Below are 55798 nucleotides of genomic sequence, written 5' to 3' on the forward strand. Positions count from 1 at the left end.
TCGGTATCCGAACCGGTACACAGTCAATCGCGTCAGGCGCTCAGGCGCGCGGTGACTTCGTTCAGTTGCCCGGACAGACCATGCAGGTTCTGGCTGGCACTTTCGGTGCGTTGCACGTTGTCGAGGTTGGTGCTGGCGATCGAAGTGATCTCGGTGAGATTGCGCGAGATGTCTTCGGCCACCGAGGTCTGCTCTTCCGCAGCAGTAGCGATCTGACGGTTCATGTCGCGGATCGCCTCCACCGCGTGAGTGATACGCTCCAGCATCGCGCCGGCCTGGGTCACCTGTTCAACGCTTTCGTCACTGCGCGTCTGGCCGCTGTCGATGGCTTGCGCCGCGTCCACCGCACCGGTCTGCACGCTCTGAATGATCTGGTTGATCTCGATGATCGACTCCGCCGTGCGCTGCGCGAGGTTGCGCACTTCATCGGCAACCACGGCGAAACCACGCCCGGCCTCACCGGCGCGCGCCGCTTCGATCGCAGCGTTGAGCGCCAGCAGGTTGGTCTGCTCGGCGATGCCGCGAATCACTTCCAGTACTTTACCGATTCGGCCGCTGTCAGCTTCCAGACGTCGGATCACCGTAGCGGTGTTGGCGATTTCGCCGCGCATCTGCGTGATCGAATGGATAGTGCTCTGCATGACCTTTTCACCCTGTTGGGCGGACTGGTCGGCATCGTCGGCCGCGCGCGCAGCATCAGCGGCGTGACGCGCCACTTCTTGGGCGGTGGCGGACATTTCGTTCATCGCCGTGGCCACCTGATCGGTGCGGTTGAACTGCTCGTTGGTGCCGCCGGCCATGGTCGTGGCGATCGCGTTCAACTCGCCGCTGGCGCTGTCCAGATCACTGGCACTGCGCTGCAGACGAGTGAAGGTTTCGGCGAGGAAATCGCGCAAGGTGTTGGCGGCTGCGGCGAGGTTGCCCAGTTCATCCTGACGGTCGCTGACCACACGTTCAGCCAGTCTGCCGCGGCTCAACTGCGTGACGTAATCGATGAGTTTGCGAATCGGCTCGACCAGGTTGCGGTTGACCAGCCACAGGCTCAACAAACCGATCAGCAGACCCGACGCGAGCATCACCAGCAGCCCCAGCCATACGGTGCGATCAGCCTCGGCACTGATCAGCGCCGACTGCGCGGTGCCTTGCTTGCGCAACTCGGCGACCAGTTCGCTCATCTGATCACTGGCGGCACGGTCAACGCCTTTGACCGCCGCGTCACCCACCGTCGGATCACCACCAGCAACCACGTAGGCATCACGTCCCTTCTGATAAGCGCTACCCAACTGGCGGTGTTCTTCACGCAAACGTTCAATGCGCGATTTCAGGCTGGGCTCTATGCCTTTCTGGCCGGCCAGTTCACCAAGGATCTTCTGCACATCGCGCTGACGATCTTCGAACTGCCCCCAATACTTGGCCAGATCCGCCGGTTGCTTGCCGCGCAGCAGGACGTTTTTCCACTCCTGCACCTGCACCTTGAATTGCAGGTTGGCTTCGTCGATCAGTTGCGAGGTGTGCAGGGGACCGGCGATCAATTGGCTGTAGCTTTGCACGCCGTTGGACAGGAAATGAAAACAGGCCAGCGCAATCAACAGCACCGCCAGCAGGCTGCCGCTCAGCAAGGCGAGAATTTGCGCTCTCAGGGATTTTTGCAGCATCGCAAGATACTCAAGACAGGGATGAGGCACGCCCGGTAAGGCGTGAAATTTTGCCGGACATCCATGTCGGCGAGCCTTGGCTCATGGCAAATGGCGCGCAACCTAACGCACCTGTGATCGGCGCGCCAGAGGGCTTCTTGAAGAAAATCCGACCGTCGGTAAGTCGCTGATTTGACGTCACCTTGCTGTCATATAAATGTCATGTGACATTGCGATGATGCGGCTCAGTGAACCTGCCATTTGCGCGACCGACGCACCCTCCTCGCAGCGAGCCTTCATGAACCACAGCCTCGATATCAGCCATCGCGATCCTGATCTGTTTGGCCTGCTCTACGGCTTTCGTTTCCTGCCCGGCGAACGGGGCCGCGAAGTCGACTCGGCGACAGCGTTGCGCTGTTTGCAGGACGACAACGACACGGGCGAATTCCTCTGGCTGCACCTCAATCTTGCGCATGCGGCGTGCGAACGCTGGATGAAAAGTCATCTGCAATTGCCCGAAGAGTTTTTCGAGGCGCTGCACGAAGGCTCGCGTTCGACGCGTATCGAGCATGTCGATTCGGCGTTGCTGGCGGTGGTCAACGATGTGGTGTTCAACCTCAGCAGCATGGTCTCTTCGGACGTGTCGACGCTGTGGGTTTGTGTGCGCAGCAAACTGATCGTCAGTGCGCGCTTGCAACCGCTGCACTCGGTGGACAAATTGCGCTCATCGGTGAAGGCCGGCGAACGCTTTCGTTCGCCCTCGGAGTTGCTTGTGCATCTGCTGCGCGATCAAGGCGAAGTGCTGACGCAGATCGTGCGCAAGACCAGCCTGAGTGTTGATCAGGTCGAGGACGAATTGCTTTCCTCGCGACTGTCGACCAACCGCGCCGAACTGGGTGCCAACCGGCGCGTGCTGGTGCGTTTGCAACGGCTGCTGGCGCTGGAGCCGGGTTCGCTGCTGCGTCTGCTTAATCGGCCGCCGCCATGGTTGCAGAAGGAAGACGTCAAGGAGCTGCGCAAATCCACCGAGGAGTTTGCGCTGATCATCAACGACCTCACGGCCCTCGGTGAGCGGATCAAACTGCTCCAGGAAGAGATCGCCGCCAACCTCAACGAGCAGAGCAACCGTACGCTGTTTACTCTGACGGTGGTGACTGTGCTCGCGTTGCCGATCAACATCATTGCCGGTTTTTTCGGGATGAATGTGGGCGGGGTGCCGTTGTCGCAGGATCCGGAGGGGTTCTGGATATTGGTCGCACTGGTGGCGACGTTTACCGTGATTGCCGGGCGTTGGGCGTTTCGCAAGCGCGGAGATTACTGACGCCTGAACGCTCGTTCCCACGCTCTGCGTGGGAATGCATCAAGTGACGCTCTGCGTCACAGGGACGCGGAGCGTCCCGGGCGTCATTCCCACGCAGAGCGTGGGAACGAGCAGAAGACCGACGGTTGGGTTAATCAGCCAAACACTGACATGGCGCAGTCTCTCTGTAACATTCTGCAACGATCATGGGCGACATTCCTTCCCTCGCTCAGGATTGTCCTGCCATGGCTACTCCCTCCCTGACCGCCAGCCCCGCGTCCGCCGCCAGCGGCAGGCCAGCCCTCGACAAGAAAACCAGCCCGTTTACCTACGTGATCTTTTTCGCCGTGCTGGCGATGGGGATGCTGTTCACCGCCTACAGCCTGATGCACGACATGCACGAACTCGGCACGGTGGTCACCACCTGGACGCCGTTTCTGCTGCTCGGTGTGGCGTTGCTGATTGCCCTGGGTTTCGAGTTCGTCAACGGTTTCCACGACACCGCCAACGCCGTCGCGACGGTGATTTACACCCACTCGTTGCCGCCGAACGTGGCGGTGGTCTGGTCGGGGTTCTTCAACTTTCTCGGCGTGCTGCTTTCGAGCGGCGCAGTGGCGTTCGGCATCATCGCCTTGCTGCCGGTGGAGTTGATTCTGCAGGTCGGTTCGTCAGCCGGTTTTTCGATGATCTTTGCTCTGCTGATTGCGGCGATCCTGTGGAACCTCGGCACCTGGTGGCTGGGTTTGCCGGCGTCGTCATCGCACACGCTGATCGGCTCGATCATCGGTGTCGGCGTGGCCAATGCCTTGATGCACGGCCGCGACGGCACCAGCGGTGTCGATTGGGCGCAGGCGACCAAGATCGGTTATGCGTTGCTGCTCTCGCCGTTGGTGGGTTTCGGTTGTGCGGCACTGTTGCTGCTGGCGCTGCGCGCCTTCGTGAAGAATCGTTCGCTGTACAAGGCACCTGAAGGCAACACGCCGCCACCGTGGTGGATTCGCGGTTTGCTGATTCTGACCTGCACCGGCGTGTCCTTCGCCCACGGCTCCAACGACGGCCAGAAAGGCATGGGCCTGATCATGTTGATTCTGGTCGGTACGCTGCCAATGGCCTATGCCTTGAACCGCACGATGCCAGAAGAACAATCGTTGCAGTTCGCCGCTGTGGCACAAGTCACCCAGCAAGCGCTGGTGAAAAGTGCGCCGCTGCCGACGCCGGCCGATCCGCGCGCGGTGCTCTCCGACTACGTGCGCAGCAAGGACGCCACGCCACAACTGATCCCCGCCCTCGCCGCCCTCACCGGGCACATCGGTGAAGAAGTCAAAGGCTACGGTTCGCTGGCGAAAGTCCCGGCCGAAGCCATGGGCAACGTGCGTAACGACATGTACCTGGCCAGCGAAAGCATTCGCCTGATGGACAAGAACAAGGTCGGCAATTTCGACGCCGACACCAGCAGCAAACTGCAACTGTTCAAACAACAGATCGACAACGCCACGCGGTTTATTCCGCTGTGGGTGAAGATCGCCGTGGCCATCGCGCTCGGGTTGGGCACCATGGTTGGCTGGAAGCGGATTGTGGTGACGGTCGGCGAGAAGATCGGCAAGACCCACCTGACCTATGCGCAAGGTGCCTCAGCGGAAACCGTGGCGATGTTGACCATTGGCGCGGCGGACATGTTTGGTTTGCCCGTTTCGACGACGCATGTGTTGTCATCCGGTGTAGCCGGAACCATGGTTGCCAACGGTGGCGGGTTGCAGATGAAGACCATCCGTAATCTGCTGATGGCGTGGGTGCTGACCCTACCGGCGGCGATCCTGTTGTCAGGCAGCCTCTATTGGCTGTTCACCCAGATCTTCTGACCGAAGAAAGTCCCCTGTAGGAGTGAGCCTGCTCGCGATAGCGGTGTATCAGTCAACATTGATTAAACTGACACACCGCTATCGCGAGCAGGCTCACTCCTACAGTTTTGACCGGTGTTCAGGGTTAGAGCGCCGAGCGGATCAGATCGCCCAGCCAATCCATGAACACCCGCACTCGCAAGGGCAAATGCCGCTGCCGCGCATACAACAATGAAATCCCCATCGCCGGCGCAGTGAACTGCGGCAACACGGTCACCAGTTCGCCGTTTTCCAGATGCGGCTGCATGCCGGTTCGCGGTACCTGCGTCAGACCAAAACCGCCGAGGCACGCCGCCTCGTAAGCGTCAGTGCTGTTGACCGTAATGCTGCCAGCCATCGGCAAGCGTTTAACCTGACCGCCCTCCTCGTACACGAACCCTTCCGAACGCGAACCCAATACGCCGACGTAATGCACCAGTCGATGCTGCGCGAGATCTTCCAGCGACTCCGGCACGCCGTAGCGCTCGAGGTACGCGGGGCTGGCGCAATTGACCATGGGGAAGTCACCGAGGTGCCGCGCGACCACCGATTGATCCGGCTGCGCGCCAATCCGCACCACGCAATCGAACCCTTCGCTGAGCAAGTCGACGCGGCGGTCGGTGCTGCTGATTTCCAGTTCCAGATTCGGGTGGCGATCCATGAACTGCGGCAAGCGCGGCATGATCAGGCGCCGCGCGAGAATGTTCGGCAGGTCGACACGAATGCGCCCGGTCAGCGACGCCTCGTCCTGGCGGAACAAGCCTTCGATCTCATCCATGTGCGAGAGCAGATCCTTGCTGCGTTCGTACAGCACCAGACCGTCCTGCGTCGCCTGTACTTTGCGTGTGGTGCGTTGCAGCAGGCGCGTGCCGAGTAACGCTTCCAGCGCCTGCACATGTTCCGACACGGTGGAGCGTGGCAGGCCGAGATTTTCCCCGGCGAGGGTAAAACTCGACAGTTCGCTGACCCGCACGAAGGTGCGCAGCAGTTCCAACTTGTTCATGAGGCACCTGTCGATTGTTCGGCTAATCCGATCAGTGATTCCGGCTTAGTTCTGTTTATCACCTTAGGGCGGATAAATAAACTGAGTCCCATCACCACTCACCGCAATCGAGGAAGCTTCCATGAACCGCAAAATCGCATTGATCACTGGCGCCAGTCGTGGCCTGGGCAAAAACGCAGCGCTGCACCTCGCTGCTCAAGGCATCGACATCATCGGCACCTACAACAGCCGCGCCGATGAAGCCCAGGCGCTGGTGCTTGAACTGGAAAAATTCGGCGGCAAAGCCGTGATGCTGCAACTGGATGTCAGCCGCAGCGAGAGTTTTGCCGGTTTCGGTGCGCAGGTTGAGCACGCGTTGCAGGAAACCTTCAAACGACAACGCTTTGATTTCCTGATCAACAATGCCGGCATTGGCGTGCACGCGCTGTTCGCCGAAACCACGCCGGAGCAGTTCGATCTGCTGATGAACATCCAGTTGAAAGGGCCGTTCTTTCTGACCCAGCAGTTGCTGCCACTGATTAACGACGGCGGACGCATCATCAATATTTCCAGCGGCTTGACCCGCTTCAGCTTGCCGGGTTACGGCGCTTATGCGGCGATGAAAGGCGCGATGGAAGTGCTGACCCGTTATCAGGCCAAGGAGCTGGGTGCGCGGCAGATTGGCGTAAACATTCTTGCTCCGGGCGCCATCGAAACTGACTTCGGTGGTGGCGCAGTACGCGACAACTCGGCGCTGAATGCGATGGTCGCCAGCAACACCGCGCTGGGCCGAGCCGGTCAGCCGGATGATATTGGCGGAGCGTTGGCGCTGCTGCTGTCGCCGGGTGGACAGTGGATCAATGGCCAGCGTGTTGAGGCATCCGGCGGTATGTTCCTCTAACTAACGCTGAAATACTTTCCCTTGTGGGAGCTGCCGAAGGCTGCGATCTTTTGATCTTGCGCTTAAAAATCAAGAGCAAAAGATCGCAGCCTTCGGCAGCTCCTACACGGGGTGGTGTTAGCCTTGGCAGGCGTCGCGGGTCATGAAGCGCTCACGCACTACGTCATAGCCCCAGTGATACACGTAGGTGTACGGCAGGAAAAACAGCAACACGCCGATGTCGAGCAAAAACGCCTGCCACAGGCTGACCGACAGCCACCAGGCAATCAACGGCACGCCCATCACGATCAAACCACCCTCGAACAGCAGTGCGTGCACCACCCGTACCCAGGCATTGTGCGCAACGTTCATACGCGCCAGCAGGCGATCGAAGAAGCGGTTGAACACCACGTTCCAACCCAACGCGAGCATGGCAATCAACACCGTCACCGCGCCCATTTCAAGCATCGGTTTTTGCATGATCCACGCCAGCAACGGGGTGCAGATCAGAATCGCCAGCAGTTCGAAACCGATGGCCTGAAAAATACGTTCAGTGATGGATTTATTGGCAGTCATAGCCCGAGTCCTTGAGTGAAGATGGTTGCCATGATCCATCCTAAAACCGATACTTCATAATCAATAACCATCGATCAAGGCGATAGTTGATGATCTCGCAAGAAGTGCTGTTGGCGTTTGTCCAGGCTGCCACGCAAGGTTCGTTTTCGGCAGCGGCGCGCAAGCTCGGGCGCAGTCAATCAACCATCAGCGCGGCGGTGGCCAGCCTGGAGATTGATCTGGATCTGCAGTTGTTCGATCGCAGCAGCCGCAAACCGACGCTGACTCCCGCCGGGCATGTGATGCTGCAACGCGCCGAGGCGATTCTGGCGGCCAGCAGTCGCATGGAAATGACTGCGCGGCAGTTGTCCCAAGGCGTCGAACCGAAGCTGACGGTGGCGATTTCCGATACCTATCAGTCGGACCGTTTTGAAGCGGCGTTGGTGGGGTTTGAGCAGCGTTATCCGGATCTGGAACTGGAATGTCTGATCGCTGAATGCGATGACCTCGTCGAGTTGGTCCAGCGTGGTCGTGCGCATCTGGCATTCGCCGAAATGCAAGAGAGCTACCCGCCGGATCTGGTCACCTCGACCGTGGCCGAGCGCACCGAAATTGCCTTGTTCGTCAGTCGTGAGCATCCGCTGGCGAAGCTTGATCACATTGATCAGCATGTGCTGGAGCAGCACCGCGAATTGCGTCTGGCGACCATCGTCAATCCGTATGACAGTCGCGGCAAAGGTCGGGTGTGGTCGGCACCGAGTTATCTGATGCTGCTGGAAATGGCCGAAAAAGGTTTTGGCTGGGCGCCGTTGCCGCGTTGGCTGGCGCAGCGCTTCGGCAATGATCTGTTGGTGGAGTTGAAAGTGCGCGGCTGGCCGAAACCGGTGTTTGTCGATGCGTTGTGGTCGCGGCTGTATCCGCCGGGGCCGGCGGGGAGTTGGTTGTTGAGCAAGATGCTGGAATAAGGGTTGAAGATCGAGCCACCCTCACCCCAGCCCTCTCCCGGAGGAGAGGGGGTCGACCGAGGTGTCTTGCGTCAGACATCGACCTGAGAGACCGAGTCGATTGTGGATTCATTGGATATGAGCTCAAAAGCCCCTCACCCCAGCCCTCTCCCGGAGGGAGAGGGAGCCGACCGAGGTGTCTTGCGTCAGACATCGACCTGGAAGACCGAGTCGATTATGGATTCACAACTGAGCTTTCAGGTCGGCGTAGTTCTACAGCAATCCCCAATCAGTCCCCTCTCCCTCTGGGAGAGGGCTAGGGTGAGGGCAATTCCAGCACAATGAGCCGCCCTTGAATAAACCGCCGCTCCGGCTCTTGTCGAGTCAGCTCCAACGCCCGCAAATACGCCGTCCTCGCCTCTTCCACCCTGCCCAACTGCCGACAAAACTCCGCCCGAGCCGAATGCGCCAAGTGGTAATCCTGCAACTCGCCCCGCGCCAAAATCCCTTCAATCAGATTCAACCCTGCCAACGCCCCGTCGCGCTTGGCCACCGCCACCGCCCGATTCAACTCAATCACCGGCGAAGGCACCGCCCGCAACAGCACGTCATACAAACCAACGATCTGCTCCCAATCCGTCTCCCCAGCCGTCGGCGCCTCGGCATGCACCGCCGCAATCGCCGCCTGCAAACAATACGGTCCAAACCGCCGCGTGGTCAGCGCACGCTCAACCAGCGCACAACCTTCAGCAATCAGCCCGGCATCCCACTGAGATCGATCCTGGTCATCCAGCAGCACCAACTCACCACTCGGCGAAGTGCGCGCCGAGCGTCGCGATTCGTGCAACAGCATCATCGCCAACAGCCCCATCACCTCCGGCTCTGGCAGCAACTCCATCAACAACCGCCCCAGCCTGATCGCCTCACGGGTCAGATCCTCACGCGTCAATTCAGCCCCGCCCGACGCCGAATACCCCTCGTTGAACACCAGATAAATCACCCGCAACACACTGTCGAGGCGTTCGGGCAATTCCCTCAGGCTCGGTACTTGATAAGGGATTTTCGCATCACGGATCTTGGCTTTGGCGCGCACGATGCGCTGGGCAATTGCCGCCGGCGCGGAGAGAAAGGCGCGGGCGATTTCCTCGGTGGTCAGGTCGCAGACTTCACGCAAGGTCAGCGGCACTTGCGCATCCGCCGCCAGCGCCGGGTGGCAGCAGGTGAAGATCAGCCGCAGGCGATCGTCTTCCACGTCTTCGCCACTCCAGTCTGCCTGTTCCAGTTCTTCCAGTTGCGCCAACAGCAAGGGTTGCGAGGCCTTGAACCGTGCGCGGCGGCGTAACACATCAATCGCCTTGAAGCGCCCGGTGGACACCAGCCAAGTGCGCGGGTTGTCGGGCACGCCGTCGCGTTGCCAGCGTTCGACCGCGACGAAGAACGCCTCATGCAAGGCCTCTTCGGCGAGGTCGAAATCACCGAGCAGACGAATCAGCGTCGCCAGAATCCGCCGCGAGTCTTCGCGATAGACCTGCTCGACCCGCGCCCGAACTTCAGACATTCAACTGCCGCACCGGCCGCACTTCAACGCTGCCAACCCGCGCGGCCGGAATGTTGCCGGCGACCTGAAGCGCTTCGTTGAGATCTTTGGCGTCGATCAGGTAGAAGCCGGCCAGTTGCTCCTTGGTTTCGGCAAACGGGCCATCGGTAATCGACAGTTTGCCGTTGCGCATACGCACCGTGGTGGCGGTCTGCACCGACTCCAGCGCTTCGGCGGCAACCATCCGCCCGCTGCCCTGAATCGACTCGGCGTAGGCCCAGCACTCGGCGTCTTCCGGGCTGTCGGGCGACGAATGCAGCAGGCGCTCATCGCTGTAGACCAAGCATAGATACTTCATGGCGTTCTCCTGAATCGGACGGTTCAACTATGGCTGAAGATCAGGGAGTCACATCGAACAGGGTCGCGCCGCTCATCGGATCGAACGGCGCCGACCAGTGTTCGTGTGCGATTTTCCACGCCCCGCCGACCTGCCGATAGCAGGCGGTGACGCGCATCCAGCAGCTCTGGGTTTCGCCCTTGTCGTTGGTGCCGCCGCAGTTCGCTACCCAGTGGGCGAAGGCGATGTTGTCGGCGCTTTCGATGGCGATTTCGTGGAATTCGAAAATGTGCGGGCCTGGACACATTTCCATGCACTCGACCCAGTGCGCGCGGTAGGCGGGCTTGCCCTTGAATTGCAGGGCCTTGATCGCGTCGAAGGAGACGATGTCATCGGCATACAACGCCATGACTTTCTCCACGTCCTTGGTCATGACGGCTTCGCAGTAGGTGTTGATCAGGGTCTGGATTTCAGATTGTGCGCTCATGCTGTTCTCCGTGGTTTTTGTTGTGAAGACACCCTTAGTCGTTCGGCGATTGGGCAGATCGACAGAGCAAACAAAAAAATTCTACAGAAGACAAAATCGCTAGAATCCGCGACTTACCTTGTAGGAAAAAGGAAATTCCCGTGTCAGCCCAACTCGTGCCGTACGACAGCCTGAACGCCTTGCAGCGTCAGCAAGTCGAGGCGATTGAAATCCATGCCGAGCAGATCAAGTTCTCCGGCGATATCCACGGTGCCTTGCACACCCTGCTGTCGAAACCCGGCCCCGGCGTGAAAGGTTTCGCGCTGTTGGCGGATGACGTGCCGGTGGCGTTTCTGCTGCTCAAGCGCCCGCCGGTGTTGCCCGCCTGGGCCAATGAGCACAGCGCCACCTTGCATGCGTTGCAGGTCGATCGCCGCGCGCAGGGCAAGGGTTTCGGCAAGGCCTGTCTGCAAGCGCTGCCCGAGGTTGCGCGTCAGGCTTGGCCGGAGATCAAGGGGCTGGAATTGTCAGTAGATGCGGATAACGACGCGGCCATCGCCCTGTACGCCAAACACGGCTACGTCGACAGCGGTGAAGCGTACAAGGGCCGGATCGGTTACGAACGGCGCATGGGCCTGGTTTTCTAAGTCATCGAGGGATGCACGATGATCGATTCAATCGAAGCGCTGGAAGCGATTTACGGACTGCCCCACGAGCGGGCGGTGCGCAAGCAGATCGGTTTTCTCAACGAGGATTATCAGGCGATGGTGCGGGTTTCGCCGCTGGTCATCGTCAGCTCGGTGGGCGCCGATGGCCTCGATAATTCGCCGCGCGGGGACAAGCCCGGGTTTGTGCGGATCATCGATGAGCGCACCCTGGCCCTGCCGGATCGCCCGGGCAACAACCGCATCGATACCCTGCGCAATGTGCTGCAGGATTCGCGGGTGTCGTTGTTGTTCATCATTCCGGGCATTGGCGAGACATTGCGGGTCAACGGCACGGCGACGATCAGCGCAGATCCGCAACTGCTGGAAAGCTTTGCGGTGAATGGCAAACCGGCGAAAACGGTGTTGCTGGTGACGGTGGAAGCGGCGTTTTTTCACTGCTCGAAAGCCTTCGTCCGCTCCGACGCATGGAACCCGGAAACCCACCTGCCGCGCTCCGCCCTGCCCTCTGCGGGCGCCTTCCACAAGCGCCTGAACGATGGCGAATTCGACGCCGAAACCTACGACCGAGAAGCCCCGAAAAGAGTAAGTGACACCCTCTACTGATACTCCCGTAAATGATCGTTCCCACGCTCTGCGTGGGAATGCAGCCGGGGACGCTCTGCGTCCCAAAGTCGTGACGCAGAGCGTCACAGGAGGCATTCCCACGCGGAGCGTGGGAACGATCAGTATCAGTGTTGGGTTAGAGGGTCAGGATCATCTCGTGCCACGCCATGCCGCCGTGGTCCGACTCCGACGGTTTGATGTAGGCAAAGCCAAACCCGGCATACAGCGGAATATGCTTTTCCTTGCACATCAGGTGAATCGTCGCTTTATCCATCCCGCGCATGCGCTCGATGAACTCGCCCATCAAGCACTTGGCCAATCCCTGCCCCTGATAATCCGGGTGCACCACCACCGACATGATCACCACGTTCGGGCCTTTCGGGTCGTGGCCGATCAACTCTTTGAAGGCCTCGTCCGACATCTGCACATCAAACGCCGCGCCGGAGTTGACGAAACCCGCCACCACGCCATCTACCTCGGCGACGATAAAACCCTCTGGCCAAGTGGCAATGCGCGTAGCGATCTTCTCGAGGGTGGCCGCTTCGTCACCTTCGTAGGCAACGGTTTCGATGGCGTAGCAGCGGTCCAGGTCGGCGGCGGTGACGTTGCGTATGACGGTGTTCATGGCGGCTCGGAAATCAGCAGAAGAAAGTGCCGAAAGCATAAAGGAATAAGGCCTGCATATCGATCCGCACGGACGGCGTAAAGCTTGCGTATAAGCGCTTTTCTTCGTGCAGGCGGCGGGCTATTTCTGAGGTGTGTCTCTGACTACCCTTGGGGGAAACCGCTTATGAGCAGCGTTGAAATCGGCCTGTTGATGGTGTTGGGCATCAGTACATTCGGCTTTATCACCTTGGGCATCGACCTGTTGCGGGCGCGACGGTTGGGCAAAGGCAAGCGGGGTTGAAAACCATGAGGCGGATCACTGATCCACCTCATGCTTGTTGGCTCAGGCCTTGGTATCGACCGGCACACAGATTTCCAGTTTGCCGGTGTGCAGCTTCGGATTGAAATCGGCGCTGTAACGCTCCAGCTCCGGGGCGTTGAGCTCCACGTAATGAGAGCTCGGCAACCAGGTCTTGTAGATGTATTGCAGGGTTTGCGGCAACTGATCGAGCGGTCCCTTGTGCTCGAACACCGCGTATTGCCGGGGCAGCACTTCCACCCACTGGTAGACCTTCTGGTCGAGGTCATCGAGCTTGCTGATTTCCACCCCGGCGATGTAATCGAAGCCGCCCTTGCCATCGAAGTTGCTGCAGACACCGTAGGTCACTTCGTTCTTTTGCCCCTGGATCTTTCCCAGGTGCGGCAAGAACTTTTCCCACAGCGCCGGAATGTCTTTGGCTGTGTCTTGGGTAAATCGACCGCGAAAGCCTGCAATTAACAGGAAGTGTCCATGTTCGAAGCGAGGTTCAGCCACTTCGACGCGTGTTTGCTCATCCATGACTCGACTCCTGGAACAAAAAAGGGGTTCGGCTGGGAGTATAGAAAGCCAAACCCAATTCGCACGCTTACAGCGAATGCAACTGCTCGACGGCGCCCGAACCGACAAACTCGTTATAACCGGATACGATCACGTAGACCGCGAAATAGCAGAAGATCGCTGCAGATGCCATATAGGAATAGCGCAACAGCTTGTCGCCCAGCAGTTTGCCGCCGTGGCTCGCCGCGAAGCACAAACCCGCCGACCACAGCAGCCCGGCGCAAAGGAAACCGCCAAGGAACAGCGCCGAACTCAGCGGGCCGCCGCCACCGGAACGAGCAATCAAGGTACCGCCAACCGCTGCAAACCAGAGAATCGCACTCGGCGATGACATGGCGAGAAAAATCCCCCGGAAGAATTCCTTGCGATGGGAGTTCTGCCCCACTTCCGCCGTCTCGGCCAGCAGCGTTTCGTGATGGATCGCCGAGTAGATCATCTTCGCCGCAAAGTAGATCAACAGCGCCGAACCACCGATCCACAGCACCCAACGCACGCTTTCGTATTGCAGCAAAACGGTCATCCCGGCCAGCGCCAGCACCGCATAAATCAGGTCACCAACACAGGTGCCGAGGCCGAGGGCAAAGCCCTGAAAGTAACCGCGCTGCATTGCCAGCGTGATCATGGCGATGTTGGCCACGCCGATATCCAGGCACAGCGAAAGGCTCAGCAAGAAGCCGCTGGTGAATTCCATCAACCGATTTCCTTGGGACAAAATTGTTTACAAACGGGCTGGACAGTATGCCATCACTGACCTTATCTTCCGCCACAGGTCACCGCAGTGACCAGCGTCGCTCGGACGGTTCCGGGCGCTTACGTTATCCGAGGCAACAATGGCTGAACAAGGTTCGCCGCGCCGCTTTGCGCGCATAGATCGACTCCCCCCTTACGTTTTCAACATCACCGCCGAGCTGAAGATGGCCGCGCGGCGTCGTGGTGAAGACATCATCGACTTGAGCATGGGCAACCCCGACGGCGCCACGCCGCCGCACATTGTCGAAAAACTCGTCCAGGTTGCCCAACGCGAAGACACCCACGGTTACTCGACGTCCAAGGGCATTCCGCGCCTGCGCCGGGCGATTTCCAACTGGTACAAGCAACGCTACGAAGTCGATATCGACCCGGAAAGCGAAGCCATTGTCACCATCGGTTCCAAGGAAGGCCTGGCGCATCTGATGCTGGCGACCCTGGATCAGGGCGACACTGTTTTGGTGCCCAACCCGAGCTACCCGATTCACATTTACGGTGCGGTGATTGCCGGCGCCCAGGTGCGTTCGGTGCCGCTGGTGCCGGGCGTGGACTTCTTCGATGAGCTGGAACGGGCCATTCGCGGTTCGATCCCGAAGCCAAAAATGATGATCCTCGGCTTCCCGTCGAACCCGACTGCGCAGTGTGTGGAGCTGGATTTCTTCGAACGGGTGATCGCCCTCGCCAAGCAATACGACGTGCTGGTGATTCACGATCTGGCGTACGCCGACATCGTCTACGACGGCTGGAAAGCCCCGTCGATCATGCAGGTGCCGGGTGCCAAGGACATCGCGGTGGAGTTTTTCACCCTGTCCAAGAGCTACAACATGGCCGGCTGGCGCATCGGCTTCATGGTCGGTAACCCGGAACTGGTCAACGCCTTGGCGCGGATCAAGAGCTACCACGACTACGGCACCTTCACCCCGCTGCAAGTGGCCGCGATTGCTGCGCTGGAAGGTGATCAGCAGTGCGTGCGCGACATTGCCGAGCAGTATCGCCAGCGCCGCAACGTGCTGGTCAAAGGTCTGCATGAACTGGGCTGGATGGTCGAAAATCCGAAAGCGTCGATGTATGTCTGGGCGAAGATTCCCGAGCAGTACGCGCATCTGGGTTCGCTGGAGTTCGCCAAAAAACTGCTGGCCGAGGCCAAGGTGTGCGTCTCGCCGGGGGTGGGGTTTGGCGAGTATGGCGATGACCATGTGCGCTTTGCGCTGATCGAAAACCAGGACCGGATTCGTCAGGCGGTACGCGGGATTCGCGGGATGTTCCGGGCGGATGGCCTGGCCCCGAAAACCACTGCCTGACGCACTGATCGTTCCCACGCAGAGCGTGGGAACGATCACCCACAAAAAAACCGCATCGCTGCGGTTTTTTTGTGTCTGCAAGAAGCGCTTACACGAACAGCGACAACAGCAGGATAAAGCCCAACGCGACGATGGAGAGGATGGTTTCCATCGCTGTCCAGGTCTTGAACGTCTCGGCCACGGTCATGTTGAAGTATTGCTTCACCAGCCAGAAACCCGCGTCGTTCACGTGGGACAGGATCAACGAACCGGCACCGGTAGCCAGCACCAGCAGCTCACGGTTCACACCCGGAATCATCCCCACCACCGGCACCACAATGCCCGCGCCGGTAATGGTTGCCACAGTCGCCGAACCGGTCGCGATACGAATCACCGCCGCAACCAGCCACGCCAACAGGATCGGCGAAATCTGTGCGCTGACCGCCATGTGGCCGATCACGTCGCCCACACCGCTGGTGACCAGCATCTGCTTGAAGCCACCGCCAGCACCGATGATCAGGATGATCGCGGCGGTTGGCGCCAGACTCGCGTCGAGCCACTTGAGCATCTGCTGGGATCCGATGCCCTGCTTGTGCCCGAAGGTGTACAGCGACAGCAGCAACGCCAGCAGCAGCGCCGAGATCGGGTGGCCGATCATGTCCATCCAGGTACGGAAGAAGTGACCGTCCGGCAGCGCCACGTCAGCGAAGGTTTTCAGCAGCATCAGGAACACCGGCAGCAGCACAGTGATCAGGGTGATGCTGAAGCTCGGCAGCGTGGTCGAGTCGTCATTTTCGCGGGCCAGTTGATCGACCAGTTCCTGATTCGGGTGACCCGGAATGTGCTTGGCGATGAACGTACCGAAGATCGGACCAGCAATGATCGCGGTCGGCAGCGCAACGATCAGACCATAAAGAATGGTCTTGCCGATGTCAGCGCCGAACACGCCAATGGCCAGTAGCGGACCCGGGTGCGGTGGCACCAGACCGTGCACCGCGGACAGGCCGGCGAGCAGCGGGATACCGATCTTGATGATCGACACGCCAGTGCGGCGCGCAACGATGAACACCAGCGGAATCAGCAATACGAAGCCGATTTCGAAGAACAGCGGAATGCCCACCAGGAACGCGGCGAACATCATCGCCCACTGGACTTTGTCTTTACCGAACGCCCGGATCAGGGTCTGGGCGATCTGATCCGCCCCGCCCGATTCGGCCATCATTTTGCCGAGCATGGTGCCCAGCGCAAGGATGATGCCGACGAAACCGAGCACGCCACCGAAGCCGTCCTGGAACGCCTTGATGATGGTGCCGATCGGCATGCCCGACGTCAGGCCGAGGAACGCGGCGGCGATGGTCAGGGAAATGAACGGGTGAATCTTGAATTTGGTGATCAGGATAATCAGGCCGATTACCGTGACCACTGCATCGAGCAGCAGGAACGTCTCATGGGACATGCCAAACATTGGGGGTGTCTCCTGGATTGTTGTTGTTATTAAAGCGGGTTAAACAGAAGTCGGGAGGACAGCGCTATCTCTTTCAACACACTCATACCGCCTGCTTCAGACCGTGGGCCTGCCACCAGACATGAGCCTGGGACGCCAGTTCTTCAACGCTGTGGATCGAAGCATTCAGGGCCAAGGTCAACGGCTCGCCCTTGGGCGATTCGAGGGTGGCGAACTGGCTTTCGATCAGCGTGGCCGGCATGAAGTGGCCCGGACGATGGGACACACGCTCAGCGGCAACTTCAGGGGTCAATTCAAGAAACACGAAGCCCAGGCCCGGCAAGGCACTGCGCAACACTTCGCGATAACTGTGTTTAAGGGCCGAGCAGGTCAGCACCGGACGTTTGCCCGATGCATCAACGCGACGCAGTTCATCGCACAGGCTGTCGAGCCAGCCGGCACGGTCGTCGTCGTTCAGGGGGATCCCCGCGCTCATCTTTTCGATGTTCGCGGCCGGATGGAAAGTATCGCCTTCAATGGCAGTGGCGCCGCTCAATTGGCACAAGGCCTCGCTGACGCACGTCTTGCCGCAACCGGCAACGCCCATGATGACCAGGGCGGTGATGGGATGACTCATATAACACCTCAGCGCGCAGACAGCGCTACCTTTGCTAGCTATGACTCTAGTGCACAGGCAGAAGTTGCCGACGCCTTCTTGTCGTTTTTTTGGGTTGCAGCAGGTTTGTTCCCAACACCAAAAAGCGAAGATCAGGCAGGACCTCGCTTACGCATTTACAGCTGCATCAGGACAGCGCTACCTTAGTGCCTTGATTTTTGTTTGGCAAGCCGTCGATGACCACCCCTAAAAACGATAAAAATACCCGCACCACCGGCCGTCCTACCCTGAATGAAGTTGCCCGCCTGGCCGGTGTCAGCCCGATTACCGCTTCTCGCGCCTTGCGTGGGGTCAGCACGGTCGCCACCGAACTGGTGGAAAAAGTGCAGAAAGCAGCCAGTGAACTCAACTACGTAGTGAACCCTGCCGCCCGCGCGTTGGCCTCGGCGCAGAGCCATTCGGTGGTGGTTCTGGTGCCTTCGTTATCCAACTTGCTGTTCATCGATACGCTGGAAGCCATTCATCGGGTGCTCACGCCCAAAGGCTTCGAAGTGCTGATCGGCAACTTCCACTACTCGCGCGATGAAGAAGAAAACCTGCTGCGCAACTACATGGCCTATCAGCCGCGTGGATTTTTGCTGACCGGGTTTGACCGCACGGAAAGTTCGCGGCGGATGATCGAGGCGAGCAACATTCCCTGCGTGTACATGATGGAACTGGACAGCGCCGCCGGGGTGAATTGCGTCGGCTTCTCGCAGCTCAGTGCCGGTGAAACGGCGGCTGAGCATTTGCTCTCACGTGGACGCAAGCGTCTGGCTTACATTGGCGCACAGCTCGATCAGCGCACCTTGTTGCGTGGTGAAGGTTTTCGCAAAGCGCTGCAGAAGGCCGGGCGTTATGACCCGGATCTGGAAGTGCTGACGCCGCGCTCTTCATCGGTGGGCTTGGGCGGGGAACTGTTTATGCAATTGCTCGCGGCGCATCCGGATGTTGATGCGATCTTCTTTGGTAACGACGATTTGGCGCAGGGAGCGTTGCTGGAAGCACTGCGCCACGGCATCAAGATTCCCGAGCAGGTGGCGATTCTCGGTTTTAACGACTTGCCGATGTCCGAGCACATGGTGCCGCGCCTGAGCAGCATCAACACCCCGCGTGAAGCAATTGGCCGGCGCGCGGCGGAGCAGATGTTGACGTTGATGGCCGGTAACAGCGTGGCGCGCCCGGTGGAAGACATGGGCTTCGAACTGAAGATTCGTGAAAGCACATAACCCCTGAAATCCCTGTGGGAGCTGGCTTCACTGATCGTTCCCACGCTCTGCGTGGGAATGCCTCAACGGACGCTCCGCGTTCGGCTTTTGATGGGACGCAGAGCGTCCCGGGCTGCATTCCCACGCAGAGCGTGGGAACGATCAACCGCCCAACAATTCGACGAGGGCATGCGCGCCCTTCTGCAATGGCTGGCTCTTGAGCCACACCGCGTGCACCGGCATCACCAAACCATTTTCGATGTTGCGGAAATTCAGCCGTTTCAGCCGTCCGCTGTCCAGCCGCGACTGCACCACCGACAGCGGAAAATTGCCCCAACCCAATCCCGCCTCGACCATTTCCATTGCCGTCTCAAGACTGTCGGTGCGCCAATACGACTCTGCCACCAACGGCCGCGTCTCACTGATCGGCAAGTCGCGGCTGGCGACGATGATCTGCCGCATATGCACCAGATCCTCGAGAAACACATCCTGCCCCTGTAACTGCGGACTGTCCGCCGCCAGCGTGGCGATCATCCGTTCGCTGCCGACGAACTGAAAACGCTCCAGCACATTCATGCTCAGCCCGGCGAACGCCAGGCACACGCTGACCCGGCCACTGTGCAGCATCGCCAGCACGTCATCTTGCGGCGCGGTGAGCACTTCGATATCGAGCAGCGGATGACGCTCGGCGATCACCTTGATCGCCGCCAGCAAACGCCGCCGGTCGATGTCCGCGACCACGCCGATCGACAACTTGCTCTCCAGTCCCAACGACAGTTCCACCGCATGCACTTGCAACTGCTTGAGCTGCTCGGCAATAAGCCGCGCATGGGGTACCAGCGACAACGCCATCGCCGTGGGCTGCGGTTCGCGATGGCTGCGGTCGAACAGCAGATAACCGAGCTCGGCCTCGAGGTTGCCAATACCCATGCTGACGGCGGAAGGCACCCGACCTAACGCTCGAGCCGCCGCCGAAAACGAGCCGCGCTCGATCACCGCAAGAAACAGCTCGATGCTGTCGCTGTTGAAATTCACCCTGAACACCTATCAATAGAACTGAAAGTAGCTGACTTTTTCTGTCAGCCCCATTGAAGCTATCTTTCGCCGTCTTCGCCAGTCCCACTGGCCAACAAACGGCAAGAAAGAGGCAAACCCCCATGCAAGGCGTCAAACGCAAACTGGTCTATGTATCGCTCTACGAAGTGATCGGCATGACCTTCTCCGCCCTCGGTCTGGCGCTGTTGTCCGGCACCTCCCCGGGCAGCACCGGGCCGCTGGCAGTGATCATCACCACCATCGCCGTGACCTGGAACTTCATTTACACCTCGTTGTTCGAGCACTGGGAAAGCCGCCAGATTTCACGTACTCGCACAGTTAAACGACGCATCGCCCACGCCGTCGGCTTCCAACTGACGCTGATCGTGTTCCTGATTCCGTTGATCGCGTGGTGGATGAACATCAGTCTGGTACAAGCCTTCCTCCTGGATCTGGCGCTGATCATTTTCATCCCGTGCTACACGTTTGCCTTCAACTGGCTGTTCGACCGGATCTTCGGACTGCCGGCCTCGGCGTTGCCAGATTCGGCGGCTGCGGCATAAATCGTTAATTGGTAAGCAGATATTGCGAGAAATCAGCGGTTTAGCCGGTTAAACCGCCGATATTCACAATCCGTTAACTCCGATAGCAGGCTAAGCTTTTCCATCAATAAAAAATGGATCAGCCCATGACTGCTCACGCCCCCGCCGCCGCGCAAAGCGACGGCATCGACCCGATACGCGCCGCTCAGGTGTCCGCCCGCATTGATCGTCTTCCGGCGGTCGCGACGATCTGGCGGCTGGTGGCGCTGCTGTCGATCGGTGGATTTTTCGAACTCTACGATCTGTTCCAGACCGCCTACATCAGCCCCGGTCTGATCCGCGACGGCATCTTCGCCACCGGCAATCAGGGCGTGTTCGGCTTCTCCGATCAAGCGGCGTTTGCTTCGGCGACATTCCTCGGCCTGTTCCTCGGCGCCAGCCTGCTCAGCCCTTTGGCAGACCGATTCGGCCGCCGCGCGATCTTCACCTTCGCGCTGGTCTGGTACACGGTGGCAACGGTGTTGATGGGTATTCAGAGCTCGGCGCTGGGCATCATCTGCATGCGCTTTCTGGTCGGCATCGGCTTGGGTATCGAACTGGTGACTATCGACGCCTACCTCTCGGAACTGGTGCCCAAACGCATGCGCAGTTCGGCGTTCGCCTTTGCGTTTTTCGTGCAGTTCCTGTCGGTGCCGGCGGTGGCGTTGATGTCGTGGTGGCTGGTGCCACAAGCGCCATTCGGCGTGTCCGGCTGGCGTTGGGTGGTGTTGGCCAGCGCGGTGTTTGCGCTGTTTATCTGGTGGTTGCGCAAACGCCTGCCGGAATCGCCGCGCTGGCTCGCGCAGCATGGCCGCTTTGATGAAGCCAACCGGATTCTCGATGGCATCGAAGCACGATGCGAGAAAGATCACGGCAAGCCGCTGGACGTTCCCGAAGCCGTACCGGTCGACGTCGAAGGCAAGGGTCGCTTCGCCGATATCTGGCAGCCACCGTATCGTCGTCGCGCATTGATGCTGATCGTTTTCCACATCTTCCAGGCCATCGGGTTCTTCGGTTTCGGCAACTGGTTGCCGGCGTTACTCTCCGGCCAGGGCGTCAGCGTCACCCACAGTTTGATGTATGCGTTCATCATCACCCTCGCCTACCCGCTCGGGCCGTTGCTGTTCGTCAAGTTCGCCAACCGTTTCGAGAACAAATGGCAAATCGTCGGCTCGGCCCTCGGCGCGATGACCTTCGGCACTTTGTTCGCCTTGCAGACCAGCGCGTTAGGGCTGATCTTCTGCGGGGTCATGATCACCTTCTGCAACGCTTGGTTGAGCTTCAGTTATCACTCGTACCAGAGCGAACTGTTCCCGACCAATATTCGCGCCCGGGCGGTGGGCTTCTGCTATTCGTTCAGTCGTTTGTCGACGGTGTTCAGCAGCTTGTTGATCGGTCTGTTTCTCGACAACTTCGGCACACCCGGGGTGTTGGCATTCATCGTCAGCAGTATGCTCATCGTGATGCTGACCATCGGCTGGTTCGGCCCACGCACGCGCAATCTGGCGCTGGAAAACATCGCTCATCGCTGATGGAACAACGGTCATCCTCTGCCGCTTATCGGCAAGGGATGACCGCTGCGAACACCTGATTGATGATCAACTTGTTGAAATAAAAGAATTTATTCAGAAGGCACGGTAATTGCTTTGGTACGCGAGTCAGCAATTACCTACAGGTCCACTCATCATGTTGATCAGTGCCAAACAACAGCAAATCATTCACCTGCCCAAAGCGCTGAATGATGATGCGACATCTACCGCTGCCGCCGGTCTGCAGGGTGGCCTGCACGGCGCCATGCTGCAGACCCTGCAAAACCAGACCCAGGCGCAAACCGCCGAAGCCACCGCCAAGGTGCAGGACTCGGCCACGCAGATCGCCACCCAGCAAGTCAGCGAAGCCACACGCATCAGCGATAACGTCGACGAAGCGTTCGCCAAGACCCGCGTGAACCTGCAATCGACCGACGCCACCAGCGCCTCGGCAAAAACTGCCACCGACGAGTTCAAGGACTACATGAGCAAGACGCCGGAACAGCGTCTGCGCGACAGTATCCTGCAGTCCATGGGGCTGACCGAAGACGACATCAAAGCCATGCCGCCGGAGAAACAACTGGCCATCGGCAAAGAGATCGCCGAACGCTTGCAGGACAAGATGAAGTTGGCGCAGGCAGAAAAAGACAACGATGTGAAGGACAGCGACAAGCAGGCGGACAAGTTTCTCGCAGCGCTGTGATCTCCAGGTCGCCTGAAATCAAATGTGGGAGCGAGCTTGCTCGCGAAGGCGGTGAACCAATCAACTTAGATGTTGAATGTTGCGCCGCCTTCGCGAGCAGGCTCGCTCCCACAGTTTTTTGTGTGTTCAGGAAAGATCAGTTCAGTTGCAGGGTCTCATTGAACTGACTGATCGCATCCACCACATGCCGCGATCCCTGCTGAATCTCCAGAATCACCTCCCCCGCCTCGTTCGCCAGCTCAACCCCGAGCCCAGTGCGGCTCAGACTTGATTGCATACTCGACACCGCACTCAGCGACAGGTCATGGTTCTTGCGTACCACGTCGACAATTTCCAGGGTCGCCTGACTGGTCCGCGCCGCGAGGCTACGCACCTCATCCGCCACTACCGCAAATCCGCGCCCGTGCTCCCCGGCCCGCGCCGCTTCAATCGCAGCGTTGAGCGCCAGCAGGTTGGTCTGGTCGGCAATCCCGCGAATGGTCTGAACGATGGTGCCGATGATGTCCGATTGCTTGCTCACCGCATCGATGCTGACGGCAGCTTCGTTGAGGTCGCGGGAGATGTCCTGAATGATCTGCACGGTTTGCTGCACGACTTGTGAGCCTTTTTGCGCGCAGGCATCGTTTTGTACCGAGGTGCTGTGGGCCGATTCGGCAGCGTTCTGCAAAGTGGTCATCTGATGGGTGATGTCGCTCGCGAACTTGACCACTTTGTACAGGCGGCCCTTGGCGTCGAACAATGGGTTATACGACGCTTCCAGATAGACCATGTGCCCGGACTTGTTCTTGCGCTCGAAACGATGTGAGTGATATTCGCCGCGGTTGAGCGAAGCCCAGAATGCCTTGTACTGCGAGGATTCCGCTTCACTGCGATGACAGAACATGCTGTGGTGATGGCCGATGATTTCGTTGAGCGAGTACTGCATGGTCTTGAGGAAGTTGTCGTTGGCGGTGATGACATTGCCTTCCGGAGTGAACTCGATCACCGCCATGGAGCGACCAATCGCCGCCAGCATGCTTTCTTCTTCGTGTTCCTTGTTGATCCGCGCGGTGATGTCCGCCGCCACTTTGATCACACTTCTGACTTGCTTGTCCGGGCCATACACCGGCATGTAACTGGCTTCGAGCCAGACTTCCCTGCCGGCCTTGTTCAAACGCAGAAAAGTCCCGCTGATCGGTTCACCACGGGCCAGGTCACGCCACAGCTTTGCGTATTCCTCACTGCGGTAGAACACCTCTTCACAGAACACCCGGTGATGTTTGCCACGCACTTCATCGGCGCTGTAGCCCATGGTCTTGCAGAAGTTTTCATTGGCATCGATAACGATGCCGTCAGGGCTGAACTCGATCATGGCCATCGAACGGCTGATCGCTTCCAGCTTGGCGTTGGCCTCGGTCAAGGCGCAGCTGAAGCGCTCGATTTCCTGCAGGTCAGCCTTGTGATGTAGGTTGAACATGGTTGTATCACCTTCCGCGCGTTCTTTTGATTTGATGAAAGTTCAGGTCTTTCAGAATCCACCACTACGTTCCACAGAACAGGCACACGCATTCCTCCACGGGAGGAAGTTGTCAGGTGATAAATGATGATCAATCGGAGCGTCCATGCAGCGACGCTCTAATCAAGACATCCTTCTCTTGATAGCCCGCACGCGGGCCAGCCCTAACGCGTTGAAGAACTTCCATGTAAGCGACGCTCCTTGTTGGTTCAGTGTCGGTGCCTCGGGTTGCGCACTCTGGCAGCATGAATTCACGGACCAACCCTGTGCATCAGCCATGTTTTGACATGACGGTCGACATAGTTAGTTACGAGAAGCATAGCCAGCGGCAAGCCTTGCGCAAGGCCACTAGTCGGCCAGTATCTGGCACTTTTTGCACAAGAAACGGTTCAGCGCGAGGAGAATTGTTGGCGGGGCAGACGCTTTCGCGAGCAAGCTCGCTCCCACAGGAGCAACGCATTCCAAAATGTGGGAGCGAGCCTGCTCGCGAAGGCGCCATAAGAAGCACTACAAAAACAACAGAAACGACTTACAGACTTCCGCTCACCTTGGTCGCCACCTCAACAGGCACCCAAGGCTTCCAGACCTGCGGCTGATCACGCAAAAACGCTTCCGCCACCAACCTCGGCTGCAAACGTTTTTCACTCATCCCCGCCAAAGTCTGGTTCAACAGATCAATCGGCAAATCGACTTTCTCGAAGAACGCCACCAACTCCGGATACTGCGCCTTGAACGGCGCCGACACGCCAATCGCCAGGCTTGCCGGCATCGAACGGGTGCCCTTGGGGTTGGGATTGTTGGCATCGGCCAGGGTCTTCCAGGCTTCGGCATCGAACGGTGGTTCTTCCAGTTTCACCAGTTTGAACCGGCCGAGCAGCGGCGTCGGTGACCAGTAGTAGAACAGCACCGGTTTGCCCCGCTTGATCGACGACGCCACCTCGGCATCCAGTGCCGCGCCGGAACCGGTGCGGAAATTCACGAAGCTGTCGTTCAGCGCATAGGCCTTGAGCTTCTGACTGTTGACGATCTCCGAAGTCCAACCGGTCGGGCTGTTGAGGAAACGCCCGCGAGTCGGATCTTCCGGGTCGCGGAACACGTCTTTGTAGCGCGGCAGATCGGCCACCGATTTCAACTCGGGTGCCAACGCTTTGATGCCGCGTTCAGGGTCGCCCTTGATCACATACTCCGGCACCCACCAGCCTTCAGTCGCGCCTTTTACCGTATCTCCCAAACCAAATACCTTGCCCTCGGCGGCCGCCTTGACCCACGCCGGACTGCGCCCGGCCCATTCCTCGCCGATCACCTGAATGTCATTTTTCGCCAGCGCGGCCTCCAGGCTGACCGTGCTGCCGGGCAAGGTGTCGGTCGGGTAACCGTAGCCTTTCTCAACGATCAGGCGCAGCACTTCGGTGATGAAACTGCCGCTTTCCCAAGTGATGTCACCGAAGTGAATCGGCGCGGTTTTCTCCGCCGCCGAGACAGCGCCGACGCTAAGGCTGAGGGCCAGCAGCGACGTGCCGAGCAGGGTTTTGATCGATCTCATGCAGACCTCTTGTCTTCCAGAAATTGGTTGGCGCTATGGCGATCGCATAGCGCTTGGGAACGGCTCATGTACTCGCTGACCGAACGCTGGGAGATGCCCAGCTCGGCAGCAATTTGCGGGTAGGTCAGGCCGTCGATGCGGGCGAGCAGAAACGCTGTGCGAACCTTGCCGGGCAAGCGTTGCAAGCTGTGATCGAGGCGGTTGAGGGTTTGCGATAGCTGGACGATTTCTTCAGCCGATGCGGCGTAATCGACATCGATCTGCTGGCGATATCCGCGCTCCAGATCTGCGCGTCGCCAGCGCTGATAAAGCAGGCGTTGGGCGACGGTCGTCAGCAACGCGCGGGGTTCGCGAATGGCCCGCAGCGTCGGTGCTTCAAGTAACTGCACGAAGGTCTCGGAAGCAATATCTTCAATACTGGCGGCGTCATGCAGATGACGGCGCAGATAGGCACAGAGCCAGCGATAGTGAGCGCGGAACAGGTCGTCCACGGTGTGACGATGGGAAATGGCGGCGCCGGACATAGGGGCTCCTGGGTTAGGGGTCGCTGAATGTCCGGTGTTCCGGTGGCGCGATCGTAGCAAGGCGCCTTATTCTTTAATAATATTTAAATTTCATTTTTATATTCTATTTAAGAATAAAAGATCAAAAGATCGCAGCCTTCGACAGCTCCTGCACCGATCCCCTGTAGGAGTTGCCGAAGGCTGCGATCTTTTAGCGTACGCGGCCATAACCCAATGCTTCAGCTTCACGCTGATAGTCGAGCAGGATCTGATAATCGCTCTCGCTGGCAGCAAGCACCTCAGGTAACCCCAAGGTCTGTGCGACATCAGGGAGTTCATGCAGGGTTTCATTCATCACTTGGCGCAATGCCTCAACCTGCTCATCCGCAGCGCTGCCAATGGTAATAAACGGCAAGGTCGGACTGAATGCACTGCGCGCGACCACCCGCAAGCCGCTGACTTCTTCAGGCACATGCCGGGCGAGACAGGCGTAGGTGACGCTGTCGATGGCAGCCAGATCGGCGCGGTTTTCCTGCAGCCAGCGCAGACTTTCCCGGTGACCGCCGCTGATGCCGACCGAGGCAAAGAATTGTCCGTTTTGCTGCAACGGCGCCAGGCGCTGACGCAACAGGTTCATGCCACTGTTGGAGTCCTCACTATTGATCACCCCCCGACTGTTGTGAAAATCCGTCAGGGTTTTGCGTGGGTCATCAGCGCGGCCGAGGATCAGGCTGCAATGATTGCCGGCGCTGGCGTCAGGCAGTTCGTAGCGAGGACGTCCGACGATCCGCACTTGTCCGCGCAAAGCGGTCATCAGCGGGTAGCCGCAGGTTTGCGTGAGCAGCAGATCCGGTGACAGCCAGAGCTCGGGTAGAGAAAGCTTTTGCGCATCAAGCCGCGACCGCCCCAAGCGTTCGAGAATGCGCGCAATCCAGCGCTCATTCGCCGCGCGGATTGGCTCGGGGGCGACGTACATCAGGAGTTCGGTGTGGTGTTGGGTCATACATTTTTTCCCGGCAAACACAAATCCAATGTAGGAGTGAGCCTGCTCGCGATAGCGGTGCATCAGTGACATCTTCAGTGCCTGACACACCGCTATCGCGAGCAGGCTCGCTCCCACAGGGTTTTGTGGTGTTCTTGGGTCAGTGGAACGGATGCTCGGGACTGTCGATCGGCCTAAAGACATTGCGCCGCCAGAACTCGCCATACCCGCGCACCAGAAACCCGCCACTGCGTGCGATCCACTGCTCGCGATGCATCCGGTAAACCGTCGGCAAGTCGTACCACGCAAGCTTCGGCAAGTCGTGATGCACCAGATGAAAATTCAGATTAAGGAACAACCAGCGCCATGGCCAACCGGCCTCATTGAGCACCGTGCGCTGTTCCGGTTGCGCATGCGGGCGGTGTTCATAGTAGGAGCGGATCATCGCGATCGACAGCGCCGGCACGCTGATCAGCAACAGGTAATGCCAGACCGGCAGCACGCTGTATCGAGCGATGAACCCCAGCATCAGCAGGGTAAACGCGCCGTGGGTCAGCCACATCAGCCACGCCTGGCGTTCGCCATTCTTCAGCCGCTGCAGTTCTTCGCCAGCGAGCGCCAACAACGCCAGGGGGGCGCCCGTTGCGAAACGGCCGAGTACGGTTTTGTTCAGCCAGTGCAGGCTGCGCTCGAACAGCGAACTGCCCTGCCAGCCAGCGCGGGTCAGGTAACGGCTCTCCGGATCGACGCCGGGCACAGTCAGATCCTCATCGCGGTGATGCAACAAATGGCTGTCGCGATACAGCGTGTACGGATACCACACCGCGAATGGCGCGTAGCCGAGGATTTTGTTGAGCAAGGTCCAGCGGGTCGGATGCCCGTGGAGCAATTCGTGCTGCACTGACAGCCACAGCACCAGTAGCGGAACCAGCAGCAACGTGCTCAAACCACGACCGAGCCACTGACTATTGAGCACAATGGCAAACCAACCGCCATAGACGCCGATCAGCAACAGCCAGGTCGGCCATTCGGTGCGGGCGGTGAAGCGTTGGCGCAGGGTTTCGATCTGCTGGCGATGGGCGGCGTCGAAGTAATGGGACATGGCGTTGCTCAAAACGGGATTCTTTCCCTTCTGTGCAACGACGCGGCGCAATCTTGCAGATTATTTTCGGGTTAGGCAGGAGCCCGAGAACCGGGCTCCGGAAAGACGTGATCAATGGCCGAATATGTCGACTTTCTTGGCTTTCTTCTCCGCGCGTTTTTCAATCGCGGTCTTGGCCGGTTTCTTCTTCGCGGCTTTCTTTGAATCCATACCTTTGGACATGATGCGTACTCCACTCACAGGGGATGTGAGGTCAGGTATACACCTATCCAGAGCCGTGCGTTCTTTTATAATCGCCGCTTTGCCCACCGACAGTCCGATCCCATGCCCGACACCCGATACAGCCTGCTCGACGAGTCGTTATGGCCGTTGATGAACAAGTTTTACCGCAGCCATCAATCATCGATGAAAGCTGTTCGCGACGCGCAATTGTGGGTCGCGCGACGGGGAGAGATTGTTGCCGCGTTGTGCTTGCGGCCGGTGGCGGGCGGGCATTGGTTGACCGGGTTGTTCGTTGATCCGGGCTGTCGCGAACAAGGGCTTGCCGCGCAGTTGATCGCAGCAGCGGTGCAGGATGTGAGCGAGCCGGTGTGGCTGTTCTGTCATCCTGATTTGCGTGAGTTTTATGAGCGACGCGGGTTCACGTTCGATCCGGCGCTGCCGCAAGCGATGGCAGAGCGATTGAGCCGGTATGCGCGGAGCAAGCCGATGATTGCTATGGAGCTGGCCCCTTCAATCTGACGCAAAACCTTGTAGGAGTGAGCCTGCTCGCGATAGCGGTATGTCAGTCACCGAAAATGTCACTGACAGACCGCTATCGCGAGCAGGCTCACTCCTACAGGGGGGTAGTGGTGTTCTCGGGGATCAGTCGTCAGCTGTGGGATCGAGATCCGGGAACATCACTTCGGTAAAACCGAATTTGCTGAAATCGGTGATCCGCGACGGGTACAAGCGGCCGATCAGGTGATCGCACTCGTGCTGCACAACGCGCGCGTGGAAGCCCGAAGCAGTGCGCACAATCGGCTCACCCTTTGGATCAAACCCTTCATAACGAATCTGCTGATAACGCTCCACCGCACCACGCAAACCGGGCACCGACAGACAACCTTCAAAGCCCTCTTCCGTCAACGGACTCAGCGGCGTGATCAGCGGATTGATCAGGATTGTCTGCGGCACGGCTTCAGCGTCCGGGTAACGTTCGCTGTGTTCGAAACCAAAGATCACCAGTTGCAGATCGACACCGATCTGCGGCGCGGCCAGGCCAACGCCGCCGACGCTTTCCATGGTCTGGAACATATCGTCGATCAGTTGCCACAGCTCAGGGCTGTCGAACATCTCGGCCGGCACTGGCGGGGCGATGCGCAGCAGGCGCTCGTCGCCCATTTTCAGAATTTCACGGATCATGATCAGACTTCGTCAGTGTCCGGCTTGAGCGAATGATCGCGGCCCAGGCCCGAGACGTGTTGTTTGGGATGCTCATCGAGTTCGCCGGGGACTTTTTCACCCGAGTCCTTGCCCTCGCTGGACATGTGTTCGATCACCGCATTCATCTCCGCGCCGAGCAACAGCACCGCAGCGGAAATGTAGAAGTACAGCAACAGCACGATGATCGCCCCGATGCTGCCATACATCGCGTTGTAGTTGGCGAAGGTTTTTACGTAGAAGGCGAACCCCAACGAAGCGATGATCCACACCACCACGGCCAACACAGAACCGGGTGTGATGAAACGGAATTCCTGTTTGACGTCCGGCATGACGTAGTAGATCAGTGCCACGGCGACCATCATCAGAATCACGATCACCGGCCAGCGCGCGATGGTCCACACGGTGACGATGAAGTCTTCCAGTCCCACCTGCGCGGCGATCCAGCCCATCACCTGCGGCCCGAGCACCATCAGCGCGGCGGCCACCAGCAGCATGCCGGCGATGCCGACGGTGTAGAAAATCGACAGTGGGAAACGCTTCCAGATCGGCCGGCCTTCAACCACGTCGTACGCGGCGTTCATCGCGCTCATCATCAAGCGCACACCGGCGGAGGCGGTGTACAAGGCGATCACGATACCGACGGAAAGCAGGCCACCCTTTGACTGCTGTAACTGGTCAATCACCGGATTGACCTGCTCCAGCGCCTGCGGCGGCAGGACCAGTTCTGATTGCAGGCGCAGCCAGGAGAAGAAGTCCGGCAGGTGCAGGAAACCGATCAGGGCGATCAGAAACAGAATGAACGGGAACAGCGAGAACAGCATCTGGTAAGCCAGTGCCGAGGCGTAGGTCGACATTTCGTCGTCGACGAATTCAGTGACCGTGCGCATCATCACCCGATGCAGGGGCAGACCTTTCATGTCTGGAAATATCATTCGCGTCTCCTTTCGCCGCAATACAGGTTGAAGTCGTGGCGACTCAGGGGCCGTTTTTTACATCACGGTAGCCTGTTTGGCTAACCTCGTAGGGTTGCCGCAGGTTTTTGACACAAAAACGGCCATCCTTGGATGGCCGTTCATGTATTTCGTTCAAGGCTGGATTACGCCTTGTCGACGCCTTTTTTGACCGCGTCCTTGGCTTTGCCGACAGCTTGCTGGGCTTCGCCTTTTTTCTCTTGAATCTTGCCTTCGGCTTGCAGCTTGGTGTTGTCGGTGGCTTTACCGACGCCTTGCTTGACGTTGCCGACCGCTTCGTTGGCCATGCCTTTTACTTTATCGCCTGTGCTACTCATGGTGTTTCTCCTTGGTGCAATTAGGGGGAAAAGTCAGTACGTAATGATTGACTGGCCGGGTTTGCGCCAAGTTTCATTTATTTTCGGGGGCTCATTTCGTCGCGGTGTGCAGGTTGGGCTTTATGTTTGCGTGCGAAGCCCCGAGAATGCGCAACATATGGGCGCCGTGCGCCAATGAACCGATCCCGCAGGAATGTTATGAAACTCGATAAAACGCAGGCCATCGCCCGACGCAACAAGGAACTGGGCGGTGCCGTGCTCGGCACCAACAACTGCCACTTCGCCGAACTGAACCGTAACCGCAACATCTGGTGGTTCGACCTGCCGGTGTCGCGTCTGGCCATCGGTCAGTACGAGTGGATTCACTTGCTGATGCACACCCCGGCCACCGACGAACTGCTGCACCTGAAAGTGCCAACGGTGTTCCTGCGTGAAAAGCTTGAAGGGCTGGTGATTCGCAACGAAGGCAAGCGTAAAGCGGCATTGAGCCTGGAATTGAGTGCGGACAAGGATTCGTATCTGCAGGACATGCGTCCGGCGGGTACCAACGTGAATTTTGCGCCGTTCCGTCAGTAGGATTTGTGCTGTCCCCTTTTCCCCTCACCCTAGCCCTCTCCCAGAGGGAGAGGGGACTGACCGAGTTGGCTGGATGAGCTACACCGACCTGAGATATCGAGTCGAACTCAGATTCTGAACAGCATGCAATCGGCCCCCTTTTCCATTGGACGAGGGGACTGACTGAGTTGTTTGGGCGAGCTACACCGACCTGAGATTCCGAGTTGAACTCAGGTTCTGAAAGGCCCCCGATCTGCTCCCTTCCCCCTCGCCCCCTTGGGGGAGAGGGCTGGGGTGAGGGGGTAGATTTACCAATCACTGCAAATCTACAGCCTTCCACCAACAAAAAGCCCCGCATCTGCGGGGCTTCGTGTTTTAAGCGGCGGACTTGGCCTTGATCTTTTTCAGCTCTTCATCACGCAACTCGCGGCGCAGAATCTTGCCGACGTTGGTGGTCGGCAGCGCATCGCGAAACTCCACCGAACGCGGCACCTTGTAGCCCGTGACGTTGGCACGCATGTGATCCATCACCTGCTCTTTGGTCAGGGTCACACCTGGTTTGGCGACGATGAAAATCTTGATCGCCTCACCCGACTTCTCGTCCGGCACACCAATGGCCGCGCACTGCAACACGCCCGGCAGGGTCGCCAGCACATCTTCCAGTTCGTTCGGGTAAACGTTGAAACCGGAGACCAGGATCATGTCTTTCTTGCGGTCGACAATGCGCATGTAGCCGTCCGGCTGGATCAGCGCGATATCACCGGTCTTCAGCCAGCCTTCGCTGTCGAGCATTTCATCGGTGGCTTCCTGACGCTGCCAGTAGCCCTTCATCACTTGCGGGCCCTTGACGCACAGTTCGCCGATTTCACCCAGCGGCTGCTCGACACCGGCATCGTCGATGACTTTGCACAGCGTCGATGGCACCGGAATACCGATGGTGCCGATCTGGATGTGCTGGATCGGGTTGACCGTGGCCACCGGGCTGGTTTCGGTCATGCCGTAACCTTCGCAGATGGCGCAACCGGTGACCGCTTTCCAGCGCTCGGCAGCGGCCAGTTGCAGGGCCATGCCGCCGGACAAGGTGACTTTCAGCGCCGAGAAATCCAGCTTGCGGAAACCTTCGTTGTTGCACAGCGCCACGAACAGCGTGTTGAGACCAACAAAACCGCTGAACTTCCACTTCGACAGTTCCTTGACCATCGCCGGCAGGTCGCGCGGGTTGCTGATCAGGATGTTGTGGTTGCCGATCAGCATCATCGCCATGCAATGAAAGGTGAACGCATAGATGTGGTACAGCGGCAGCGGCGTGATCAGGATCTCGCAACCTTCGTTGAGGTTGGAACCCATCAGCGCTTTGCACTGCAGCATGTTGGCGACGAGGTTGCGATGGGTCAGCATCGCGCCCTTGGCCACGCCCGTGGTCCCGCCGGTGTATTGCAGCACCGCCACGTCGCCGCTGTGCGGATTGGCTTCGGCCACCGGCTGGCCCTGGCCCTTGCTCAGCACGTCGTTGAACTTGACGGCTTTGGGCAGGTGATAGGCCGGGACCATTTTCTTCACGTACTTGATGACGCTGTTGATCAGCAGGCGCTTGATCGGCGGCAGCAGGTCGGCGACTTCGGTGACGATAACGTGTTTGACGCCGGTTTTCGGCACTACGGCTTCGGCCAGATGCGCCATGTTCGCCAGGCAAACCAGGGCTTTAGCACCGGAGTCATTGAATTGGTGTTCCATTTCCCGCGCGGTGTACAGCGGGTTGGTGTTGACCACGATCAGCCCGGCGCGAATCGCACCGAAGACGGCCACCGGGTACTGCAGAACGTTGGGCAGTTGCACGGCGATTCGATCACCGGGCTGCAAATCGGTATGCTGTTGCAGATACGCGGCAAACGCACCGGACAATTCGTACAATTCACCGTAGGTGATTGTCTTGCCCAGGTTGCTGAAAGCCGGTTTGTTGGCGAAGCGTTGGCAGGATTGTTTCAACACTGCCTGAATGTTCGGATACTCGTCCGGATTGATGTCGGCAGCAATTCCAGCCGGGTATTTATCCTTCCAAAAGTCTTCGATCATGGAAGCCCACTCCTCAGCAACGCGAATTCTTCACCGCATTTGATGCGATTATTATTGGTGTGTGTTTGGTATTGGTGAATCTGGCTTTTATATAGGCCGAGAAGTCACAAAGCGCGCCGAGAGTAGCAGCTTTGCCAAGGGTCGACTAGAGCCAAAAGCGGCCCCTACAGTCACTATGATGACTCAAGACTACCTAGCAGTCATTTTAGAGCAAAAATCCTAGAACACCTTTGAAGCCCCGGTTTTCGGGGACTTAAAGCAAAAGATCGCAGCCTTCGGCAACTCCTGCAGGAAATGCATTCCAAGTAGGAGCTGCCGAAGGCTGCGATCTTTGTGTTTTTGACTTTTACGCGATATCGCGCAACTCACGCCGCAGAATTTTCCCGACAGGCGTCATCGGCAATGACTCACGCAATACGATGTGTTTCGGCACCTTATACGCGGTGAAATTCTCTTTGCAATAGGCCTTGAGCTCTTCGAGGCTGACCCCGGTTTCCCGCGCCACCACGAACAGCTTCACCGCCTCGCCCGAACGCTCGTCCGGCACGCCGATCACCGCGCAGTTGGCGACTTTCGGATGGGCCATCACCACGTCTTCGATTTCATTCGGATAAACGTTGAAACCGGAGACGATGATCATGTCCTTCTTGCGATCGACAATGCGCACAAAACCGTCCGGATCAATCACCGCAATATCGCCGGACTTGAACCAGCCCTCGGCATCCAGCACTTCGGCCGTGGCTTCCGGTTTGTGCCAGTAGCCCTTCATGATCTGCGGGCCCTTGATGCACAACTCGCCACGCTCGCCCATCGGCTGTTCGACACCGTCATCGTTGATGATTTTCAGCAACGTGCCCGGCACCGGCAAGCCGACCGTGCCCAGACGCGATTGATCGCCGTACGGGTTGGTGCAGGCCACCGGCGAGGTTTCGGTGAGACCGTAACCTTCAGTGATGCGGCACCCGGTCATCTGCTCCCAGCGCTCGGCGGTAGCCTTGACCAGCGCGGTGCCACCAGAGTTGGTGAGCTTCAGGCTGGAGAAATCGAGCGTCTTGAAATCCGCGTGATCCATCAGCGCCACGAACAAGGTGTTCAAGCCCAGCAGCGCCGAGAAGCGCCAGTTCTTCAGCTCCTTGATGAACCCGGCGATGTCGCGCGGATTGGTGATCAGCACGTTGTGGTTGCCGGAAACCATCATGCACATGCAGTTCGCGGTGAAGGCATAGATGTGGTACAGCGGCAACGGCGCGATCATCACTTCCTGGCCTTCGCGCAGCAGCGGCTGGCCGTCCGGGCCGAGTTGGGCGAGACAGGCGCGCACTTGTTGCATGTTCGCCACCAGATTGCCGTGAGTGAGCATCGCACCTTTGGCCAGGCCGGTGGTGCCACCGGTGTATTGCAGCACGGCGATGTCGTCGAGGCTGGCTTTCAGCGGCTTGATGCCCAGACCTCGGCCCATGCGCAGTGCGCTTTTGAAGGAGATCGCCTGCGGCAGCGAATACGCCGGGACCATTTTCTTTACTTTGCTGACCACGGTATTCACCAGCCAGCCCTTGGCGGTGGGCATCAGGTCGCCCATCTTCGCTTCGATCAGGTATTGAATGTCGGTGTCGGGCAGCACTTCCTGGACTTTCTGGCCGAACATGTTCAGGTACACCAGCGCCCGCGCGCCGGAATCCTTGAACTGGTGGCGCATCTCCCGCGCGGTGTACAACGGGTTGGTGTTGACCACGATCAACCCGGCGCGCAAGGCACCGAACACGGCTATCGGATAGTGCAGGACATTGGGCATCTGCACCGCGATGCGATCACCCGGCACCAGATCGGTATGCGCTTGCAGGTAACCGGCGAACGCAGCGCTCTGGCGTTCGAGTTCGGCGTAAGTCAGGGTGATGCCCATGTTGCTGAATGCCGGGCGGTCGGCGAACTTCTTGCAGGAACGCTCGAATACCTCGATCACCGACTTGAACTCACCCATGTCGATGTCCAGCGGTACGCCGGCCGGGCGTTTGTCGTTCCAGAAATCAGGTTGCATTGTTCTTGTCCTCTTTACCTGAGCCGATCCGGGGCCGCTTTCTGTCATTTCTGAAAAAGCGGAGCTTCACGGACACTAGCAGTTATGGCCATTGAGGCAAATATGGACAAAGCCGTCATTGATCGTGTGAATCTTCCTGCCGTGGCGTGGGCTGATCAGACGCGCTATACAATGTTCCGACTCTGAGCAAAGGAAGCGCCATGATCCACGACACCCTATGGCTGGATGCGAGTGACCGCAGCCGCCTCTTCGTCAATCAATGGCTGCCGGCAGCGCCGTTGAAAGCGGTGATCCTGCTGGCCCATGGCATGGCAGAACACAGCGGCCGCTATGCGCGACTGGCCGAAACGTTTTGCGACAAAGGATATGGCGTGTATGCCCCGGATTTGCGCGGACATGGCAAAACCGCCAATTACGGCACCCTTGGCCACTTCGCCGATAACGATGGCTGGTGCAAAGTGCTCGGCGATCTGGCCAGCCTCAATCAACACATCGGCCAGCAACACCCCGGTGTACCGATCATCCTGTTAGGACACAGCATGGGCAGCTACCTCGCCCAAGGTTATCTGCTGCACCACAGCGCCAGCCTGAACGGGGCGATTCTCAGTGGTTCAAACTTTCAGCCCGTTGCGCTGTACGGCGCCGCGCGGCAGATCGCCCGCCTGGAAAAACTGCGTCAAGGTGGCAAGGGCCGTAGCGCGCTGATCGAATGGCTGTCGTTCGGCTCGTTCAACAACAAATTCAAACCGGCGCGCACAGCGTTCGACTGGCTGAGTCGCGACCCGGCCGAGGTTGACCTGTACGCCAACGACCCGCTGTGTGGCTTTCGCTGCACCAATCAACTGTGGATCGACCTGCTCGGCGGCTTGCAGCAGATCAGCAAAGCGTCCAATCTCGCGCAGATCGATCCGGGCTTGCCGCTGCTGGTAATCGGTGGCGAATGTGATCCGGTGAGTGAAGGCAAGCGTCTGACAGATCTGGCCAATGCCTTGCGCACGGCCGGCAGCCAGAACCTGCAACTGCAGATCTACCCGCAGGCGCGGCACGAATTGTTCAACGAAACCAACCGCGATGAAGTGATCGCTGATGTGCTGGCCTGGATCGATCAGGCCTTGAGCCATCCGCGCCCTCATCGCAGCGAGTAATTTTTTGTGGATTCATTGAATCCGTTACAGGAATCGAGACCGATGACCCAGGTTACCAACATCCCTTACGAAGCCCTCGAAGTCGGCCAGACTGCCAGCTACAGCAAGACCGTCGAAGAGCGCGACATCCAACTGTTTGCCGCGATGTCGGGCGACCACAACCCGGTGCACCTGGACGCCGAGTTTGCCGCCGCGAGCATGTTCAAGGAGCGTATCGCTCACGGCATGTTCAGCGGTGCGCTGATCAGTGCCGCCGTTGCCTGCGAACTGCCTGGGCCGGGCACTATTTATATTGGCCAGCAGATGAGCTTTCAGAAGCCGGTGAAGATTGGCGACACGTTGACCGTGCGCCTGGAAATTCTCGAGAAGCTGCCGAAGTTTCGTGTGCGCATTGCCACTCGTGTGTTCAACCAGCGTGATGAGTTGGTGGTGGATGGCGAGGCGGAGATTCTGGCGCCGCGTAAGCAGCAGACGGTGACGTTGCCGACTTTGCCGGCGATCAGCATTGGCTGATTGATTTGTGGTGTGTCAGTGAGAGCTTTCCCCCTCACCCCAGCCCTCCCGAAACGTCGGACCGCCCCCAAGGGGGCGAGGGGGGAAGGGAGCCGATCTCCGCTGTTTTCAGGTTTTGAGTTCGACTGGATATTTCAGGTCGATGTAGCTCGAAAAAACACCTCGGTCAGTCCCCTCTCCCTCCGGGAGAGGGCTAGGGTGAGGGGCTCTTGCTTTGGCTTTCCCCAGACATAAAAAAACGCCAGACTCGCTGGCGTTTTTTGTACCCGGCGAACGCTTAAGAGCGAGCGCGAGCCTGGTTACGCAGGGCTTTCACCTGATCGTGGTTACGTTGTACGCCGTGATACTGGCGTTCAACCAGATCACGAATACCCACCAGGTTGTGCTTGCTGATTTTCTCGAGGGCTTCTTTGTAAGCCTTCAATGCGTGGTCTTCACCGCGCTCGGCTTCGTTCAGCACAGCCTCTTCGTCCTTGCCGGTGAACATGGCTTTGACGTCGACCCAGCGACGGTGCAGGTCACCGCTGACGCTGGTGGAAGTTTCCGGATCGCCGCCCAGCTTGCGAACTTCAGCTTGCAGCTCAGCTGCAGCAGTGGCGCAATCGGCAGAACGAGTGACGAACAGGGTTTTCAGTTCTGGATGCTTGATGTCTTCAGCGCAAGTCTTGAACCCTTCCTGACCGTCCTTGCTGGTTTCAATCAGGTCATTGAGTACAGAGATGGCTTCTTTATTCATATCGGTCATTTTTCAATTCCTTGCGATTGGTTGAAGATGCAAGGGATATTGCAGTGTGCGTGCCAGCTTTTTTATTGATAAAAAATCGTTATTTATCAACAAGTTAAATATAAGTGAACTATCTGTATCACGGTTATTTGCATGATCTGTCATTTGGCCTGCATGCAGAATGCCTGTATTTTCCAAGCTGATTTGAAGCCAGACGATCTCACTGATGAATCCCGAAAAACTCGAACTGCTGATAACCCGCGAAATGCCCTTCGGCAAGTACAAGGGCCGGATCATTGCCGACCTGCCGGGGCCGTACCTGAACTGGTTTGCCCGCGAAGGTTTTCCGCACGGCGAACTCGGTGGCTTGCTCGCGCTGATGCAGGAGATCGACCATAACGGCCTCTCGGACCTGCTCGAACCACTGCGCGCCAAACACGGCAAACCTGCCCCGCGCCACTGAAGCGCCCTCCTCTCTCAGAGTCAGCCGACCATGCCCGATAACACCCGCCGCGCCCGTGACGAAGCCTTTTGGCAAACGTTCGCCGACCGTTACGACGTTCAACCCGGCCCCGTGAACCTGGAAAACGGTTACTTCGGGCGCATGTCGCGCACGGTGATCGAGGAGTACCAGCGCAATATCGAGCTGATCAACACCAGCAATTCGGTATACGTGCGCCAGCGTTTCGAGCAGCACGATAACCTCGATATCCGTGCGCAACTGGCCGAGCTGATCGGCGTGCGCGCGCAGAGCGTAGCCTTCACCCGTAACGCCACCGAAGGCCTGCAATCGCTGATCCGCAACTACAACCGCCTGCAACCGGGCGATCAGGTGCTGATCAGTGATCTGGAATACGACACGGTCAAAGGCGCCATGCGCTGGCTGGCCAGACATCGCGGTGCTGAGGTGATCGAGATTGCCCATACGCACCCGGCAAGTTACGACAGTCTGCTGGAGACTTACCGCGAAACGTTCATCGGCCAACCGAAGATCAAGCTGATGGCCCTGACTCACGTCACTCACCGCACCGGCCTGGTCATGCCCGTGCAGGCCATCGCTGCGCTCGCCAAGGAACACGGGGTCGATGTCATCCTCGACGGCGCCCACGCGCTCGGTCAGATCGACTTCAATCTTGAAGCGCTGGGCATTGCCTTCGCCGGCTACAACCTGCACAAGTGGATCGGCGCACCGCTCACCCTCGGCTTCCTGTATATCTCGCCGCAACGCTTGGCCGACATCGATCCGGACATGGGGGAAATGCATTACCCGGTAAATGACATCCGTGCGCGCACCTCCTACAGCACGCCCAACATTCCGGCGCTGATGACCTTGCCGCTGGTGTTCGAAGAGCATCGCTCCCTCGGCGGCGCAGCGGCCAAAGGCGCTCGCGTCAATTATCTGCGCAATCTGTGGGTCAGCTCGGTGCGACACTTGCCGGGTATCGAGGTGATGACGCCAGACGATCCACGGCTGTATTGCGGCATCACATCGCTGCGCTTCACCCGGCACGACGATCAACAGGCGATGGCTGAGCGTCTGCTCAACGACTACAACCTGTTCACCGTGGTGCGCAACGGTGCCGCCAGCGGGCCGAGCATCCGTATCACTCCGGGGCTGACCACCACCGCTGCCGACATGCAGTTGCTGGTGCGCGCGCTGAACGAACTGCGCTAAAACACTGTGATCAGGTATTTGTCGTAGCCCGCCACGCCGATCTGCGATGACACCGCAAAGGTGTCGACGCCGATCGTCAGGCTACCGAAGTAGCCGTCCTCCAGACCTTCCCCGCCAATCGGTCGCAACACCAGCCGCGAGGCATCATCCCCTGCGGCTTCACAGTTACAGGCATTGGGAAGATGCAGCCGTCCTGCCCAGGCCTCCTGATGTGACTGCGGACGTTGATCATCACTGGCGATGCACACGGTCATGGCGATGCATGACGCACCGGCAGACTGCTGATCCGGGTAAATACTGGTAAACCGCACGATGCCTTGGCTGTCGGTCGACTGGGTGCCGCAGAGGCTGTCGGCGCCAATGTTCTGTTCGATCCGAACCTGGGCGTCAACCACTGGTTCACCGGTCATGGCGTCGACCAGGGCCAGACGCAATACCAGTGGCAGGCCTTCGACGCCGCGGCTGATGTTGCGCACCTTTTCTTCGGTTTCGCGCCAATCGATGCTGCCAACGATTGGCGGTTGCCGTTGATGCAAAGGTGGGTGTTTGAAGGCTACAGATTGATGGTCGTCCATGAGGCGTTCTCTCTTCCGTAAGATGAACGCAGATTAGCGCCACGCAAACGCAGTTGTGCGGTAACTATGTATCGCGTGATGTCCTGACACTTTCTTCGAGGCAAAAAAAAACGGTGCACCGACCAAGCGCACCGTAAAGCCGTAGAACACACAACGAAGTGTCTGGTAACAATCAGTCCAGCAGCGCCAGCGCCTCGGCGGTGCATTCCTGAATGCGCGCCCAGTCGCCGTTCTTGATCCACTCCGGATCAAGCATCCAGCTACCGCCCACGCACATGACGTTTTTCAGCGCCATGTAGCTCTTGATGTTGGCCGGGCCGACGCCGCCAGTCGGGCAGAATTTCACTTCGCCGAACGGGCCGCCAAGGGCCTTGATTGCCGCCACGCCACCGCTGACTTCAGCCGGGAACAGCTTGAAGCGGCGATAACCCAGACCGTAGCCTTCCATGATGCCGGAAGCGTTGCTGATGCCCGGCAACAGCGGAATCGGGCTGTCGACGCTGGCTTCCAGCAAATCACGGGTGATGCCCGGGGTGACGATGAACTGCGAACCGGCAGCTTCGGCAGCCGCGAGCATGTTGCGATCGAGCACGGTGCCGGCACCGGTCATCAGTTCCGGGCGCTGGTCGCGCAGGATCTGAATAGCCTTGAGGCCGAACTGCGAACGCAGGGTCACTTCCAGCGCGGTCAGACCACCGGCGGCCAGAGCGTCGGCCAGCGGCAGCACGTCCTGTTCGCGAGCGATGGTGATCACCGGCAGGATTCGCGCCTTGGCGCAGAGGCTGTCGATCAGGGCAACTTTGTCCGCCATGGAAACGGTCGGGGATGGGGTTGTCATAGCGGCTGTTCCTTGGCTCATGGGCACCAGTAAATCTCTAACGTAGGTTGCAGAAACGCGCGCACCGGCATGGCGGCGACGTCATCGGATGCCAGTGCGGCATTCAGGGTGGTCAGTTTCGACTGACCGGAAATCGACAGAATCTTGTGACGGGCCGAGGCCAGCAGCGCACGGCTCATGGTCAGACGCTGACGCGGCACGCTTGGCGCCAGCATCGGCCAGCAACGGCGTGTGCCATCAGCTTGCAGAGCTTCGGCAAGGTTCGGGCTGTCGGGGAACAGCGACGCGGTGTGGCCGTCATCGCCCATGCCCAGCACCAGCACGTCAATCGGCGGCAGTTCGGCGAGCAAGCGGTCGGCTTGCTCGGCTGCCTGCTCGACGTTCGCTGCAGCGCTATAAAGACTGAGGAACTGCGCTTTCGCCGCCGGGCCTTTGAGCAGGTATTGCTTGAGCAGGCCGGCATTGCTGTCGGCGTGTTCAACCGGCACCCAGCGCTCGTCGGCGAGGGTCACAACGACCTTCGACCAGTCCAGATCCTGCTTCGCCAGGTGCTGGAAAAACGCCACCGGGCTACGACCGCCAGACACCACCAGCACCGCGTTGCCGCGTGCCGCAATGGCGTCGCTCAATTGCTTCGCGACGTTCAGCGCCAGACCTTCGGCTAACAGCACCGGGCTCTTGAATTCGTGAGCGTTCACGCCCGCAGGCAGTTGCACATCAGATATCGCCATACCACGACCTCCCGTCCCGCGTGATCAATGCAATGGAGCTCATCGGCCCCCACGACCCGGCCGCATACGGCTTGGGCGCGTCACCGGATTTTTTCCACCCGGCGATCAGCTGGTCACACCACTTCCACGCGGCTTCGATTTCATCTTTACGGACAAACAGGTTCTGATTGCCGTTCATCACTTCCAGCAACAACCGCTCGTAGGCATCGGGGATCCGCGCGCTACGCCAGGTGTCGGAGAAATTCAGTTGCAGCGGGCCGCTGCGCAGTTGCATGCCTTTGTCCAGGCCCTGCTCTTTGGTCATCACGCGCAAGGAAATGCCTTCGTCCGGTTGCAGGCGGATGATCAGTTTGTTGCTGATCTGCAAGCGCTGCTCAGGGGCGAAGATGTAGTGCGACGGCTCCTTGAAGTGGATGACGATCTGCGACAGTTTCTGCGGCATACGCTTGCCGGTACGCAGGTAGAACGGCACGCCGGCCCAGCGCCAGTTGCGGATGTCGGCACGCAGGGCGACGAAGGTTTCGGTGTCGCTCTGAGTGTTTGAATTCGGTTCTTCGAGGTAACCCGGTACGGATTTGCCTTCGCTGTGACCGGCGATGTACTGGCCGCGCACCACTTGGGTGGTCAGGCCTTCCGGGCTGATCGGCGCCAGCGCCTTGAGTACTTTTACCTTTTCGTCGCGGATGCTGTCGGCGGACAGATCAGCCGGCGGGTCCATGGCGATCAGGCAGAGCAACTGCAACAGGTGATTCTGGATCATGTCGCGCAGTTGGCCGGCCTTGTCGAAGTAGCCCCAACGGCCTTCGATGCCGACCTTCTCGGCCACGGTGATTTCCACGTGGGAGATGTAATTCTGGTTCCACTGGGTTTCGAACAGGCTGTTGGCGAAACGCAGGGCGATCAGGTTCTGAACGGTTTCTTTGCCCAGGTAATGGTCGATGCGGTAGGTGCGGTTTTCCGGGAAGAACTGCGCTACCGCGTCGTTCACCTTGCGCGACGATTCGAGGTCGGAGCCGATCGGTTTTTCCAGTACCACACGGGTGTTTTCTGCCAGACCGACTTTCGCCAGGTTCTCGCAGATCGCGCCGTACACTGCTGCCGGCGTGGCGAAGTAGGCAATCATGCGCTGCGTGCTGCCGGCCAGTTCGGCCAGCGCCACATAGTCTTCAGCCTTGAGGAAGTCGACGTGCAGGTAGGTCAGGCGTGAGAGAAAGCGCTCAGCGACGGCCTCGTCCAGCTCTTTGCCGACGTAGCGACGCAATTCGGCGGCGATGAACGCCATGTGCTGTTGCTCGGAACCTTCTTCACGGGCCAGCGCGATGATCCGCGTGTCCTCATGCAGCAGGTCGGCGCCATCGAGGTGATAAAGGGCAGGAAACAGCTTGCGCAGGGCCAGATCGCCAAGCGCGCCGAACAAGGCAAAGGTGCACGGTTCAACCGTAATCGAAGGCATGATGTTTGTTCTTTTATCAAGTTAAGCTACAAATACCTTTTTTCAAGGCATCACTCAAGGGAAAATGTAGTAATAACCACAACATTTTCGCAAAATACAGATTCCGTGTGGTGGTCGGTCGGAGCCATCAGTAGGATAGGCCACCGTTACGGGCCATATCAAAGGCCCAATTTGCATAGCCCGGCGCACCTTTGCGCAGGTGAATTAGGAATTCCATATGGACCGCGTGCGAAATTTACTGGAACAGATCCAGAGTCGCCTTGAAGACCTGAACAAGGCCGAACGCAAAGTCGCCGAGGTGATCCTGCTCAACCCGCAGCAGGCCACCCGCTTCAGCATCGCCGCCCTCGCCCAGGCAGCCTCGGTGAGCGAACCGACGGTGAACCGTTTCTGCCGTTCGTTCGGTGTCAGCGGCTACCCCGAGCTCAAGCTGCAACTGGCGCAGAGCCTGGCCAGTGGCGCGGCGTATGTCAGCCGCGCGGTCGAGGCCGACGACAATCCCGAGGCCTACACGCAGAAGATTTTCGGCAGTGCGATCGCCTCGCTGGACAGTGCTTGCCAGGCGCTCGATCCGAACCTGATCAGCCGCGCCGTCGACCTGTTGATTCAGGCGCGGCAGATCCACTTCTTCGGGCTTGGCGCTTCGGCACCGGTGGCGCTCGATGCGCAGCACAAGTTCTTCCGCTTCAACCTCGCCGTTACCGCGCACGCCGATGTGCTGATGCAGCGGATGATTGCCTCGGTGGCGCACACCGGTGAGTTGTTCGTGATCATTTCCTACACCGGCCGTACCCGTGAGCTGGTGGAAGTGGCGCGCATTGCTCGCGAGAACGGCGCTTCGGTGTTGGGTTTGACGGCGGAGAATTCGCCGCTGGCCAAGGCCAGTACCTTGAGCCTGAATATTCCGTTGCCGGAAGACACCGACATTTATATGCCGATGACTTCGCGGATCATTCAGTTGACCGTGCTGGATGTGTTGGCGACGGGGATGACGCTGCGTCGTGGCGTGGATTTCCAGCCGCATTTGCGCAAGATCAAAGAGAGCTTGAATGCCAGCCGGTATCCGGTTGGGGATGAATTCAACTAAAGATCAAAAGCCCCTCACCCCAGCCCTCTCCCGGAGGGAGAGGGGGCCGACCGAGGGGTCTTGCGCTATACATCGACCTGGATGATCGAGTCGATTATGGATTCAGCACTGCACTTTCACGTCGGCGTAATTCTTCAGCATCCCCCATTCGGTCCCCTCTCCCTCCGGGAGAGGGCTAGGGTGAGGGGCTACGATGTGACTGACACACTCAAGCCGCCGCCCACGCCTGCAAACTCAAATGCGCCTTCTCCCCCGGCGCCAGATGCAGACTGTCCGTCCCGCCCGCCGCCGCTTCCACACAGACAAACTCGGAAATCTCATCCCACGTCACGCCCAACAACGGCCGCGCGCCCGGATGCCAGACCACTGTGTCGGCACTGTCACCGGTATCAATACACAACTCACGCTGCCAGGCGTGATCTTTCAGCTGCAATTCGCCGTCATGCTGGAACACCCGCTGACACCCGCCATCCACCCGCAACTCGCCTTCCTGCTGGCAAGACTGGCGACTCAACTGGTCATAACCCAGCGCCCCTTCGAGCCCAGACAGCGCTATCTCGCCGACATCGCCAATACGCCAGTAAGCGTGCAAAGCCTGGCTCAACTGGCACGGCATGTCGTCCTGATGCTCGGTGCTCAGGCGTAATTCCATGCGTTCACCCAGATGTGCGTGCAGGTCAACCTGCCAGTCGCACAGCTGCAATTGCCAGTGCAGGCGCACGCCATCTTCGGCGCTGCTGCTGTCGAGCAACTTCCAGTCGAGCAAACGCGCCCAACCATGCGATGGCCAGGCGTTTTCGCTCGGATGACGGCCATACCACGGCCAGCACACCGGCACACCACCGCGAATGGCACCGACATGCGGCCACTTCGCCGCACACCACAACCACGGCTTTTGCCCGCGCGGCTGAAAGTGCAGCAACTGCGCACCCTGACGACTGAACACCGCCTGACACAGCGGATGATCGATCACCAACACGTCGCGCATCTGATAGCGCTCCCAGGCGAACACCGGTTGTTCACGCAGGGATTTGAAGAAGCGTTGTAGCGGATGCTCATGCATTGGCCACGGTTCCGAATTCATCTGTGACGGGCTGCGCCTGCCCCCAAAAAAAAGCGGACAGCCTTGGCTGTCCGCAAATATGCGCACATAGAGAGGAGCTTATCGCAGACGCGTTAGAACGTAGACTGAATTTTCAGGCCAGCGACCAATGCGTTATCGACTTCATCCACACCACCCGGGTGAGTGATGTACTGCAGGTTAGGACGCACGGTCAGCCAGTTGGTGACGTGGAAGCCGTAGTTGATCTCGTAGTTGTATTCGGTTTCACGAATCGGCGAGAACACCGGGTTGTCGTAGTCCGAAACACCGTTGGAAGCATTCAGCAGCTCGGCGTTTTTCTTCACGTCGTCGTTGACGTGGATACGCGCCGCGCCGATACCGACGTCATCCTTCGGACGCGCGTCAAACGGGCCTTTGTAGACAAACATCACCGACTGGTAGTTGTCGATGAAGTTGGTGTCCTTGTCGTGGAACGTGGCGTTGGCGGCGATGTTCAGACCGCGAGTCGCATCACCGTTATGGCTGGTGAGTTGCTGTTGCGCGACGAACCAGTAACCGCTTTTGCTGTTGTGAGACTTGTAGGCGTCGCCAGTGGTAGCCGCGTCGAAACCGTTGACGTCTTCACGTACGTCATCGGCATCGGCCGTGCTCTTGTAGTAACCGACGCGGTATTCGCCCGGCAGGCTGTTGACCTTCGGCGACCAGACCAGCTCGACCGGCAACACAGTACCTTTGGTGCCGCTGCCGCTGAGCTTGAAGCCGTTGCCGTGTTCCAGCTGCGACGGGTTCTGGTTGTACGCACCGATTTGCGCGTAGAGCTCGTCGTTGATGTTGTACTTCACACGGATCGCGGCCTGGCTGACGGGCCAGTTGTACCAGATGTTGGTCGCCCAGTTACCCACTTGCGAACCGCAGAACGCGAGGTTCTGGAAGTCGCACGGGAAGGTGTTGAAGTCTTCACCTTCACCGAAGTAACCGGCTTTGACGTCGAGCTTGTTGTCGAAGAACTGGTGCTGAATCCACAACTGGGTCAGACGCACCATGTGGCCACGACCGTAAACTTCTTGCGAGGAGCTCAAGGTGCCGGCACGCGGATCGCCAACGCGGTCGTTGGAGATGTTGTAGCCGTTACGGTTGGTCAGCTGGATCTTCGCCTGGGTGTTATCCCAGCCCCAGAGCTTTTGCAGATCGAGTGCCACGCCCAGACCGAACTGGTCGCTGTAACGTCCGGTCTTGTCATCGTTGTAGCCGCCGTGCAGGTTGGCGCCCATTTCCCCAACGTAGTCAGCCTTGATGTCGATACCCTGCTCGATCAGCTTGGTCCGCTCGCCACCCCAGTCGCCGGTCATCCATTTCGAGTCGGAGCTGAAGGCATCCGCCGCCATGGCGTTACCGGCCAGCACCAATGCCGCCGCAGCTGACACTTGGCAGATCAACCGGGCATTGACGTGTTTCTTTTTCATCCCTACATCCTCGTCTTTATTGTTATTAACTGTTTTTATCTAACGCGGTTTACATAAATTGCGATGGATTACAGGCAATCCACCGCGTGCTCCTTTGTGGGAGCGAGCCTGCTCGCGAATGCGGTGTATCAGGCGACATCAATGCTGGATGTCAGACCGCTTTCGCGAGCAGGCTCGCTCCCACATTTGTTCCTCAGCGGCCTTTGAATTGCGCCACGTTCGCAGACCGCGCATCGGCCTGTGGTTGCCCGGCAGTGCCGAGGCGTTCGCCGGTGTTGGCATCGAACAACAACACTTTCGACGGATCGAATTGCAGCGTCAGGTTCTCGCCCACTTGCGGCGCCACGTCCGGCGCCAGACGGCAGCAGACTTTGGTGTCATTCAGATTGACGAACACCAGGGTGTCCGGGCCAGTCGGCTCGGTGACTTGCACTTCGGCACGAATGCTCGGCAGGCCATTGCCCTCGCCGTTCGCCAGCACGATTTGCTCTGGGCGCAGGCCGAGGATCACTTCGCGATCTTCAAGGCCGGCGTCCTGCATGCTCATCGGCAACTCGCAACGCGCCTGACCGCTGTCGAGCAGCGCCAGCAGACGACCGTCCTTGCGTTGCAGACGCAGCGGGATGAAGTTCATCGGCGGCGAACCGATGAAGCTCGCCACAAACAGGTTGGCCGGGTCGTTGTAGATCTCTTTTGGCGTGCCGAACTGCTGAATGATGCCGTCCTTCATCACCGCAACCTTGTCGCCCAGGGTCATCGCTTCGATCTGGTCGTGGGTCACGTAGACCGTGGTGGTTTTCAGGCGCTGGTGCATCAGTTTCATTTCGGTGCGCATCTCGACGCGCAGCTTGGCATCGAGGTTGGACAGCGGTTCGTCGAACAGATAAATCTTCGGTCGACGCGCCAGTGCACGGCCCATCGCCACACGCTGTTGCTGACCACCGGAGAGCTGCCCCGGCTTGCGATTCAGCAGATGTTCGATCTGCAACAGCTTGGCCACGCGCGCGACTTCTTCGTCGATCGCCGACTGCGGCATCTTGCGGATCTTCAAGCCGAACTCGATGTTCTCGCGCACGCTCATAGTCGGGTACAGCGCGTAGGACTGGAACACCATGGCGATGTCGCGATCCTTCGGGCTCATGCCGCTGACGTCCTGATCACCGATCATGATCGCGCCGCCGGTGATGGTTTCCAGACCGGCGATGCAGTTCATCAGAGTCGACTTGCCGCAGCCCGACGGGCCGACGAGGATCAGGAACTCACCGTCCTTGATCGACAGTTCGATGTTCTTCAGGGTGTCCGGCAGGCCGGCACCGTAAGTCTTGTTGACGTTGCGAAGTTCGAGCGTTGCCATGATTACCCCTTGACTGCGCCGGCCGTCAGCCCGCGCACGAAATACTTGCCTGCGACCACATAGACCAGCAGGGTCGGCAGGCCGGCGATCATCGCCGCTGCCATATCAACGTTGTATTCCTTGGCGCCGGTGCTGGTGTTGACCAGGTTGTTCAACGCCACCGTGATCGGTTGCGAATCACCGCTAGAGAACACCACACCGAACAGGAAGTCGTTCCATATCTGAGTGAACTGCCAGATCAGGCAGACCATGATGATCGGCGTCGACATCGGCAGAATGATGCGGCGGAAAATCGTGAAGAAACCCGCGCCGTCGAGGCGTGCGGCTTTCACCAGCGCATCCGGAATGCTCACGTAGTAGTTACGGAAGAACAGCGTGGTGAACGCCAGGCCGTAAACCACGTGGATAAACACCAGACCGGTGGTGGTGCTCGCCAGGCCCATCTTGCCGAGGGTGAACGAGGCCGGCAGCAGCACGGTCTGGAACGGCAGGAAGCAGCCGAATAACAGCAGGCCGAAGAACAACTGCGAACCGCGGAAGCGCCAGAACGACAGCACGTAACCGTTCAACGCACCGATGGCGGTGGAGATAATTACCGCCGGAACGGTGATCTTGATCGAGTTCCAGAAGTAGCCGTCAACCGTGGCCCAGGCCTTGACCCAGCCGATGCCGCTGACCACGGTCGGCCAGCTCAGCAGATTGCCGGTGCTGATGTCTTCCGGGGTCTTGAAGCTGGTCAGCAACATGACCACCAGCGGCACCAGATAAAGCAGTACAGCGATGATCAGCACTGCGTAGATCGCGATGCGACTCAGGCTGATAGCAGGTTTGGCAGCGAGACTAGTCATTGCGCTTGGTCCTCAGCTCGGAATACAGGTAAGGCACGATGATCGCGAGGATCGCACCGAGCATCAGAATCGCACTGGCCGAGCCCATGCCCATCTGGCCGCGACTGAAGGTGAAGGAATACATGAACATCGCGGGCAGGTCGGAGGAATAACCCGGGCCACCGGCAGTCATCGCCGCGACCAGGTCGAAGCTCTTGATCGCGATGTGCGCCAGAATCATCACCGCACTGAAGAACACCGGACGCAGGCTTGGCAGCACCACTTTCCAGTAGATCGTCGGCATGCTCGCGCCGTCGATCTGCGCGGCACGGATGATCGATTGATCAACGCCACGCAGGCCGGCGAGGAACATCGCCATGATGAAGCCCGAGGCTTGCCAGACAGCGGCGATCACCAGGCAATAGACCACGCGATCCGGGTCGATCAGCCAGTCGAGACGGAAGCCTTCCCAGCCCCAGTCACGCAACAATTTGTCCAGGCCCATGCCCGGGTTGAGCAGCCATTTCCACGCGGTACCGGTGACGATCATCGAGAGCGCCATCGGGTACAGGTAAATGGTGCGGATAAAGCCTTCACGACGGATGCGCTGATCGAGGAACACCGCCAGCAACACGCCAATCACCAAGGTGATGCCGATGAACATGCCGCCGAACACCGCGAGGTTTTTGCTCGCGACCCACCAGCGGTCGTTGTCGAACAACCGCGCGTATTGCGCCAGACCGGCCCACTTGTAGTTGGGCAGGAAGGTCGAGGTGGTGAACGACAGCACGAATGTCCACAGGATGTAGCCATAGAAGCCCACCAGCACGATGAACATGCTCGGCGCCAGCACCAGTTTTGGTAGCCAGCGCTGCAATGCATCGAACGGCGAGGCCTTGCTGAACACAGCAACAGAACTCATGGGGAAATCCAGTACAGGGAATAAAAACTACAGTGAGATCCCTTGTGGGAGCGAGCCTGCTCGCGAATGCGGTGTGTCAGTCGACGGATGGAGCAACTGACACAACGCCTTCGCGAGCAGGCTCGCTCCCACAGGAGAAGCCTGTGCTACCGACGCTTATTTGGACGACTTGATCGCAGCACCAAGTTTCTTGGCGGTGTCGGCCGGGTCGGCTTTCGGGTCGTTGATGTAGTTGGTCACGACATCAAAGAACGCGCCTTGCACCGCCAGCGTGGTCGCCATGTTGTGCGCCATGCTTGGTTGCAGGCCACCGGATTTGGCGTCCGCCAGGAAGTCCTTGGCAGCAGTCTGGGCGCAGGAGTCGAAGCCGAGTTTCTCCATGTCGTTCAACATGTCGTTGCGCACCGGGATCGAGCCTTTGTTGATGCTGAAGACTTTCTGGAAGTTTTCACCCAGCACGACTTTGGCGATGTCCTGCTGACCGGCCGCAGTGCCTGCGTCCTTCTGCTTGAACACGGCCAGCGAGTCGATGTTGTAGGTGAACGCCTTGTCGGTGCCCGGGAAGGCTACGCACTCGTAGTCCTTGCCAGCGACTTTCTTGGCCGCGGTCCATTCGGACTTGGCCCAGTCACCCATGATCTGCATGCCGGCCTTGCCGTTGATGACTTTGGCCGCTTCGAGGTTCCAGTCTTGACCTTTGCCGTCGGCGTCCATGTAGGTCGCGACTTTCTTCAGCTCGGTCAGCGCCTTGACCATTTCCGGGCCGGTCAGCGCGGCGTTGTCCAGGTCAACCAGGGCTTTCTTGTAACCATCGACACCCATGACCGAAAGCACTACAGCTTCAAACACGGTGCTGTCCTGCCAAGGCTGACCGCCGTGAGCCAGCGGAATGAAGCCCGCAGCTTTCAACTTGTCGCCAGCGGCATAGAATTCTTCGAGGGTGGTCGGGTTCTTGGTGATCCCGGCTTTCTTGAACACTTGCGGGTTGATCCACAGCCAGTTCACGCGGTGAATGTTCACCGGCACGGCCACGTAATCACCGTCGTACTTCACGGTATCGGAGACTTTCTTGTCGAGCAGGCTGTCCCACTTTTCCGACTTGGCGACGTCTTTCAGCACGTCGGTGTCGAGCAGGCCAGTGGATGCCCACTCCTGAATGTCCGGGCCTTTGATCTGGGCTACGCCAGGCGGGTTGCCGGCAACGGCACGGCTTTTCAGCACGGTCATGGCAGTCGCACCGCCACCGCCGGCGACAGCGCCGTCTTTCCAGGTGAAACCGTCTTTTTCGACTTGCGCCTTGAGCACATCAACAGCGGCTTTTTCGCCACCGGACGTCCACCAGTGCACGACTTCGACCGAACCTTTGGATTCGGCAGCGGAAACACTGAGAGGCAGAATTGCGAGCGGGAACAGGGAGGCGACAGAAATGACAGTAGCGAGGCGAGAAATCGCATTCATCTGAGATGTACCTTTCTTGTTGTTATGCATGCAAGTCTGGTGCTTGCGCTGCACAGGAGTTTAAACAGGACGTTTCCCCTCGCAGGTAACGAAGGGACGCGCGAATGTCACCACATGGTTACACAGGACTGCTCTGGGATAACTGTGCCAGCGCAGTCGCCATACTGGGTGACAAGGGTAGACGAGGGATCAGCACCGCCTGCCAGGCGTGATACAGATCGGGTTTGCCCGGCCAAATATCGGCGCTGGGGATGTTTTGCGGGTTGAGTTCGTGGTGCCAGCTGCCGTCGCAACGGTCGATGAAATTCATCTCGCAGAATTCCCAGAACAGTCGGTACCAGCTTTCGTATTGCGCATCGCCGCTGCGTTTAAGCAAGGCGCTCGCAGCGGCGCTGGCTTCGGCGTGCGTCCAGTGCAAACGATGACGGACCACGGCTTTGTTGTCCCAGTCGAGGGTGTAGACGATGCCCGGCAAACCATCGACGTTCCAGCCGTTGCGGCAGTTGTTCTCGAACAGTTTCTGCGCGTCGGTCGCGAGCCAACCCGGCGTGAGCATGCCAGCCTGAACCCGCGCAGCTTCGAGGTGCAGCAACAGCCGCGCCCACTCGAAACCGTGGCCCGGTGTGGTGCCGTAAGGGCGGAAACCGTCAGCGGGATTGTCGTGGTTGTATTCACGCAGCGGCTGCCAGTCACGGTCGAAGTGCTCGATGACCATGTAACCGTTGCCGGCGGCGTGACCGTGGATCACCCGCTCGACGATGCGTTGCGCACGCACCAGCCAGCGCGGATCTTCGGTGACATCAGCAAGAGCGAGGAACGCTTCGGTCGCGTGCATGTTGCTGTTGGCGCCGCGATAGGCTTCTTCTTCGCTCCAGTCGCGATTGAAGAATTCGCGCATGGCGCCCTCTTCTTCGCTCCAGAAATACGTGTCGATGATGTCGATGGCGTCATCCAGCAAGGCTTGCGCGCCGGGACGCTGCGCGACTACAGCGGAGCTGGCGGCCAGTGCGACAAACGCATGCAGGTAGGCGTTCTTGCCGGTGTTGTCGTCGCGGTGTTCGGCGACGGCAAACCAGCCACCGTGCAAGGCATCGCGCAATGGCCCGCGCAGGGCGGCAATGCCATGATCGACCAGTTCGGCAAAACCCGGCAGGCCCTGAATGTGGGCCATGGCGAAGCTGTGGGTCATGCGCGCGGTGTTCATGGTTTCGGCTTGGACGTTCGCCGGCAGGCAGCCGCGTTCGTCGAGGTTGCCGAAACCTTCGGGCAGTTTTGCAGCCTTGGCGAAATCCAGCAGGCGCAGGCCTTCGGCGGCGAGCCATTGCTGGTGGGCAGGGGCGTTCAGCCAACTGCTGAAGCCTGGGTGGAAGAGATCCATGGGTGGCCTTTTTTGTTGTTATGACTGCGGGGAGTCTAAACAACGGGTCGGGGTGGGCTTGTAACGAAGGGGGCGGGGTTTGTCACCAGGTCGTGACAAAACAGCGGCCCTCACCCCAGCCCTCTCCCAGAGGTAGAGGGGGCCGACCGAGTGGTGCTGAGTTATCCGCCGACCTGACACATCGAGTCGATTATGGATTCGCTACCGGACTTCCAGGTCGGCGTATCTCTGCAGCATCCCCCGATCAGTCCCCTCTCCCCCCGGGAGAGGGCTAGGGTGAGGGAAAGCTTTTGACTCAATCCGCCGAACGCGGCAATTGCAGGGTCACCCGCAACCCACCCTCACGCAGATTCTGCAACGTCACTTCCCCACCATGGCTGTGGGCAATATTGCGCGCGATGCCCAACCCCAAGCCATACCCCTGCTGCTGCCCCGCCAGCCTGAAGTGCGGCTCGAACACCTGCTCCAAGCGCTGCTCCGGCACGCCCGGCCCTTCATCATCAACGTGCAACACAAACGCGCTGTCATCGTCATCAATGTGCAGATGCGCGTTCTGCCCATACTTCAAGGCGTTGTCGATCAGATTGCCGATGCAGCGTTTCAACGCCAAAGGCTTACCCGGATACGCCGCCAGCGCGCGACCGTGTTGAGTCACGCGACCATTGCCGTTCGGCGCCAGATAGGGCTCGACCAGACAATCAAGCACGTGATTGAGATCCACCGGCTCGATGTTCTCGTGGATGTCAGTGTCTTTCACACACTGCAGCGCACCTTTGACCAGCAGTTCCAGCTCATCCAGATCACGGCCGAACTTGGCTTGCAGCTTTTCGTCTTCGAGCAATTCGACACGCAAACGCAAACGGGTAATAGGCGTACGCAGGTCATGGGAGATCGCGCTGAACAACTGGCTGCGTTCAGTCAGGTAACGGCTGATGCGTTCGCGCATGGTGTTGAACGCACGCCCCACTTCGACCACCTCACTGCCGCCGCCCTCGGCCACCGGCTCGACGTCGGCGCCCAGCGACAAATCACGCGCTGCCCGCGCCAGACGCTTGAGCGGCCGGCTCTGCCAGTGCACCAGCAGACCGATGAACAGCAGCAGGAATCCGCTGGTGAGAACGATGAACCACACCTGTTGCGAGGGCAGGCCTTGCTCTTCAAGGCTGGTGTACGGCTCCGGCAACAGTGAGGCGATGTACAGCCATTCGCCCGGGGCCATTTGAATCTGCGTGACCAGCACGGGTGGGTTTACCGGTTCCAGAGTCAGCGCGTAATGCGCCCAGGAACGTGGCAATTCATCGAGTTTCAGCCCGGCGTTGAAGATCCGCAGATCTTCGGGGCTGACAAAGGTCACCGAGATATCGGTGTCATGGCCCAACGTCTGCCGCAGCACTTCGTCGACCGCTTTCATCACCGCCGCTTTACGCGGCGTGACCGGCAGCACATCCATGCCCAGCGGTTTGTCGTTGAGCGTCACGACGAATCGGGTACCACCCATGCTACGCAATTGGTCGAGCACCAGGGGCCGATAAGCCACCGGCAACGAGCGGAAGTAACTGACGCTGGCAGTCATCGAATGGGCGAGGCTGCGGGCGCTGGTGACCAGGCCTTCGAGCTGCGTGGCGCGCAATTGCGAGACCCAGATCACGCTCGACAATGTTTGCGCGAACAGCACCGCCAGCAAGGTCAGCAACAACATCCGCCCAAGCAGCGAACGCGGCACCGGCACCTTGGCGGCGAGTTTACGCAGCGAATCAGTGACCATTGCTGGCAACCACATTGGCTGCCAGTTGGTAGCCGCTGCCGCGTACAGTGCGGATCAGTCGTGGCGGTTTTTCCGTGTCGCGCAGGCGCTGGCGCAAACGGCTGACGGCCATGTCGACGATGCGATCGAGCGGCATCAGGTCGCGGCCCCGGGTGGCGTTGCCGATGGTGTCGCGGTCGAGGATTTCCTGCGGATGATCGAGGAACAGTTTCAGCAGGGCGAAGTCGGCACCGGAGAGAATCACTTCCTCGCCGTCGGTGTGAAACAACCGATGGCTGACCATGTCCAGCCGCCACTCGTCGAAGGCCAGCACGTCACTGCCGCTGCGCTCCTGGCCGAATTGCGCACGCCGCAGCAAAGCCTTGATGCGCGCTTGCAGTTCACGCGGGCTGAAGGGTTTGCCGAGGTAGTCGTCGGCGCCGAGTTCCAGACCGATCACGCGGTCGGCTTCGTCGGAACTGGCGGTGAGCATGATGATCGGCACCTGCGCCTGACGCGGATGCTGACGCACCCAACGGCACAGGCTGAAGCCGTCTTCGTCGGGCAGCATGACATCGAGGATCACCAGATCGCTCGGCGCCTCGTTGAGGGCCTGGCGGAAACTGGCACCGTCGGCGGTGGCCCGTACCTGAAACCCGGCGCGGGTCAGGTAGGTTTCCAGCAACTCGCGTATTTCCTGGTCGTCATCGACCAACAATATCGACTTGTTGACTGAGCTCACTTCGAAGGCATCCTTGTTGTTGGAATTGGGGCGGATTATGCCTTAAGCACTGATTTTACAAACACCACAAAACAACTGTAGGAGTGAGCCTGCTCGCGATAACGGTTTGTCAGTCAACGAATGTGTTGAATCCAAGACAGCTATCGCGAGCAGGCTCACTCCTACAGTTTGATTGCATTTCAGGTCGGGATTGATTGGTCCAGGGCTACGCCAGCGCCGACAAGGCCGGAATACGGCGCTGTCACCAGCCACACCGGAATGCCTTTGAAGTAATCGCTCATGCACCCTTTGTCAGCGAAGCTGCGGGCGAAACCGCTTTCGAGGAAGAAATCGGCAAATCGCGGAATCACACCGCCGACGATGTAAACCCCACCCCGTCCGCCCGTGGTCAGAACGTTGTTGCCGGCGACACGGCCGAGCCAGCAGCAGAACTGCTCGAGCACTTCCAGCGCGATCGGATCGCCCGCCAGACCAGCTGCGGTGATCGCTTCCGGCGTGTCGAGTGTCGGCTCATGCCCATCGACTGCGCAGATCGCCCGGTAAACCCGTGGCAAGCCACCACCGCTCAACGCGGTTTCCGCGCTGACATGGCCAATCTCGTTGTGGATGTGCTGCCACAACTGGGTTTCACGCGGGCTGCTCAGCGGCAGATCAACG

At 59.1% G+C, this 55798-nt stretch carries 55 protein-coding genes and 1 pseudogene (1 of these 56 only partly in view); 18 read left to right on the plus strand and 38 right to left on the minus strand.

The window, feature by feature from the left end; translation table 11 throughout:
• Nucleotides 1-32: 32 nt before the first annotated feature.
• Nucleotides 33-1655 (minus strand): methyl-accepting chemotaxis protein, encoded by a 1623-nt coding sequence (locus QOM10_RS22345; protein WP_316916955.1) that lies wholly within the window; start codon nucleotides 1653-1655, stop codon nucleotides 33-35.
• A gap of 277 nt (nucleotides 1656-1932) precedes the next feature.
• Here QOM10_RS22345 and QOM10_RS22350 point away from each other — a divergent pair, with 277 nt between their 5' ends.
• Nucleotides 1933-2955, plus strand: coding sequence for a transporter (locus QOM10_RS22350; RefSeq protein WP_077574218.1), 1023 nt, complete (start codon nucleotides 1933-1935; stop codon nucleotides 2953-2955).
• 224 nt (nucleotides 2956-3179) lie between these two features.
• On the plus strand, nucleotides 3180-4793 hold the full coding sequence (locus QOM10_RS22355; protein WP_127929460.1) for an inorganic phosphate transporter: 1614 nt from the start codon (nucleotides 3180-3182) through the stop codon (nucleotides 4791-4793).
• Between the two features lie 124 nt (nucleotides 4794-4917).
• On the opposite strand, the gene QOM10_RS22360 is transcribed toward QOM10_RS22355, so the two are convergent.
• Nucleotides 4918-5814, minus strand: a complete 897-nt coding sequence (locus tag QOM10_RS22360; RefSeq protein ID WP_127929461.1) for a LysR family transcriptional regulator — start codon at nucleotides 5812-5814, stop codon at nucleotides 4918-4920.
• A 121-nt stretch (nucleotides 5815-5935) separates the two neighbouring features.
• Here QOM10_RS22360 and QOM10_RS22365 point away from each other — a divergent pair, with 121 nt between their 5' ends.
• On the plus strand, nucleotides 5936-6694 hold the full coding sequence (locus tag QOM10_RS22365; protein WP_316916956.1) for an SDR family NAD(P)-dependent oxidoreductase: 759 nt from the start codon (nucleotides 5936-5938) through the stop codon (nucleotides 6692-6694).
• A 117-nt stretch (nucleotides 6695-6811) separates the two neighbouring features.
• Here QOM10_RS22365 and QOM10_RS22370 read toward each other — a convergent pair whose 3' ends face one another.
• Nucleotides 6812-7249, minus strand: a complete 438-nt coding sequence (locus tag QOM10_RS22370; protein WP_127929463.1) for a multidrug/biocide efflux PACE transporter — start codon at nucleotides 7247-7249, stop codon at nucleotides 6812-6814.
• Nucleotides 7250-7338: 89 nt separating this feature from the next.
• Here QOM10_RS22370 and QOM10_RS22375 point away from each other — a divergent pair, with 89 nt between their 5' ends.
• Nucleotides 7339-8193 (plus strand): LysR family transcriptional regulator, encoded by an 855-nt coding sequence (locus QOM10_RS22375; protein WP_127929464.1) that lies wholly within the window; start codon nucleotides 7339-7341, stop codon nucleotides 8191-8193.
• Nucleotides 8194-8488: 295 nt separating this feature from the next.
• Here QOM10_RS22375 and QOM10_RS22380 read toward each other — a convergent pair whose 3' ends face one another.
• The 3 genes from QOM10_RS22380 to QOM10_RS22390 are packed head-to-tail and all read right to left on the minus strand — an operon-like array spanning nucleotide 8489 to nucleotide 10533.
• Nucleotides 8489-9730, minus strand: a complete 1242-nt coding sequence (locus QOM10_RS22380; protein WP_316916957.1) for an RNA polymerase sigma factor — start codon at nucleotides 9728-9730, stop codon at nucleotides 8489-8491.
• The gene (locus QOM10_RS22385; protein ID WP_077574226.1) at nucleotides 9723-10067 is read right to left on the minus strand and encodes a YciI family protein; all 345 of its coding nucleotides are present in this window, start codon (nucleotides 10065-10067) and stop codon (nucleotides 9723-9725) included. The genes QOM10_RS22380 and QOM10_RS22385 overlap by 8 nt, the downstream gene beginning before the upstream one ends.
• Nucleotides 10068-10107: 40 nt before the next feature.
• Nucleotides 10108-10533 carry a YybH family protein gene (locus QOM10_RS22390; protein ID WP_316916958.1) on the minus strand — a complete coding sequence of 142 codons (426 nt, stop codon included), beginning with the start codon at nucleotides 10531-10533 and terminating at the stop codon, nucleotides 10108-10110.
• 140 nt (nucleotides 10534-10673) lie between these two features.
• Between QOM10_RS22390 and QOM10_RS22395 the strand changes: the two genes are divergently transcribed.
• Entirely contained in the window at nucleotides 10674-11159 is a 486-nt protein-coding gene (locus QOM10_RS22395) for a GNAT family N-acetyltransferase (protein WP_127929467.1), read from the plus strand.
• 18 nt (nucleotides 11160-11177) lie between these two features.
• Complete coding sequence (locus QOM10_RS22400; RefSeq protein ID WP_160041527.1) at nucleotides 11178-11783, plus strand: pyridoxamine 5'-phosphate oxidase family protein; 606 nt, start codon at nucleotides 11178-11180, stop codon at nucleotides 11781-11783.
• 136 nt (nucleotides 11784-11919) lie between these two features.
• Here QOM10_RS22400 and QOM10_RS22405 read toward each other — a convergent pair whose 3' ends face one another.
• The 3 genes from QOM10_RS22405 to QOM10_RS22415 all read right to left on the minus strand — a co-directional run bounded on the left by QOM10_RS22405 (nucleotide 11920) and on the right by QOM10_RS22415 (nucleotide 13957).
• A complete protein-coding gene (locus QOM10_RS22405) occupies nucleotides 11920-12408 on the minus strand; it encodes a GNAT family N-acetyltransferase (RefSeq protein ID WP_316916959.1) in 489 nt (162 codons plus the stop codon).
• A gap of 324 nt (nucleotides 12409-12732) precedes the next feature.
• Complete coding sequence (locus tag QOM10_RS22410; protein ID WP_122598741.1) at nucleotides 12733-13227, minus strand: GyrI-like domain-containing protein; 495 nt, start codon at nucleotides 13225-13227, stop codon at nucleotides 12733-12735.
• Between the two features lie 67 nt (nucleotides 13228-13294).
• Entirely contained in the window at nucleotides 13295-13957 is a 663-nt protein-coding gene (locus QOM10_RS22415; RefSeq protein ID WP_316916960.1) for a LysE family translocator, read from the minus strand.
• A gap of 139 nt (nucleotides 13958-14096) precedes the next feature.
• On the opposite strand from QOM10_RS22415, the gene alaC reads away from it, so the two are divergent.
• Nucleotides 14097-15314 (plus strand): alanine transaminase, encoded by a 1218-nt coding sequence (gene alaC / locus QOM10_RS22420; RefSeq protein ID WP_007917802.1) that lies wholly within the window; start codon nucleotides 14097-14099, stop codon nucleotides 15312-15314.
• 88 nt (nucleotides 15315-15402) lie between these two features.
• Here the strand turns inward: alaC and QOM10_RS22425 are convergent, their stop codons facing one another.
• Nucleotides 15403-16758 (minus strand): GntP family permease, encoded by a 1356-nt coding sequence (locus QOM10_RS22425; protein ID WP_038362591.1) that lies wholly within the window; start codon nucleotides 16756-16758, stop codon nucleotides 15403-15405.
• Nucleotides 16759-16840: 82 nt separating this feature from the next.
• Nucleotides 16841-17374: a gluconokinase gene (locus tag QOM10_RS22430; protein WP_007917804.1), complete on the minus strand. Its 534-nt coding sequence runs from the start codon at nucleotides 17372-17374 to the stop codon at nucleotides 16841-16843.
• Between the two features lie 215 nt (nucleotides 17375-17589).
• Here QOM10_RS22430 and QOM10_RS22435 point away from each other — a divergent pair, with 215 nt between their 5' ends.
• Nucleotides 17590-18621, plus strand: a complete 1032-nt coding sequence (locus tag QOM10_RS22435) for a LacI family DNA-binding transcriptional regulator (protein WP_016983674.1) — start codon at nucleotides 17590-17592, stop codon at nucleotides 18619-18621.
• A 141-nt stretch (nucleotides 18622-18762) separates the two neighbouring features.
• Here QOM10_RS22435 and QOM10_RS22440 read toward each other — a convergent pair whose 3' ends face one another.
• The gene (locus QOM10_RS22440; RefSeq protein WP_316916961.1) at nucleotides 18763-19635 is read right to left on the minus strand and encodes a LysR family transcriptional regulator; all 873 of its coding nucleotides are present in this window, start codon (nucleotides 19633-19635) and stop codon (nucleotides 18763-18765) included.
• 122 nt (nucleotides 19636-19757) lie between these two features.
• On the opposite strand from QOM10_RS22440, the gene QOM10_RS22445 reads away from it, so the two are divergent.
• From QOM10_RS22445 to QOM10_RS22455, 3 genes are all read left to right on the plus strand, one after another.
• Entirely contained in the window at nucleotides 19758-20198 is a 441-nt protein-coding gene (locus QOM10_RS22445; protein ID WP_038362598.1) for a PACE efflux transporter, read from the plus strand.
• A 125-nt stretch (nucleotides 20199-20323) separates the two neighbouring features.
• Entirely contained in the window at nucleotides 20324-21748 is a 1425-nt protein-coding gene (locus QOM10_RS22450; protein WP_316916962.1) for an MFS transporter, read from the plus strand.
• Nucleotides 21749-21902: 154 nt separating this feature from the next.
• Entirely contained in the window at nucleotides 21903-22448 is a 546-nt protein-coding gene (locus QOM10_RS22455; protein WP_127929476.1) for a hypothetical protein, read from the plus strand.
• Between the two features lie 136 nt (nucleotides 22449-22584).
• Here the strand turns inward: QOM10_RS22455 and QOM10_RS31375 are convergent, their stop codons facing one another.
• From QOM10_RS31375 to QOM10_RS22480, 6 genes and pseudogenes are all read right to left on the minus strand, one after another.
• On the minus strand, nucleotides 22585-23124 hold the full coding sequence (locus QOM10_RS31375; RefSeq protein ID WP_223259141.1) for a methyl-accepting chemotaxis protein: 540 nt from the start codon (nucleotides 23122-23124) through the stop codon (nucleotides 22585-22587).
• A gap of 3 nt (nucleotides 23125-23127) precedes the next feature.
• Nucleotides 23128-23904, minus strand: a pseudogene (locus QOM10_RS31380) (PAS domain-containing protein); the annotation flags it as partial.
• A gap of 568 nt (nucleotides 23905-24472) precedes the next feature.
• Nucleotides 24473-25486, minus strand: coding sequence for an ABC transporter substrate-binding protein (locus QOM10_RS22465; protein ID WP_150750334.1), 1014 nt, complete (start codon nucleotides 25484-25486; stop codon nucleotides 24473-24475).
• The gene (locus QOM10_RS22470; RefSeq protein ID WP_127929479.1) at nucleotides 25483-26010 is read right to left on the minus strand and encodes a sigma-70 family RNA polymerase sigma factor; all 528 of its coding nucleotides are present in this window, start codon (nucleotides 26008-26010) and stop codon (nucleotides 25483-25485) included. The genes QOM10_RS22465 and QOM10_RS22470 overlap by 4 nt, the downstream gene beginning before the upstream one ends.
• Nucleotides 26011-26200: 190 nt before the next feature.
• Nucleotides 26201-26992 (minus strand): phosphate/phosphite/phosphonate ABC transporter substrate-binding protein, encoded by a 792-nt coding sequence (locus QOM10_RS22475; RefSeq protein ID WP_316916963.1) that lies wholly within the window; start codon nucleotides 26990-26992, stop codon nucleotides 26201-26203.
• Between the two features lie 139 nt (nucleotides 26993-27131).
• Entirely contained in the window at nucleotides 27132-28073 is a 942-nt protein-coding gene (locus QOM10_RS22480; protein ID WP_316916964.1) for a fatty acid desaturase, read from the minus strand.
• A 324-nt stretch (nucleotides 28074-28397) separates the two neighbouring features.
• Here QOM10_RS22480 and QOM10_RS22485 point away from each other — a divergent pair, with 324 nt between their 5' ends.
• Nucleotides 28398-28814 (plus strand): GNAT family N-acetyltransferase, encoded by a 417-nt coding sequence (locus QOM10_RS22485; RefSeq protein ID WP_316916965.1) that lies wholly within the window; start codon nucleotides 28398-28400, stop codon nucleotides 28812-28814.
• A gap of 123 nt (nucleotides 28815-28937) precedes the next feature.
• Here the strand turns inward: QOM10_RS22485 and def are convergent, their stop codons facing one another.
• The 3 genes from def to QOM10_RS22500 form a co-directional block, all read right to left on the minus strand.
• Nucleotides 28938-29477 (minus strand): peptide deformylase, encoded by a 540-nt coding sequence (gene def, locus QOM10_RS22490; protein ID WP_095121269.1) that lies wholly within the window; start codon nucleotides 29475-29477, stop codon nucleotides 28938-28940.
• Between the two features lie 2 nt (nucleotides 29478-29479).
• Nucleotides 29480-30430 (minus strand): YihY/virulence factor BrkB family protein, encoded by a 951-nt coding sequence (locus QOM10_RS22495; protein ID WP_150750338.1) that lies wholly within the window; start codon nucleotides 30428-30430, stop codon nucleotides 29480-29482.
• 164 nt (nucleotides 30431-30594) lie between these two features.
• Entirely contained in the window at nucleotides 30595-30786 is a 192-nt protein-coding gene (locus tag QOM10_RS22500) for a CsbD family protein (RefSeq protein ID WP_008082339.1), read from the minus strand.
• A gap of 198 nt (nucleotides 30787-30984) precedes the next feature.
• On the opposite strand from QOM10_RS22500, the gene QOM10_RS22505 reads away from it, so the two are divergent.
• The gene (locus tag QOM10_RS22505; RefSeq protein WP_007917843.1) at nucleotides 30985-31362 is read left to right on the plus strand and encodes a hypothetical protein; all 378 of its coding nucleotides are present in this window, start codon (nucleotides 30985-30987) and stop codon (nucleotides 31360-31362) included.
• 354 nt (nucleotides 31363-31716) lie between these two features.
• On the opposite strand, the gene fadD1 is transcribed toward QOM10_RS22505, so the two are convergent.
• Nucleotides 31717-33414 (minus strand): long-chain-fatty-acid--CoA ligase FadD1, encoded by a 1698-nt coding sequence (fadD1, locus tag QOM10_RS22510; protein ID WP_127929485.1) that lies wholly within the window; start codon nucleotides 33412-33414, stop codon nucleotides 31717-31719.
• A gap of 346 nt (nucleotides 33415-33760) precedes the next feature.
• Entirely contained in the window at nucleotides 33761-35449 is a 1689-nt protein-coding gene (fadD2, locus tag QOM10_RS22515; RefSeq protein WP_127929486.1) for a long-chain-fatty-acid--CoA ligase FadD2, read from the minus strand.
• 200 nt (nucleotides 35450-35649) lie between these two features.
• Between fadD2 and QOM10_RS22520 the strand changes: the two genes are divergently transcribed.
• On the plus strand, nucleotides 35650-36594 hold the full coding sequence (locus tag QOM10_RS22520; RefSeq protein ID WP_316916966.1) for an alpha/beta hydrolase: 945 nt from the start codon (nucleotides 35650-35652) through the stop codon (nucleotides 36592-36594).
• A 42-nt stretch (nucleotides 36595-36636) separates the two neighbouring features.
• The gene (locus QOM10_RS22525; RefSeq protein WP_003227420.1) at nucleotides 36637-37107 is read left to right on the plus strand and encodes a MaoC family dehydratase; all 471 of its coding nucleotides are present in this window, start codon (nucleotides 36637-36639) and stop codon (nucleotides 37105-37107) included.
• A 277-nt stretch (nucleotides 37108-37384) separates the two neighbouring features.
• Here QOM10_RS22525 and QOM10_RS22530 read toward each other — a convergent pair whose 3' ends face one another.
• Nucleotides 37385-37852, minus strand: a complete 468-nt coding sequence (locus QOM10_RS22530; protein WP_016983691.1) for a ferritin-like domain-containing protein — start codon at nucleotides 37850-37852, stop codon at nucleotides 37385-37387.
• 205 nt (nucleotides 37853-38057) lie between these two features.
• Here QOM10_RS22530 and QOM10_RS22535 point away from each other — a divergent pair, with 205 nt between their 5' ends.
• On the plus strand, nucleotides 38058-38294 hold the full coding sequence (locus QOM10_RS22535; protein WP_003227425.1) for a DUF3820 family protein: 237 nt from the start codon (nucleotides 38058-38060) through the stop codon (nucleotides 38292-38294).
• Between the two features lie 30 nt (nucleotides 38295-38324).
• Nucleotides 38325-39506 (plus strand): aminotransferase class V-fold PLP-dependent enzyme, encoded by a 1182-nt coding sequence (locus QOM10_RS22540; RefSeq protein ID WP_127929488.1) that lies wholly within the window; start codon nucleotides 38325-38327, stop codon nucleotides 39504-39506.
• On the opposite strand, the gene QOM10_RS22545 is transcribed toward QOM10_RS22540, so the two are convergent.
• From QOM10_RS22545 to zwf, 4 genes are all read right to left on the minus strand, one after another.
• Nucleotides 39503-40081, minus strand: a complete 579-nt coding sequence (locus tag QOM10_RS22545; protein ID WP_127929489.1) for a hypothetical protein — start codon at nucleotides 40079-40081, stop codon at nucleotides 39503-39505. The genes QOM10_RS22540 and QOM10_RS22545 overlap by 4 nt on opposite strands.
• Nucleotides 40082-40253: 172 nt before the next feature.
• Nucleotides 40254-40919 carry a bifunctional 4-hydroxy-2-oxoglutarate aldolase/2-dehydro-3-deoxy-phosphogluconate aldolase gene (locus QOM10_RS22550; protein ID WP_008082815.1) on the minus strand — a complete coding sequence of 222 codons (666 nt, stop codon included), beginning with the start codon at nucleotides 40917-40919 and terminating at the stop codon, nucleotides 40254-40256.
• A 17-nt stretch (nucleotides 40920-40936) separates the two neighbouring features.
• Entirely contained in the window at nucleotides 40937-41650 is a 714-nt protein-coding gene (gene pgl, locus QOM10_RS22555; RefSeq protein WP_134176756.1) for a 6-phosphogluconolactonase, read from the minus strand.
• Complete coding sequence (zwf, locus tag QOM10_RS22560) at nucleotides 41637-43103, minus strand: glucose-6-phosphate dehydrogenase (protein WP_127929491.1); 1467 nt, start codon at nucleotides 43101-43103, stop codon at nucleotides 41637-41639. Before zwf ends, pgl begins: the two co-directional genes overlap by 14 nt.
• Before the next feature lie 226 nt (nucleotides 43104-43329).
• On the opposite strand from zwf, the gene QOM10_RS22565 reads away from it, so the two are divergent.
• Nucleotides 43330-44190, plus strand: coding sequence for a MurR/RpiR family transcriptional regulator (locus tag QOM10_RS22565; RefSeq protein WP_171057240.1), 861 nt, complete (start codon nucleotides 43330-43332; stop codon nucleotides 44188-44190).
• Nucleotides 44191-44398: 208 nt separating this feature from the next.
• Here QOM10_RS22565 and QOM10_RS22570 read toward each other — a convergent pair whose 3' ends face one another.
• From QOM10_RS22570 to QOM10_RS22615, 10 genes are all read right to left on the minus strand, one after another.
• Nucleotides 44399-45253 carry a D-hexose-6-phosphate mutarotase gene (locus QOM10_RS22570; protein WP_137218813.1) on the minus strand — a complete coding sequence of 285 codons (855 nt, stop codon included), beginning with the start codon at nucleotides 45251-45253 and terminating at the stop codon, nucleotides 44399-44401.
• A gap of 113 nt (nucleotides 45254-45366) precedes the next feature.
• Nucleotides 45367-46716 carry a carbohydrate porin gene (locus QOM10_RS22575; protein ID WP_127929493.1) on the minus strand — a complete coding sequence of 450 codons (1350 nt, stop codon included), beginning with the start codon at nucleotides 46714-46716 and terminating at the stop codon, nucleotides 45367-45369.
• A 193-nt stretch (nucleotides 46717-46909) separates the two neighbouring features.
• On the minus strand, nucleotides 46910-48070 hold the full coding sequence (locus QOM10_RS22580) for a sn-glycerol-3-phosphate ABC transporter ATP-binding protein UgpC (RefSeq protein ID WP_316916967.1): 1161 nt from the start codon (nucleotides 48068-48070) through the stop codon (nucleotides 46910-46912).
• Between the two features lie 2 nt (nucleotides 48071-48072).
• Nucleotides 48073-48918 carry a carbohydrate ABC transporter permease gene (locus tag QOM10_RS22585; protein ID WP_093430462.1) on the minus strand — a complete coding sequence of 282 codons (846 nt, stop codon included), beginning with the start codon at nucleotides 48916-48918 and terminating at the stop codon, nucleotides 48073-48075.
• Nucleotides 48911-49819, minus strand: a complete 909-nt coding sequence (locus QOM10_RS22590) for a carbohydrate ABC transporter permease (protein WP_007917874.1) — start codon at nucleotides 49817-49819, stop codon at nucleotides 48911-48913. The genes QOM10_RS22585 and QOM10_RS22590 overlap by 8 nt, the downstream gene beginning before the upstream one ends.
• 156 nt (nucleotides 49820-49975) lie before the next feature.
• Nucleotides 49976-51277 (minus strand): ABC transporter substrate-binding protein, encoded by a 1302-nt coding sequence (locus QOM10_RS22595; RefSeq protein WP_127929495.1) that lies wholly within the window; start codon nucleotides 51275-51277, stop codon nucleotides 49976-49978.
• Between the two features lie 118 nt (nucleotides 51278-51395).
• Nucleotides 51396-52655: an AGE family epimerase/isomerase gene (locus QOM10_RS22600; protein ID WP_316916968.1), complete on the minus strand. Its 1260-nt coding sequence runs from the start codon at nucleotides 52653-52655 to the stop codon at nucleotides 51396-51398.
• A gap of 295 nt (nucleotides 52656-52950) precedes the next feature.
• Nucleotides 52951-54420: an ATP-binding protein gene (locus tag QOM10_RS22605; RefSeq protein ID WP_095121285.1), complete on the minus strand. Its 1470-nt coding sequence runs from the start codon at nucleotides 54418-54420 to the stop codon at nucleotides 52951-52953.
• Nucleotides 54410-55141: a response regulator gene (locus tag QOM10_RS22610; RefSeq protein ID WP_102900192.1), complete on the minus strand. Its 732-nt coding sequence runs from the start codon at nucleotides 55139-55141 to the stop codon at nucleotides 54410-54412. Before QOM10_RS22610 ends, QOM10_RS22605 begins: the two co-directional genes overlap by 11 nt.
• Before the next feature lie 179 nt (nucleotides 55142-55320).
• Nucleotides 55321-55798, minus strand: the final stretch of a protein-coding gene (locus tag QOM10_RS22615; RefSeq protein ID WP_316916969.1) for a glucokinase. 482 nt of this gene lie beyond the right edge of the window; 478 of the gene's 960 nt are visible here — the last part of the coding sequence; its start codon lies off the right edge, out of view; its stop codon occupies nucleotides 55321-55323.

The sequence above is a fragment of the Pseudomonas sp. P108 genome (assembly GCF_032613195.1).
Classification (GTDB): Bacteria; Pseudomonadota; Gammaproteobacteria; order Pseudomonadales; family Pseudomonadaceae; genus Aquipseudomonas.

Excerpts from the sequence above, each read along its gene's own strand:
- QOM10_RS22345 (WP_316916955.1), bottom strand. The coding sequence starts at position 1,655 with ATGCTGCAAAAATCCCTGAGAGCGCAAATTCTCGCCTTGCTGAGCGGC.
- QOM10_RS22350 (WP_077574218.1), top strand. The coding sequence starts at position 1,933 with ATGAACCACAGCCTCGATATCAGCCATCGCGATCCTGATCTGTTTGGC.
- QOM10_RS22355 (WP_127929460.1), top strand. The coding sequence starts at position 3,180 with ATGGCTACTCCCTCCCTGACCGCCAGCCCCGCGTCCGCCGCCAGCGGC.
- QOM10_RS22360 (WP_127929461.1), bottom strand. The coding sequence starts at position 5,814 with ATGAACAAGTTGGAACTGCTGCGCACCTTCGTGCGGGTCAGCGAACTG.
- QOM10_RS22365 (WP_316916956.1), top strand. The coding sequence starts at position 5,936 with ATGAACCGCAAAATCGCATTGATCACTGGCGCCAGTCGTGGCCTGGGC.
- QOM10_RS22370 (WP_127929463.1), bottom strand. The coding sequence starts at position 7,249 with ATGACTGCCAATAAATCCATCACTGAACGTATTTTTCAGGCCATCGGT.
- QOM10_RS22375 (WP_127929464.1), top strand. The coding sequence starts at position 7,339 with ATGATCTCGCAAGAAGTGCTGTTGGCGTTTGTCCAGGCTGCCACGCAA.
- QOM10_RS22380 (WP_316916957.1), bottom strand. The coding sequence starts at position 9,730 with ATGTCTGAAGTTCGGGCGCGGGTCGAGCAGGTCTATCGCGAAGACTCG.
- QOM10_RS22385 (WP_077574226.1), bottom strand. The coding sequence starts at position 10,067 with ATGAAGTATCTATGCTTGGTCTACAGCGATGAGCGCCTGCTGCATTCG.
- QOM10_RS22390 (WP_316916958.1), bottom strand. The coding sequence starts at position 10,533 with ATGAGCGCACAATCTGAAATCCAGACCCTGATCAACACCTACTGCGAA.
- QOM10_RS22400 (WP_160041527.1), top strand. The coding sequence starts at position 11,178 with ATGATCGATTCAATCGAAGCGCTGGAAGCGATTTACGGACTGCCCCAC.
- QOM10_RS22405 (WP_316916959.1), bottom strand. The coding sequence starts at position 12,408 with ATGAACACCGTCATACGCAACGTCACCGCCGCCGACCTGGACCGCTGC.
- QOM10_RS22410 (WP_122598741.1), bottom strand. The coding sequence starts at position 13,227 with ATGGATGAGCAAACACGCGTCGAAGTGGCTGAACCTCGCTTCGAACAT.
- QOM10_RS22415 (WP_316916960.1), bottom strand. The coding sequence starts at position 13,957 with ATGGAATTCACCAGCGGCTTCTTGCTGAGCCTTTCGCTGTGCCTGGAT.
- alaC (WP_007917802.1), top strand. The coding sequence starts at position 14,097 with ATGGCTGAACAAGGTTCGCCGCGCCGCTTTGCGCGCATAGATCGACTC.
- QOM10_RS22425 (WP_038362591.1), bottom strand. The coding sequence starts at position 16,758 with ATGTTTGGCATGTCCCATGAGACGTTCCTGCTGCTCGATGCAGTGGTC.
- QOM10_RS22430 (WP_007917804.1), bottom strand. The coding sequence starts at position 17,374 with ATGAGTCATCCCATCACCGCCCTGGTCATCATGGGCGTTGCCGGTTGC.
- QOM10_RS22435 (WP_016983674.1), top strand. The coding sequence starts at position 17,590 with ATGACCACCCCTAAAAACGATAAAAATACCCGCACCACCGGCCGTCCT.
- QOM10_RS22445 (WP_038362598.1), top strand. The coding sequence starts at position 19,758 with ATGCAAGGCGTCAAACGCAAACTGGTCTATGTATCGCTCTACGAAGTG.
- QOM10_RS22450 (WP_316916962.1), top strand. The coding sequence starts at position 20,324 with ATGACTGCTCACGCCCCCGCCGCCGCGCAAAGCGACGGCATCGACCCG.
- QOM10_RS22455 (WP_127929476.1), top strand. The coding sequence starts at position 21,903 with ATGTTGATCAGTGCCAAACAACAGCAAATCATTCACCTGCCCAAAGCG.
- QOM10_RS31375 (WP_223259141.1), bottom strand. The coding sequence starts at position 23,124 with ATGACCACTTTGCAGAACGCTGCCGAATCGGCCCACAGCACCTCGGTA.
- QOM10_RS22465 (WP_150750334.1), bottom strand. The coding sequence starts at position 25,486 with ATGAGATCGATCAAAACCCTGCTCGGCACGTCGCTGCTGGCCCTCAGC.
- QOM10_RS22470 (WP_127929479.1), bottom strand. The coding sequence starts at position 26,010 with ATGTCCGGCGCCGCCATTTCCCATCGTCACACCGTGGACGACCTGTTC.
- QOM10_RS22475 (WP_316916963.1), bottom strand. The coding sequence starts at position 26,992 with ATGACCCAACACCACACCGAACTCCTGATGTACGTCGCCCCCGAGCCA.
- QOM10_RS22480 (WP_316916964.1), bottom strand. The coding sequence starts at position 28,073 with ATGTCCCATTACTTCGACGCCGCCCATCGCCAGCAGATCGAAACCCTG.
- QOM10_RS22485 (WP_316916965.1), top strand. The coding sequence starts at position 28,398 with ATGCCCGACACCCGATACAGCCTGCTCGACGAGTCGTTATGGCCGTTG.
- def (WP_095121269.1), bottom strand. The coding sequence starts at position 29,477 with ATGATCCGTGAAATTCTGAAAATGGGCGACGAGCGCCTGCTGCGCATC.
- QOM10_RS22495 (WP_150750338.1), bottom strand. The coding sequence starts at position 30,430 with ATGATATTTCCAGACATGAAAGGTCTGCCCCTGCATCGGGTGATGATG.
- QOM10_RS22500 (WP_008082339.1), bottom strand. The coding sequence starts at position 30,786 with ATGAGTAGCACAGGCGATAAAGTAAAAGGCATGGCCAACGAAGCGGTC.
- QOM10_RS22505 (WP_007917843.1), top strand. The coding sequence starts at position 30,985 with ATGAAACTCGATAAAACGCAGGCCATCGCCCGACGCAACAAGGAACTG.
- fadD1 (WP_127929485.1), bottom strand. The coding sequence starts at position 33,414 with ATGATCGAAGACTTTTGGAAGGATAAATACCCGGCTGGAATTGCTGCC.
- fadD2 (WP_127929486.1), bottom strand. The coding sequence starts at position 35,449 with ATGCAACCTGATTTCTGGAACGACAAACGCCCGGCCGGCGTACCGCTG.
- QOM10_RS22520 (WP_316916966.1), top strand. The coding sequence starts at position 35,650 with ATGATCCACGACACCCTATGGCTGGATGCGAGTGACCGCAGCCGCCTC.
- QOM10_RS22525 (WP_003227420.1), top strand. The coding sequence starts at position 36,637 with ATGACCCAGGTTACCAACATCCCTTACGAAGCCCTCGAAGTCGGCCAG.
- QOM10_RS22530 (WP_016983691.1), bottom strand. The coding sequence starts at position 37,852 with ATGACCGATATGAATAAAGAAGCCATCTCTGTACTCAATGACCTGATT.
- QOM10_RS22535 (WP_003227425.1), top strand. The coding sequence starts at position 38,058 with ATGAATCCCGAAAAACTCGAACTGCTGATAACCCGCGAAATGCCCTTC.
- QOM10_RS22540 (WP_127929488.1), top strand. The coding sequence starts at position 38,325 with ATGCCCGATAACACCCGCCGCGCCCGTGACGAAGCCTTTTGGCAAACG.
- QOM10_RS22545 (WP_127929489.1), bottom strand. The coding sequence starts at position 40,081 with ATGGACGACCATCAATCTGTAGCCTTCAAACACCCACCTTTGCATCAA.
- QOM10_RS22550 (WP_008082815.1), bottom strand. The coding sequence starts at position 40,919 with ATGACAACCCCATCCCCGACCGTTTCCATGGCGGACAAAGTTGCCCTG.
- pgl (WP_134176756.1), bottom strand. The coding sequence starts at position 41,650 with ATGGCGATATCTGATGTGCAACTGCCTGCGGGCGTGAACGCTCACGAA.
- zwf (WP_127929491.1), bottom strand. The coding sequence starts at position 43,103 with ATGCCTTCGATTACGGTTGAACCGTGCACCTTTGCCTTGTTCGGCGCG.
- QOM10_RS22570 (WP_137218813.1), bottom strand. The coding sequence starts at position 45,253 with ATGCATGAGCATCCGCTACAACGCTTCTTCAAATCCCTGCGTGAACAA.
- QOM10_RS22575 (WP_127929493.1), bottom strand. The coding sequence starts at position 46,716 with ATGAAAAAGAAACACGTCAATGCCCGGTTGATCTGCCAAGTGTCAGCT.
- QOM10_RS22580 (WP_316916967.1), bottom strand. The coding sequence starts at position 48,070 with ATGGCAACGCTCGAACTTCGCAACGTCAACAAGACTTACGGTGCCGGC.
- QOM10_RS22585 (WP_093430462.1), bottom strand. The coding sequence starts at position 48,918 with ATGACTAGTCTCGCTGCCAAACCTGCTATCAGCCTGAGTCGCATCGCG.
- QOM10_RS22590 (WP_007917874.1), bottom strand. The coding sequence starts at position 49,819 with ATGAGTTCTGTTGCTGTGTTCAGCAAGGCCTCGCCGTTCGATGCATTG.
- QOM10_RS22595 (WP_127929495.1), bottom strand. The coding sequence starts at position 51,277 with ATGAATGCGATTTCTCGCCTCGCTACTGTCATTTCTGTCGCCTCCCTG.
- QOM10_RS22600 (WP_316916968.1), bottom strand. The coding sequence starts at position 52,655 with ATGGATCTCTTCCACCCAGGCTTCAGCAGTTGGCTGAACGCCCCTGCC.
- QOM10_RS22605 (WP_095121285.1), bottom strand. The coding sequence starts at position 54,420 with ATGGTCACTGATTCGCTGCGTAAACTCGCCGCCAAGGTGCCGGTGCCG.